Source organism: Bifidobacterium canis (genome assembly GCF_009727065.1).
In the GTDB taxonomy this organism is placed as follows: Bacteria; Actinomycetota; Actinomycetes; order Actinomycetales; family Bifidobacteriaceae; genus Bifidobacterium; species Bifidobacterium canis.
On the sequence record NZ_WNLP01000006.1, the window covers coordinates 1 to 57,671 of the forward strand.

Sequence of the window (57,671 nt, forward strand, 5' to 3'; positions counted from 1 at the left end):
AACTGAGCTACGCGGCCTTAATCTTAAGACCCACTAGGTTTCTTAAGACCTAGCGACCACGGCCGGACTTGAACCGGTGACCTCCGCCGTGACAGGGCGGCGCTCTAACCAACTGAGCTACGCGGCCGTTGTTTCCCGATGCTTCCATCGTGACAACAGGTGTTAATATTACTCGAATTGCTCAACTAAGCAAATCCGGCGTGTCGATTGTGAAGCCTTCCTCCACAATCGCTTATTTCGCTACTCCGCATTGAGGTCGCGCACTGAGGCGCGCTCGACCAGGATGGGCGGGATCACCGTTTTGACGCCCACCGGCAGTTTTTCGCCGTCGCATTGGCGCAACACCATTTCGAAAGACTCACGCCCAAGCTCGTTGAATTTGGCGTGCATCGTCGTCAAACCAAGCCTTGGCACGACGCCGCGCAGCGAATCATCGACGCCCACGACGCTCACGTCTTCCGGCACGCGTTTACCTGCGGCGCGCAAGCCGAGAATGCAACCGTAGGCCATTTGGTCGTTCGCCGCATACACGGCCGTGCAATCGGGCTCGTGCGCCAACGCGAGCCCCGCCTGATACCCGCTGTCTGCATCCCAGTCACCTATGTAGAGCGATGGCGGGGCGATGCCCTTTTGCCTCAGAATGTCTTCCCACCCGCGTTTGCGGCTCTGCGCAGCCACCGAATACGACGGCCCTGCGATGTGGTAGACGTTCTTGTGCCCCTTCGAGAGCAGATAGTCGACGAGCGTCACCGACGTGCCGTATTGGTCGGTGTCGATCGTCGGGCAATGGTTTGCCGGCTCTTCGGAGATCAGCACGACTGGCAGGTCGGCGGTCGGCTTGAACGTGTTGAAGTCGGCAACTTTCTGCTCGAGGATGAAGACGACGCCGTCGACGGGCAACGTTTTCATCTGATCGATCGCGTTCTGCAATGTAGCCGGTGAACCGGATTCGAACGCGCGGATCGTCGTGGCGAAACCGTGATCTCGCGCCGCGTTGACGATGCCGTTGAGAATATGCGCGTTGCCGAACGCCGTCATGTCGAACAGCACGACGCCCACATCTTTGAACGTGCCATGCTTCAGCGCACGCGCCGCGTAGTTCGGCCTGTAGCCGAGCTCCTCCATCGCCTGCTCCACGCGAATGCGGGTTTCAGGACGCACATCGCTGTTGTTGTTCGCCACACGCGAGACCGTTTGCGAAGACACCCCCGCCAATTTCGCCACATCTCGCATCGACACGGAGCTCGCCCTTTTCACGGCTCCCCCTTTCTTTCCGCACGTAAACCAAACAATTCTCGCACGGGGTCACAATGATTCACACTTGTTGCGCGACGCCATAGTCGCGCTTTCAACATCTGTATTCAATATACCAGTGATTGCAACTGTTTGCGTAACCATACGGCGTTTTCTCAAAAATTCTACATCTCGATTTGACTGATTTTCCAATATGTGTGTATTATGTTTACGTAAACATTAATTGATAGACATTGATGTGAGATTCCGCACACTGCCGGTCAGCGACGACCGCAGGCTACGGATACCTCGAAGGAGAGGTCATGACTTCAATAACTCAATCGGCAACCGACGTCAACGCAACGGTTGGCGCATCGGTCACGACAGCAACGCCATCGGCCAATGTGCCTGAGAACAAACACCACGCCGATTGGCGCGGTTGGAAATTCCTCTGGCCGTTCGCCGCGGTGTTCATGTTCGTCTTCATCATTCCGATCATCTACGCAATCTACATTTCGTTCTTCCAGCACAAGATGATCGGTGGCAATCAGTTCGTCGGATTCGCCAACTACGTTCGCTTGTTCCACGACCCGCTGTTCTGGAGTTCAGTCGGGCGCGTAGCGCTCTTCACCGTCATTCAGGTGCCGATCATGCTGCTGTTGGCCGCACTCATGGCCCTCGCGCTTGACTCGATGAAACTGCACGGCATGAAGTTCTTCCGCATTTCGACGTTCCTCCCCTACGCAGTGCCGGCCGTCGTCTCGACGTTGATCTGGGCGTTCATGTATGGCACGAAATACGGCCTGGTCGGATCGCTTAACTCCTGGCTCGGCACGCACATCAACGTGCTCTCGCCTGACGTGCTGCTCGCCGCCATCGGCAACATCAACACGTGGGAATACACCGGCTACAACATGCTGATCTTCTACAGCGCCCTGTCCACGATCCCGCACTCGCTTTACGAAGCGGCTTCGATCGATGGCGCGAGCGAATGGCAGATCGTCAAAAGTATTAAACTGCCTGAGCTGAGCGGTTCCCTCGCCATCACGGTGATCTTCTCGATCATCGGTTCGTTCCAGCTGTTCAACGAGCCGAGCATCATGCAGAACATGGTGCCAGGCAACGTGATCACCACGTACTACACCCCGAATATGTATGCATACAACCTGAGCTTCTCCGGAAACCAGAGCAATTATGCCGCAGCGCTGGCCATCGTCATGGCAATCATCACGATGGCGATCGCATACGCAGTGCAGCTGCGCAGCATGAAAGATCAAATGAAGTAATCGGCCGTTTGTGTGAGGAGTTTGTATTATGACTGACATTACTGTTAACGACAACACGAGGGAACGCGAAGCCCGCAAGGCTGAACGCCAGCGTCAGCGCAGGATTGCTCGCGACGAAAAGGCCGAGCGCAAGCGCGCACAGAAGACCGGCTTCCAGAACGTGGCGAATCCACGCCGTTCCACATTGCTCACCGTCCTGTGCTCGATCTTCGCGATCTACTGCCTGTTCCCATTCGCGTATTTGCTCATCAACGCCACGAAGACGCAGGCCGACTTCACGTCGACGTTCGGCCTTGGCTTCGGCAAAACGTTCGCGCTGTGGGACAACATCAAGACGGTGTTCACCTACCAGGACGGCATCTTCGGACGCTGGTTCCTCAACACCCTGTTCTATGTGATCGTCGGCGCTGGTGGCGCCACATTGCTCGCCATCATGGGTGGCTACGCATTGGCCAAGTTCCGCTTCCCGGGGCGCAAAGCCGTGTTCGCCGTGATCATCGGCGCGATCTCGGTTCCTGGCATTGCATTGGCTGTTCCTCAGTTCCTGCTCTTCGCCAAGCTGGGGCTCACCAACACCCCGTGGGCAATGATCATTCCAAGCCTTATCAGCCCATTCGGCTTGTATTTGATGTGGATCTTCTCCGAGCAGGCCGTGCCGACCGAACTGCTCGAAGCTGCGCGCGTTGACGGCGCAAGCGAGGCTCGCACCTTCTTCACCGTCGCCCTGCCATTGCTTTCCCCTGGCATAGTCACCTGCTCGCTGTTCACGATTGTGGCGACGTGGAACAACTACTTCCTGCCGTTGATCATGTTGAAGGACGCCGACTGGTATCCGTTGACGATCGGCTTGAATCAGTGGAAGGACCAGGCGTCCACCGCAGGCGGCCAGGCCATCCAGAACCTGGTGATCACCGGCTCGCTCATCACGATCATCCCGCTGGTCGTCGCCTTCCTGCTCCTGCAGAAGTACTGGCAGTCCGGCCTCGCCGCAGGCGCAGTCAAGGAGTGAGTTCAAGCTCCACGAAAGCACACTGACAAGTTCACATATCAATTTCTGGCGGCATATTCATGTGCAAGACCGCACGGCGAATATGCCGCCCTCGTTTAGGAACAGTGATTTTCATGGTATCGATACAACGACGTGTTCACCGCTGGCCGCAGCCTCTCGCCGGTCACGAGCATACAATCTGGTATGGGGCAGACTACAACCCCGACCAATGGCCCGAAGAGTATTGGGACGAAGATATTCGACTGATGAAGAAGGCCGGCGTCAACATCGTTTCGCTCGCCATCTTCAGCTGGTCGAACATCGAAACGAGTGACGGTCATTTCGAATTCGATTGGCTCGATCGCGTCATCAGCAAGCTCCACACGGCCGGCATCGCCGTCGACCTCGCCACATCCACCGCTTCGCCGCCCATGTGGTTGACGAAGGAACACCCGGAGGTGCTGTGGCGCGACGAACGCGGTGACATCGTGTGGCCGGGCGCACGCCAGCATTGGCGTCCCACAAGTCCTGTGTATCGCGAATACGCGTTGAGGATGTGCCGTGAGATGGCCGAACACTACAAGAATAATCCGGCCATCGTCGCCTGGCATGTGGGCAATGAATACGGCTGCCACAACCGCTTCGACTATTCAGACGATGCGATGCATGCCTTCCAGCAGTGGTGCAAGAAGAAATATGGCACGATCGACAATGTGAACGATGCATGGGGCACGAACTTCTGGGCACAGCGTCTCAACGATTTCGACGAGATCATTCCTCCGCGTTTCATCGGTGACGGCAACTTCACGAACCCCGGCAGATTGCTCGACTTCAAGAGGTTCAGTTCGGATGCGCTCAAAGAGTTCTATTGCGCGGAGCGCGACACTCTGGCACAGATCACACCGAACATTCCGTTGACCACCAATTTCATGGTGTCGGCGTCGTTCAGCGCACTTGACTACGACGACTGGGGCAACGAGGTCGATTTCGTGTCGAACGACCACTATTTCACCCCCGGTGACTGGCATCTCGACGAGCTCGCCTATTCGTCGTCGCTGGTGGACGGCATTTCGCGCAAAGAACCGTGGTTCCTGATGGAGCAATCCACTTCGGCGGTGAACTGGCGTGAGGTGAACCCGCGCAAAGAGCCGGGGCAACTCATCCGCGACTCGCTCGCACATACTGCCATGGGCGCGAACGCGATCTGCTACTTCCAGTGGCGGCAATCGCGTGCCGGTGCGGAGAAGTTCCACTCGGCGATGCTGCCGGTGGCCGGCGAGAACTCGCAGATCTACCGTGACGTGTGCGAGCTCGGCACTGATTTGCAGGCGCTCACCGACGCCGGGATTCTCAGTTCGAAGCTGGCGAAGGCACCGGTGGCGATCGTCTATGACGTCGAATCGGAATGGGCCACCGAGCATTCGACCACGCCGACGCAGCATGTGCGCGAATGGAGCGAACCGCTCGATTGGTTCGCCGCGTTCGCCGACCGCGGCATCACCGCCGACGTTCTGCCGATCCGCGCGGATTGGGACACCTACGATGCCGTCGTGATCCCCTGCGTGTATTTGATGAACGAAGATACCGCGCAACGTCTGCGCGCGTTCGTGGCAGGCGGAGGCAAGGCGTTCATCACCTACTACAGCGCGATAGCCGACGAGCATGATCATCTCTACCTCGGCGGATGGCCAGGATTGATAGGCGACATCGCCGGCGTGCGCATTGAAGAGCACTGCCCGCTCACCGACATGTTCCCGGGCGCACTCGATCACCTCGATGTGAGCAACGGCACCGTGGTGCACGACATCGCCGATGTGATCACGTCGACCGAGCCGAACACTCAGGTGCTTGCGACGTTCGACGCCCCGCAGCAAAGCGGCATGAACGGACGCGCCGCGATAACCGTTCACCCCTACGAAGACGGCGCGGCCGCCTATATCGCCGGCAAACTCGGCAAAGACGGCATTGCGAAGAGTCTGCCGAAACTGTGCGAAGCGCTCGGCGTCGACTGCGACGATTCGCCGCAGTCCGGCGATCTGCTGCGCGTGACGCGCGTGAGTGACGATGCGACGTTCGAATTCGTGTTCAACCGCACGTCGCACGTTGTGAACGTGCACAATCCACTCGGTGAGGTCGTCGTCTCCAGTTACGCCGATATCAGCGCGGACCAGATCACGCTCGAGCCGAACGGCGCAATCGTGTTGAAGTCCTGAAATACCACCGGAAATCTCGCGATCAACGTGGCTCTGCCCTACGCAAATGTAAGGCAGAGCCACGTTCGCATATAAATATGTTTGCGTTATTTCAACACGCTACAGAAAACAGTTTTTATATTGATTTTCCAATATTTTCTATCGATGTTTGCGTAAACATAAATATCGTGCTACATTATGAACTACCAAAGCTCATGCAGCGAACAGCAACGACGCGACGCACATGAGCAACTGAGGAAAGGAAGAACAATGAAGTTCGGAACACGTGCCATTGCTTTTGCAGGCGCAGTAGCCATGTTGATCCCGCTCGCCGCGTGCGGCAACAGCTCGTCGAGCTCAAGCCAGCCGGCGCAGGAGAAAGACGTCAAGGAGATCACCGTCTGGGCTTGGGAACCGACGCTGACGAACGTCGCCAAGGACTACGAGAAGAAGACCGGCGTCAAGGTCAACCTGAAGAACGTCGGCACGAACACGAAGGAATACACGCAGCTCGACAACGCGCTGCAGGCTGGCTCCGGAGCGCCTGACGTTGCACAGATCGAGTATTACGCGATTCCGCAGTATGCGATCAAGGATAATCTGCTCGACATCACCGATAAGACCAAGGGATATGAGGATTATTACAACCCCGGCCCGTGGTCGAGCGTGCAGGTGGCCGGCAAGGTGTATGGCCTGCCGATGGATTCCGGCCCGATGGCGTTCTTCTACAACAAGGAAGTGTTCGACAAGGCTGGCGTCGACGCCACGAAGATCAAGACCTGGGATGACTATTACGAGGCCGCCAAGAAGATTCACGCACTCGGCAGCAACTACTACATCACGTCCGACAGCGGCGACGCAGGCTTCTTCGATTCGATGACCTGGCTCGCGGGTGGCAAGCCGTTCCAGACTTCCGACGACGGCACCAATGTGACGATCAATCTGACCGGCGACAAGGGCGTGAAGACCTTCGATGACTTCTGGCAGAAGCTGCTCGACGAGAAGCTGATCGACACGAACACCGTGGGCTGGTCCGAGGATTGGTTCAAGGGCATGTCTGACGGCACGATCGCCTCACTGTTCACCGGCGGTTGGATGCCTGCAAACCTTGCGAATTCCGCTCCTGAAGCCGCTGGCAAGTGGCGCGTCACGCTGATGCCTACGCCTGACGGCAAGACCGCCAACGCCGAAAACGGCGGTTCCTCGCTGGCTGTGCTCAAGAACTCCCCGAAGGCGCAGGCCGCTCTCGACTTCATCGAATACGCCAACCATGGCGACGGCGTGAAGACCCGCGTCGAGGCCGGTGCGTTCCCTGCCGACAAGGCGTCGATGGAGGCCGATTACTTCAAGGACGCCACCACCGTTAAGAATTCCGACGGCAAGGCCATCGAATACTTCGGCGGTCAGAAATACAACGAAGTGCTTGCACAGGCCGCCGCTGACGTGACCACCGGCTACCAGTTCCTGCCGTTCGAGATCAAGGCGCGCAACATCTTCGGTGACTACTTCGGCAAGTGCTACACAGGCAACGAGAAGCTCTCGACCGCCGTCGCCGCTTGGCAGAAGGCGCTGAAGGACTACGGCACCGAGCAGGGCTTCACCGTCAAGTAACACATCTCTATTTCTCCTCCTCCTTCTATGAGTAGGCCCCACAGCCATTGGCTGTGGGGGCCTACTCATAGAAGTGAAATAGCCGCTATTTCACATTATCACGAGATCGTACACCGCCTGCTCATTCGCGATATAGCTGGCATCGATGTCGTCATACTGCGAATAGTCATAATCATCATCGCCATACGAATAGTCGTAGTCATAGTCGAGCGCATAGCCCAACCCCGCGAGCATTCCGGTGACGATGAGCAGGAAGAACACCACTTCAAGCACAAGCCTCACGGCGCTGATGGCGATGCCTGCGATGGCCATTCCCTTGCTTTTCTCACCGCTTTTGTTGATCTGCACGAGTGCGATGATCGACAGAATCAGTCCGACGACCGGAATCACGAACGAGCAGACGAAGCCCGCGATGCACATGCCGTTCCAGCGATCCTGCGGATTGTTGACGCTCGGGTAGCCTTGCGGTGGAACCGCTTGGTACTGCTGCGTGTAATCCGGCTGCATATAGTTCGGCTGCTGTGTGTAGTTCGGCTGACCATTCGCATACGGGTACTGATTGGGTTGGTTCGCGTTCTGCCCGCCATACGGCTGCTGCTGTGTGTAGTTCGGCTGCGCCCCATACGCAGGCGGAACATAGGCAGGATTGTTTTGGCTCTCTGGATTGCGCTGTGGCATACCACTGTTTGCGTTACTCATACGCAACAGCATACTGCATTGCATACGGTTATCTTTGGCGGCATATCAGCCAGCGGATGCCTTGCAAATGACTGGCATTCCATGTCGGTAACGCCTTGAGATGACAGCGACGCGTCACCCGCGCAAACGGCATACGGTGGAAGCAGTCGGGCAGGCAATGGCGTGCCCCACGAAGAATCGAGGTAATCATGACGGATACCAATTTTGATGAGCTTGACGCCCACGACATCGATGAGATCAACGATCCCGATGACAATCCGGATGTAGCGGATGCCGACGCTTCCGCCCGCAATTTGCATCACACGCTGATGATCTGCTTCATCGTGATCAGCGCGCTGTGCCTGTGCATCAACATCGCCGTGCTCATCACGCTGTACAAGAGTGGCAAACTCAACGGCACCGCCAGCGACATCGATGTGCTCAAGGCCGACGTCCGCCGTCTCGCCGGTGATGCGAAGGCAAAGGGTCTGACGCAGAGCAAGGAAGTGCGCAAGGCGCTGAACACGCTTTCCCAGCATATTCGCGAAATCCCCGATGAGGCTCAGCTCGCCGCTTCGCGAGTACGCGAATCGTTCAATCAGTGAATTCCTCGCTGAATTCAGCCGTGAGATCGTGCATGTTGTGCCGTTGTATCTGTAAATTAATTTACCAGATACAACGGCACAACTTATCTACAACGATGTGAGGGGCGGTATGGCAACGCGCAAGGAAATCGCTGAACTGGCAGGGGTGTCGCAGAGCACCGTGTCTCGACTGCTCAATGGAGACAAAAGCCTTAAGGTCAAGGGGCAGACGCGGCGCAGGATCATGCAGGCCGCCGCCCAGCTGGGTTACACGGCGTTCACCAGCCGTTCGATTGCGGTGCTCAACGTGCCCCCGCATATCGACGAGTTGCAGGACGCTTATTTCAATTCACTGCGCGAAGAACTCAACCGAGCTGCCGAGGAGCAGGGCACGCTGGTGGAATCGTTCACTTCCGTCGATGAGCTGGTTGCCATCGCCGACGATTTCGACGGGTTCGTTGCCATTGGCCCCGCATCATTGGACCGCACCGCTTTGGCCAAGCTTCGCGACGTGCTCCCCTATGGGGTGTTCATCGACACGAATCCGCCTCCCGATTGGTTTGATTCGGTGCAGCCTGATTTGAGTCAGACGATGCTCGATGCGATTGACGCATTGGCTGGCGCCGGCTATCAGCGCATAGCGTTCATCGGCGGCGTTGGGTCGATCATGGGTTTGCACGACCATGTTGAGGATTTGCGTTCGTTGGCGTTCACCGAATGGAGCAAACGCCTGGGGTTGCGTAACGACGATCTGGTGTATGCCACCGGTCCGTTCACCGTCAGTAACGGCAAGCATCTTGCACAGCAGCTGATCGACCAGCATCAGTCTGCCAGGACGATGCCCGATGCGTTGGTCGTCGCCTCGGATCCTATGGCGGTCGGCGTGCTGCAGGAGTTCACCGACGCCGGTATTCGCGTGCCGTCAGATGTGGCTGTGGTCAGCGTCAACAATCTGCCGATCGCGCAATACACCGCCCCGCCGTTGAGTTCGTTCAACATCGACCAGCATGAGTTGGTGTATACGGCGTTAGACACGCTGCGCGATGCGATTTCACGCAACCGCAGTGTGCGCAGGCACGTGTTCATCTCCACGAGCTTGGTGTGCCGTTCGAGTTTCGCACCGCGATCATAGCCCCCGCTGGGTGTCAGGACGATGAGACATCCCGACACCCAGCGAATCAGATGAGCGTGATGGCCGCCGCGAGACGCATCGGCTTGTTGGCGTCGAGCAGATAGCGATCATGCACCGGAGCACCCCACGAGTCGTCGCCGCCCACGCCCATCTGCCCTGCGAGCATGCGGAGGAACATGTGGCGCGGCTGGGGCAGCTCGTCTTGATGCGTCGCCTCTTCGAGCATGAGTGTGCTGTATGGCAGCAGACTCAACGCCATCGAATCTCCCTCGTTCTGCTCGGATTCGACGAACATGCCACGGCCATGCACGTCGGTTATGCGCGCCCATCGCACGTCTTCATGGTTGCCGGTTTCCTGCGGCACTACGTAGGGTGCTGCGTCTGCGAACGCCGTCGTCGACCATGTGCCGAGTTTGGCCCGTTTGCGGTCGCGGTAGGTCTCCTGAGGCCCGTGTCCGTAGAATTCCAGCCGCGAGTAACGTTCCGGCAGCATCCATTCCAACCCGAAGGCGGGTAGGCTTGGAGCTTCCAGCCCGCCTGGGTATTCCATTTCGACATGCATGCGCAGACCGTCACCGTTGTGCCGCACGCGGTAGCGCACCGGAATCTTGGTGTGCTGCGGGTCGGCGAGCTCGAACCAGTATTCTCCGGCGAGTTCCCCGCTTTTCTCGCTGTAGTCCACCTGCCCGATGCCGGTCACCACACGGGCATAGCGTCCGGCTGCGAACCACTGCGCTCGCTCGAAGCCCGAACTCATGCCACGATCGTTGTCGGTCAACGGTCTCCATGTGACCAGCTTCGGAGCATGCAGCACCATGTCGCGGTCGCCGTTGCGCATCGACGTCACACCGCCTTGCGTTTTCGACAGCAGAACCTCCTGTTCACCCACATGCATGCCGGCATTCCAACGCCCCACCGTGACGTGCGCGGCGGAATCCTGCGGCTGTTCCGTTACCGCTTGCGCCTCATGCGGCGATTCGGCATCATGCACTGTTTGAGCGTATTGGCCCCACGCCAGTTCATACCCCACCTGTGCCCACGGGGTGTCTGAGTCCAGACGTTGACTCAGTTCGTGGACGATTTCATGGTGTTGTGCCATCGATTCCGCCGACCACGTTGGGGTCGGTTTCGGGAAATCGATTGCGAATGTTCTGGTCTCGCCTGCCGGCACGTTGAATTGGTAGTATTTGCTCCACACTTCCCTACCGTCGACGAGCACCCGGGCCACGAACATCGTGCCAGCCGTGCTGGTGAACACGTTGCCATTGTGGATCGTCGCACTATCGCCGTTCACTTCGATGCGCACGTTCGCATACTGCGCTTTGACCTCTTGGGCTTTCGGGGAGACGCTGCGGTCGGCGAACACGATGCCATCGGCACTGAATTCACCGTCGTTGGGGCGGTCGTTGAAGTCGCCGCCGTACGCGAGGCGCCGTGTGCCATCTTCGCTCCATTGCCAGAGCGCCTGATCGATGAAATCCCAGATGAAGCCACCTTGGTATTGCGGGTATCGCTCAAGCTCGATGTATTCGCCCAGCCCTCCAACGGAATTGCCCATCGCATGCATGTATTCGCACGAGATGTATGGCTTGCTCGGCTGCGATTCCAAGTATTCGCGGATCTGGTCGGGTTGGGCATACATGCGCGTCTCGAAATCGCTGATGTCGCTGTAGCGTAGGTTCCACTGCACGCCCTCGTAGTGCACTGGGCGCGAGGGGTCGAGTTCCCGGCAACGCTCCCCCATCGCCTTGATCACTTCGCCGGCATACGATTCATTGCCCAACGACCATGCGATCACGCTCGCATGGTTGCGGTCACGACGCACCATGCTTTCGAGGCGGTCGATGCACGCGGGCTGCCATGCCAGGTCATCTCCCGGAATCGACTTGCCATCAGTCGTATCTCCGGGGAGATTCCAGCTGCCGTGCGTCTCCAGATTCGTCTCGTCGATCACATAGAGCCCGTATTCGTCGCACAGTTCCAGCCACCGCGTCTGATTTGGGTAGTGTGATGTGCGCACGGCGTTGATGTTGTGCCGCTTCATGAACCGCACGTCCCACAGCATCTCTTCTTCGGTGACGCTACGCCCGCGCGTGGCGCTGAATTCGTGACGGTTCACCCCTCGGAACACGATGCGTTTGCCGTTGAGTTTGAGCACGCCGTTTTCGATGGCCACATGTTTGAACCCGACACGGGTCGAGGAGGTTTCCATCACACGACCGTCGGCGTCTCGCACCACGATCTCCAGCACATAGAGATTCGGGCTCTCGGCGCTCCACGGCTGCACTTGTCCGCACGGCACGGTGACGTCCATCTTTTCAGACAACGCAAGCGATCGACGCCACAGCACCCGGTTCTCGTCGCCGGAAAGGTCCCGCAGTCGAGCCTCAACGCTGTCGGCGAATCGTGCGCCATCGAGTTCAACATGCACGTCGAGCACGCCTCGCTGCGCAGCGACGTCCCAATCCGCCAGCGCAACGACGTCGCGCACATGCGCACGTGGACGCACATCGAGTTCAACGCTGCGGAACAAGCCGTGGAAGCGCCAGCAATCCTGATCTTCCAACCAGCTTGCGCTCGAATATTCGAAGCAGGCGACGGCAAGCAGATTCTCACCGTCACGCAACGCATCGGTCACGTCGAATTCACTGGGCGTGTAGGAATCCTCCGCATAGCCGATGAACGTGTCGTTCAGCCACACGAACATGGCCGTCGCCGCACCGTGGAAGGTCACGGAAACATGTTCCCCATTCGCCAACGCCTTACGCACACGCTCATTCGTTTCGAAAGAGCGACGGTACAACGCCACATGATTGTTGTTCGGCACATTTGGCGCCTGCGGATTCTCATGGCCGTCCCAAGGGTATTGGATGTTCACGTATTGCGGCCGCATGAGCCCCTGTGTCTCTAGGCAGCCCGGAACTTCGACCGTCGCGAAACCGTCGTCGTCGAAGCTGCGCGACACGAATGCCGGTGGAATATGCCCGGTCTGCCAACGGTCATCGCTGCTCTCCCCCGGCAGTCGGTCGAGGTGCGCGGGCACGACCTTGCACTTCCAGCTTCCGTCAAGTGATTGCTTCAACGACCCGTGCGACTCGTTCGCCACATACGCCGGATCCGCGTCCGCAGTCAGATGGTCGGTGTGCGGCGCAAGGCGGTTGACGGCGAACACGCTTGGATCAGTGAGCCACCATGCGCTGGGTTGGTCGCTGTTCAACGTGTGTACATGCTCTGTCATGTTGCCCTCCATCGGTAAACGTCACACCGCGTGCCACCGCAACGCCACTTCGCTGACTTTGCCGCAACACCACGGTGTATTGCCAAGTAATCTGTAATCCATACAGTAAACTATTTACTAATATAAAGCAATCAGAATTCCTCTATCGACGCAATTCAGAAATCTTCACATTTCGATTTCAAACAATACAAATCCTATAACTACCAAGTATTTAAACGATTAAGCACTATCTTAAATCTAGTAAATATGTGTATCTAAATCAGTAAACTTATTTATCTTTCGTGGTACAGTACAGCAGTGAACACACACCTGATCAGACACGATCAAAGGAGATCAAGATGATCAACACCGCACGCAATATTCGCCAACGCATTGCTTTCGCGTTCGGCAACCTCGGGCAAGCCGCGTTCTATAACGCGATGAGCACGTTCTTCATGACCTATGTGACGACGGCGCTGTTCGCCAATGTCGACAAAGCACTCGCAGCACGCATGATCACGCTGATCACCGGCCTTGTGGTAGCCATTCGCATCGCCGAGATCTTCCTCGACCCGCTGCTCGGCAACCTCGTCGACAACACGCGCACAAGGTGGGGCAGATTCCGAGTCTGGCAATTCATCGGAGGCATTGTGCCGTCCGCGCTGCTCATCGTCATCTTCACCGGCATATTCGGGCTCGTGAACGTGAACACCACATGGTTCATCACCGTGTTCATCGTGACGTTCATCGCACTCGACGTGTTCTATTCGGCGCGCGACATCTCGTATTGGGGCATGATTCCCGCGCTGTCGAGCGACTCGCACGAGCGCAGCGTCTACACTTCGCTCGGCACGCTCACCGGCTCGCTCGGCTACAACGGCATCACCGTCGTGGTCATTCCCATCGTGAGCTTCTTCACATTCAAGTTCACGGGAGCGCACGGGCAAGGTCAGGCGGGGTGGACGGCGTTCGCGATCATCGTCGCGCTGCTCGGCCTCATCACCGCATGGACGGTGGCGTTCGGCACTCGCGAGAGTAACAGTGAGCTGCGCGCCAACGAGGAGCATTGCGGTCCTCTTGACGCATTCAAAGCAATTGCGCGCAACGATCAGTTACTGTGGACGGCGTTGAGCTACCTGCTGTATGCCATTGCGAACGTGGCGACAACCGGCGTGCTGTTCTACCAGTTCACCTATGTGCTCGGCATGCCGGAGCGGTTCGCCATCGCCGGCGTGATCCCCGTGGTCACCGGCCTCGTCACCACGCCGCTGTATCCGCTGCTCAACCGCGTGATTGCCCGCCGCTGGCTGTTCACCGCGGGCATGGTGCTGATGATCGCAGGCTATGCGCTGTTTATTATTGCTCCGCGCAACTTTGCAGTGACGTTCGCCGCACTGATTCTGTTCTATCTACCTGCGCAAACGATTCAGATGACCGCTATTTTGACGATGACCGATTCGATTGAATATGGTCAGCTTAAAACAGGCAAGCGGAACGAAGCGGTGACGTTGAGCGTGCGACCGATGCTCGACAAGATCGCCGGCGCGTTCTCGAACGGCATCGTCGGGTTCGTGGCGGTAGCCGCGGGCATGGTCGGCTCGGTGAGCGCGGCAGATATGACCACAGCGAATATCCGCACGTTCACGACGTGGGCATATATCGTGCCATCTGCCGGCATTGTGCTGAGTTTGCTGGTGTTTCTGCTCACCGTGCGCATCGACGAGAAACGTCATGCGCAGATTGTCGAACAGCTCGAAGCGGAAATCATCACCGCCTCAAACACAGTGAATGATGTGAACGAATAGTCTGCAACGCTTACCACGGGTAAGACTGCACAACGACGTGCACACACAAATGCGCGCATCCCATGTCTCCTGGGGATGCGCGCATTTCCTTCTGTGCTGCTAGATTACGCTGGATTACTCGTTGCCGAGCAGTGATTCGACGTCGCCGACGATCTGGTCGGTGGTCATGCCGTAACGTTCCATCAGCTCATCGGTCGGCACGAGATCGGGGATCTCCTTGTTTGCGCCGTAGTTGAGCACGTGCACGTGTGCGCTGCCGTAGTAGCTGGCGACCTGTTCGCCGAAGCCGCCGACTTTCTCGCCGTCTTCGATGGTCAGCACGATGTCGTGTTCGTCGAGCAAGCGATCGAGCGTAGCGGTGTCGAGCGCCGAGTAGATGCGCGGCTCGATCAGCGTGGCGTCGATGCCCAAACGATCCTTAAGTGCCTTGACCACGTCGTAGCCGTGCATCAGCATGTCGCCGAGGGCGAGCACCGCCACCTTCTCGCCGCGAACCATAGTGCGGTACGAGAGGTCGGCTTCACCGAAGCCATCGCCCGCGAACGGCGGATCGACCGGCGCAAGCGGCAGATCGTCTTCACTCACTACGCCACGCAACGGGCGCACGATCACCACTGGACGTTCAGCGTGGTCGATCGACCAGTCGAGCATACCGAGCAGTTCCTCCTTCGTGGCGGGAGCCAAGCAGGTGAGCCCCGGAATCGTGTTGGTCATGGCAATGCCGAACGCACCGGAATGCGTGTTGTCGCAACGTGCCACACCCGGTGCGATACCGCCCATCAGAATCGTCGCCGGATTGCCCTGCAACGCGAGGTCTTGCTGCAGTTGGTCGTATGCGCGCTGCAGGAACGTGTTGAACACTTCGAACACCGGCTTGCCGCCAGCCTTGCCGATGCCGGAGATCGCGGCGACGGCGTGCTGTTCGGCGATGCCGACGTCGACGAACTGCTTGCCGGCTTTCTCGCGGAAGCTCGGAGGCAATGCGCTGCCCGGCGTTGCCGCGGTCAGCACCACGACCTTCGGGTCGTGCTCGATCTTCTTGAGCAGGAATTCCGAGGTGATCTGATCGTAGTCGGGCGCGAGCGTGCCTTCCTTGCGCTCGGTCTGAATCTCGTCATACACCTTGTCGGGAAGCGCCCAATGGCCAGCTTCCTTGTCTTTCTCAGCCCACGCGCTTCCACGACCCTTGTCGGTAACGATGTGCACCACCACAGGGTGATCGATGTCTTTCACGCTGGCGAACACGTCGACGAGCTTCTCCACGTCGTTGCCGTCGGCAACATAGCGGTAGTCAAGGCCGAAGTCCTTGAACATGTTGTGTTCGCTCTCGCCGTTCGTGGCGCGCAACTCAGCAAGGCTCTTGTAGATGCCGCCGTGGTTCGGGGCGATGGCCCAACCGTTGTCGTTGAACACGATGATGAGGTTCGTGCTCATCGCACCGGCGTTGTCGAGACCTTCGAACGCTTCACCTTCACTCATCGAACCATCACCGATGAACGCGATCACGTTCTCATGCCTACCGCACAGGTCACGGCCTTTGGCCAGCCCCACAGCCATTGAAATCGAGGTTCCGGTGTGCCCGACGGTGAACTGGTCGTGCGGGCTTTCGCTTGGATGCGTGTAGCCGGAGACGTCGTGGTAGTGAGCCGGATCGGTGAACGCGAGCTTGCGTCCGGTCAGAATCTTATGCGTGTATGACTCATGCGACACATCCCACACGATCTTGTCTTTCGGGGAATCGAACACATAGTGCAGCGCGACGGTCGCCTCCACAACGCCGAGGTTCGAGCCCAAATGCCCGCCAGTCACGCTGATGCGCTTGAGCAGCACATCGCGAATCTCCTCCGACAGCGCCGGCAGATCGTTGCGGTTCAGTTTCTTCAAATCGTCAGGACTATTGACTTCACTCAGCAGATCAGTCATCATGTTCCTTTCATTCACGAATTTCTATGAAGTATGTTGCGAACATGCGGATCGTCACTACGGCATGTCGATCCGTCACTCCTATTCAAAAGTATTACTGTAACCGCGCTGGATTGCCGAGGAACCGAGCTTTGCCGCTTGGCATAAGAAAACACGGCACTTGTGCCGCGCTTACTCACATTGCGCGCAACTGAATACACGTTTTCAGCTGAAGTCAAAACTCCATATGGGATTCGCGATATTTCTACGCTGGAAGCATGGCAAAGATTCTGTTGAAACGCGCGTATGCTCCGGCGAGCGCGGGCGATGGCTACCGTGTTCTCGTCGATCGGCTCTGGCCACGTGGCATGTCAAAGGAAAAGGAACATTTGGATCTGTGGATGAAGCAGATCGCGCCGAGCACTGATCTGCGCAAGGCGTGGAATCACAATCCGAACACGATCCTTGAATTCGCCGCAGCATACCGGCGTGAACTCGATGCGAACCCTGCCGTGGCGGAACTCGAGCAGATTCTCGACGCGCACCCAGTGGTCACGCTGGTGTATGGCGCGCGTGACCCGTTCGTCAATCATGCGCGCATTCTGCGCGCTTATCTTGAGGAACGCGCCGCGCTTCAGCGATGATTCCGCGCGCTGCGCGTCGCACACTCTTCTCCGGCCAATGTGAAAATCTCTTATTTATTACTCAATCAATAGCGTGGCGTTTTTCTGCCGTGTTAGTTTTGAAGTAACGCTTGGAGAGCAGCACTGGAGAACCGGAGGGATCATGACCGAGAACACTCGCGCGAACGGTAAAAACGGTAAAGAGGAACGCAATCTGGGACGCACGTTGTTTGTTGTCGGTTGGATTATTCTCGCCATCGCCGTGGTGATCGCCCTGGTGCTGCGCTACACCGACCACTACGGCTTTATCTCAGGTTTCGTGCTGATGTTCGTCTACCCGCTCATCTCGCTTGCCGCAACCGCCACCGGTACGACCGGTAGTGTGCACGGATACACGATCGCACTCGTGGCGGTCGTCGCGGAGCTGGGTGTGCTCATGTCGATGACGTGGGACATGAGCGTGTTCGTGCTCTATTGCTGCATCACGCTGGTCTGCGCGCTGATCGGCTATGGCATCGGCCTGCTGCTCCACCGCCACTATCAGCGCGAAAACGAACTTCACTAGTCACCAATAGTCACAAACGTAACGGGGCTGCCCCTGCTCGTTTCAACCGCCCGTATCATCGTGCATTGCGTTCATGCGTTCCGTTGACAAGTTCGCCTTCCAGAAGCGTGGTGGTGCCGGTGGTTGGATCCTTACGCGCCACAACCGTTTTGGAGGCAGATGGCATGATCTCGCCAGTTTTCGATTCCGGCGCGGAGACGATCACCTGGAAGCCGAGGCCCGGCAGCACGCTCAGTGCACGCCGCGTATATTGGCTGTCGGCCTTGATGAGCGCCTCGTCGAGGAACACCGTGGCATACGAAGGCTCGGTTGCATTGTCGTTGGCGAGCAGATACAGGAGTGCCGCGCCATATGCGAACGACGTGAGCTCCTGCAAGTAGCCGCCCGAACCGCCGCCAGTGGAGTTGATGTGCTCGATGTCTCCGTTCGAATACTCCACCGCACCGATGAAACGGGAACGTCTGCGAGGGTCGAGATTGGCATCGCCATGACCGTTCGGCGCATATTCGTCGAAGCTCTCCTTGATGAATTCCACCACATTCGCACACTGTTCGAACAGCTTCTTGCACCGCTCGACATCTCGGGAATCACTTTCCCTGAACGCGTTGATGCGTGCTATCTGGCTGCTCAATGCCGTGGAGAACTTCGCTTCCGGTGGGCGCACGTGCACTTCGATCGACAGCTTGCCATGCTGCGCGCCGAATGGGTAATGCGCGAGCAACCGGTTGATCTTGCCCATCTGCTCGGTGATCTTCTTCTGGTCGGCGCGAATGGTGGCCTGCAATTGCACGAAGTCGTTGAGCATCTTCTCCAACGAGTTGAAATACTCGGTGCTGGCGGCTTCCTGCCCGATCACGCCAGGTTCGAGTTCTGCAAGCTCACGTTCGAAGAACTGCGCGTCGTTCACGCTGGCGCTGATGCGGTCGTCATTGGGCGCGTACTGGTCGATGTATGACTGCATCGTCGTTTCGCAGGATTTACGCCGTGCATCGCGTTGTGCGGCGAGTTGCGTGACGGTTTTGCCCACCGCCTGCGCCACACTCATGCGCAATACTCCCACTTGTTGCATATCCACGCGATCCTCGGCTTTGACATGCGTGCCGCTCGCTTTGGCAGACTTGTCGTCAATGCCAAGGATGACGCCGACGCGCTGGCTGCCCCGCTGTGCGCTCGCGCCAAAATATGCCACATAGCTCGTTTCAAGCAGCTCGTTGCACACATCGTTCATCGGTACGGCATGCACGCCGTCAGCAGTAGTCGAAGCATCGTCGTGCTCGCTGAGCCATCGCTGCGCTGCTTGCAAAGCGCGTTGTGCTGACTGTGCCTCCGTTTTCGCGCCCCACGCCCTGGAGTTTGCCTCCTCCAACTGGCGTTTGCGAATATCGAGATCGGCTTTGAGCTGTGCAAGCTCGGGATTATTGGCGAGTTCATCGCGGTCTGCCCGCAATTGCGTAATGCGATCTTCCACGGCCTGTGCGTCGATGTCTGCCCACGCGGTATCTTGCAACGCCTGTGCCAGATCGTGTTTCGCCTGCAATTTCGCCACGTCATTGTCGAATGCATCACGTGCGGCAATCGCCTGGTTCAGTCGTTCTTTCGCCGCCGCGATCTTCACTTTGAGTTCGTTCAGATATGTTTCAGTGACGAAACCGATCACCGGCTTCATGCCTTTGGTGCCGTGGCTGCCGCGCTTGCCGCTTTTGATCTGCCCGTCTCGCTGCACCTGCCGCTCGGCGCTGGCGTCGTCGATCGCGTCCACGCACAGCGCATCTGAAGCGTCCGATGCCACTCGCGCACGCAGCCAGCCGATGAACGGCGAATCCTCGTTGAACGTGAGTTTGCCAGACAGCCAATCGCGTTCACTGGAATCGTGATCACCGTCGAAAATTGCATCAGTGTCTACGAACTGCCAGTTTCTGCGCGGCATCTGCTCGCGTGGAATACGGCTGATATTTTGCGCGAATCCCTGCTCGTGCCGCTTGTCGACCAGAATGATCGGAGCGAGCGATGCATAAGTGACGTTCATCGCCACGCGCCACTCTTCGTCTTCGACGTCCATGAGTTCGGCGGCATACGGCAGTTCTTCCGGCTGCAAGCCAGTTACCTGTGCCATCAACGCGCGAGCATCCGCCATCTCGCGTGTGATGCGCGAGCGCGAACGCTGTTTGCGCTCGTAATCATCGTTGAGTTCGGCAAGCTCATCTTCGTAGATCTTGCACGTGTTGAGCAGCTCGAACTGGTGGTCGCTGCGCGTGCGCGCGTCAGCCGCATATTCTTTGTCGAACTGCTCATATTGCGCACAGATCTCGTTCCACTGCGTTTGGTTCTCCGGCATGCTCTGATCCGCGCGATTGAAGCGTTCCACCAGTTTTTCGCAGCGTTTGAGCACACGCTCGTATTCACGTTGCGCATCGGCGAGTTTGTCTTCAAGCTTGCGGATCTCATCGCCACCATGCCCGCGCATCTGATTTTCCAGCGAACTGATCTCGTCGTTGAGCTGCACAACCTTCTCTTGCGCGGACTGCAACGCAGCCTCGTTCTCCTGCGCCCACGCGCGGTATTGCGGCAGCACATCAGCGACGTCAGCGCTGATGCGCGTGTCAAGCCACTGTGCGCGCCGCTCATCACTGCCAACTTGCATCGGATCGATGGCGCGCAATTGCGAAACGCCACGTTCCGCTTCCTGGTATTCAGCAGCTTCGTCATTGATCGTCTGCAGCAATTCCACGCGTCTGCGTGTGCGCTCCATGCTCATGAAATTGTTGCGGTAGCGCTCGTAATCGTCGATGGCGGCGCGACCCATGCTGAGTGCGCGCGGCTCGTTGAGCACTCCCTTGCGGAAGATGTCGTCGAGCTGAGATGGAGCGTCGGAAGCCTGCATACGGTGCAACAGGCGGCATGCGGCCTCCGTCAATCCGAATCGTTTCCACACGTCTTCATGGAAACGGTTCGCGTACTGATACACGGTGATGCCCGGATACACCTGTTTGAGCAGCGGTATGCTGAATTTCTCTTCACGGTAGGCGTCCATGAGTCGAGGGTCAATCGGCTCGGCGCGCATAGCATACAGTTTGATCATGTTCTCCGGAGTTGCGTCCGGTGGCAAATACATGAACTTAGCGATAGACAGGTGCCCGCTGTTGGCGGTGTCGATGTAGTCGTCGACGATCGCTCCCCACACCGCGTATGGCTCGCCGTCCTCGTTCACACCGCGCAAATACACGGGTTCGTCATGCCCGCGGTCGTTGCGAATGCCTCGCTGCCCGCGCACATACGTGTAGTCGCTGCGGTCGGAGCGGCCGGCGTTGGATGCCTTGTTGAACGCGGCTCCCGTTGGGTACAGCAGCGACACCTGCGCATCCACGAGCGTGGACTTGCCGGATTCACTTTGCCCCGTCAGCAATGTCACCGTGCCGTCGAACGCGGTGGACGGTTCGAACACATGGTAGCCTTCGTAAGAACCCCAGTTGACGAGCTGGCGACGCTGCAGCACCCAGTGCGGTGCCAGCAATTCGATGGGCGCATACAGATCTTGAGATGCTTGAGATACCTGTGCGGTAGATGATTGTGCGGTCATGGCAGCAGCTCCTGCTGGTCTTCGGTATTCTCAGTGTTTTCGGTATTCTCAGCGGCAGCATCATCGTCACCGAGCCACGCGGCGATGCGCTCCGGATCGAGCACCACGGGCACGAGCTTCGTGATCACGAACATGCCTTCGTCATCTTCGTAATCCATCAGAAAACCGTTGGTGCGAGCCTGCCCGATAAGCCGATCGACTTGCTCGTTGACGGCTTCCTCGCTGTTGCGACCAGCCAGCGGTCCGGCGCCGGTAGCCATGGTCTGCACAATCTCTTCTTTCGAAATCATCCACTGCTCTGAGGGCATGCCCACGTTCTCGTATTCGAGCACTTTGCGGCGCAAGGCGGCGAGCAGCGCCGCCTCGCGAGCACTCAGCGTGGCGCGCGTTTTCAGCGAGCGGATCGAATATTCGTCCGGTTTCACCGGTTCCGCATACATCACCTCATAATAGGTGTCGATCACCGGAATCAACAGATCATTGTTGAGCGAACGGCGCACATCATCCATGTATTCAAGCGCCTGATGGTACATCTTCCCCGATATGGAGCGGTTGCGCTTCAACGCGATCGCCACCTCGCGCGCGGCAGCAGGCATATCGCCCATGTCGCCGTCGAACAGCGCGTGCACGTTCGCCAGATCCGCGGTTCCCGCGTTGTCGAGTGTCTGTTGTTCGCCGTAATCATTGCCGGCAGCCGTGTCGGAGATAATGCCCTGATTGCCGTCATCCGCGATCTGCGCGTTCATATCTTCTGGTAAATCGTTCGCCATGTTCGCCTCATGCCTGTGTCATCGTATCGAGATAGTCGTGTAGTTCCTGTTCGCCCACCAGCAGTGCGCGCGTGCGCCAAGCGCGATCGTCGCCATCGGCGCTCACGCAGTGCCATATGCTCGTCGCATTGCTCACAGTGTTGTCACCAGTGTCTGAGCTTGCACCGTCAGACGGCAGATAACTCAGGAAGCCCACGATTTCGCTTTCGCGGCGTTCCTCGGCAGGCAACGCGTTGAAGCTCGCCGCAATATCGACCTGCGTGCCTCGCATCACCGGATGCTTGGCAATAAGCGAGATCATATGCGCCACGCGAGGTCCTCCGGCTTGCACTATGCCTCGCAAGTCAATCGAAGCGGCGCCATCATTGCCCTCACGCAGCGTCGGCGCCAATGTTTTCACGGGTGTTTCACGCGCACGGGTTGGCAAAGTGAGCATGGAAACCGTTGATGTGCCCGTATCGAAGCGTTGCTTGGTGTGAGCAGAGTCGCTCAGCTTGGTGAACAGTCGCGCGAGTTGGCGCGACATCGTGCGGAACTGCATGTCGCTCTGCTGGCGAACGAGTAGTTTCACGCTTTCGTCGGTCGCGCGAATCTGGTTGCGCACCGCGTCGATGCCGTCGTAGATGTCGTCGAATTCGCGGTTGACCACACCCATCACATCATCGGCCTCATCGTGCAGCCATTCGCTGTTCGAAATGTCTTGCAAAGCCTGATCGAGTTCGGCACGACTCTCCGGCGCGAACATCACCTGGAACGCATCGTTGAACCGTCTGCCTTCGTCGCTGTCGCGGTAGGTGCGCTCGTATTCCTCGTGGTAGAAGCGCAGCATCTCGTCGCTCGTCATGCTGCCATCGTCGATGCGGCGGCGCAATTCGTCCCCGTTGTCTCGTTCGGTTATCACCAGTTCGCGAAGATCGACGGGAATCCCACGCAACGTGTTGTAGACAACGTTGATGATGTCAGACACCTGTTCGCGAGTCGGCCGACGCTCGATGCCGTTCTTCTTAAGATCGTCTATCTGACGCTGACGCTCCGCTATCTCGCGTTCCAGCAGCTCGACGCGTTCCTCGACGTTGACGGTGAGCTGCTTGCGCGCATTCTCGATCTCCATGATGATCGAGTTGACCTGTGCGCCGGAGAGAGTCACCGTGCGTTGTTGCAAGGTGGCGAGCGCTTCGATAGCTCGGTGCGCGCGCTGCGTGAGCCGGCACATCACGCGGTGTTGGCGTCGGTCGATCGAGTCGGCGATCCATGCGTAGTCGCCAGTGCCTTCCGCCTTGAGTTCTTTGAGAATGCGGCGCGCAGCTGCATAGTCATCTTCGCCGTCGCGCAACTGGTACACACCGTCGGCAACGAGCTCACCAATGGCATCCCGCATGGTCGAGCGCAGTTTCTCCTGCGGCACTTCGGCAGTCAGCGGGTCAAAGCAGGTGCGAAGCAGGGCGATGTAGACCTCGGAGTTCTTGTGCAGCAACATGCGAAGCACACCGGTTTCGTAGACCGGCCTCAGATTCGCCAGCTCGCTTCTTACATCTGCCATGCCGCTCCTTTCCCAAGCCATTCTACCGGTTGGCGAGGAATCGCTCAGGCTGCATAGCGGTGCAATCGCAGCTTTTACTCCTCGACGGGATCAATCTGCGAGTCACGCACAGCCTCGATGCCCTTGGCGTTGTCTCGCTTGGCGCGTGCCTCGTTGAACTTCGCGGTCATCGTCGGGTTCTTGCGTGTGAGCTTCTTGATCGTCACCGCCTGCGCCTTGTCATTGGCGAGTCGCAGGTTGCGGTCGGTGCCGAGCAATGCGTCCTTCGTTTTCTGCAAATGGTCGATCGACTTGTCGATCTCGTCGATCACCGTTTGGAATTTACGCGAAGCGAGGTCGTAGTTGCGCTCGAATCCTTGCTTGAAAGCATCGAGCTGCTCTTCGAAATGCGTGATGTCGATGTTCTGCGCACGTGCCTCCTCCAACTCGCGCTTGTATTCGAGCGAGTTCAATGCGGCGTTGCGCAGCAGCGTGATCATCTGGATGAAGAACTGCGGGCGGATCACATACATCTTCGGGTAGCGGAACGAAACGTCGACGATACCGCGGTTATACAGCTCGCTGTCCGATTCGAGCATCGTGACGAGCACCGCGTATTCGCAGTTCTTCTCTCGCCTGTCTTTGTCGAGCTCCTTGAAGAAGTCCTCGTTCTTGTGCTTGGTGGCGGTCGTCTCGTTCTCGTTTTTCATCTCGAACATGATCGAGATGATCTCGGTGCCGTCTTCGTCGTAATCGCGGAAGATGAAGTCGCCTTTGCTGCCGGTGCGCGCGTCGTTGTCTTTCTCGAAGTACGCGTGCGGGAACATGCCCATGCGCACGCTGTTGAACTCGGTCTGGCAGTGCTGCTCGAGCGTCTCACCCACCATCTTCGTGGAGAGCTTCGCTTTGAGTTCCTTCAGACGCTCGATCGTATCGTCACGGTCACGCAGCTGCGTTTCATAGCGATCCTGCAGTGACTTGCGCTCCAAATCGCTTTTCAGTTTCGCGTTCTCCAGCGAGTTCTTCAGCTCGTCGCGCTCGCGTTTCACACCATCCACGGCTTTGGCGAGCTCGAGCTCCTTCGACGCTTGCGACGAATCGAGCTGTGCTTGCAAACGCTGGATTTCCAGAGTTTTCTCTGACTTCACCTTTTCCAGTTCTGTGTTGAGATTCGCTTTCGCAAGCTCAGCGTCGTTCTCACGTTCGCGCTTGACGCGCTCGAGTTCGTGCTCGAGTTCCGCGCGCTTCTTTTCTTCCTCACTCACGGCTTGGGAGACGGCCTGTTCCTGCTGAACTTTTGCGATATCAAGCTTGGATTGCAGATCTCCGATCTGCGCATCCTTGTCTGCGAGCGCGGTGTCGAGCTTGCTTTGCGCCTGTGTTTGCGCGAGTTTCAGCGACGCCTGCATCTTCTCTTCCGCGAGTTTCAGCTGCGCGTCGAGTTCGTGGTCGAATTCCTGCGTGCGCACCTGCTGTGCGATATCCGCGTATTGCGCTTCGTCGATGGTGAATACTTCGCCGCAGTGCGGGCATTTGATTTCGTGGCTCGCCATAATCCCTCCAAATATGTTTACTCAAGTGTACTTGTGCAGTAACCCGACAAAAATCTGCGCGCACTTCCGCTCAGCCTAGGAATGCGCGAATCTTCTCCTCGGCGAATTGCGCCGCCTTATCTCGCAATCCGTTCGTCGCGTATTCACCGTGGCCTTTGCTCGTGCCCTCGGTTTGGCAGACCATATCGGTGGCGTTGCAGTAACTTTGCATACGCGAAGCGTAGGCGTCGAGTTCGTGCAGTCCGCGCGCCCCCATCATGCCGTTCGCCTGCTTGCTGAAATCACCGACGTCATAGCTGGCTTTCGCGTTGAAACGCGGTTCGCCGAACAGATCGATGGCGAGAATGTTCTTCGACGCCGTGCTAGATAACGCATACCCGTTGTCTTCGTTCGTGCGTCGGCTCGGCTCGGTGAGCGCGTCGGCCACCACCATCGCGCCCTGCGAATACCCGAGCAGCACACTGGCCTGCGCCGGGCATTGCTCCGCCTGCCCGTTGAGCATGCTCACGAGTTTATTCACACCATCTGCAGCGCTACCTGTGTCGCTGTTCGCCGCATAGTCGAGCGATGTGAGCTGCACTTGCCCGGGGAATGCGTCACTGATCTGCTGGGCGAGCGGCTGCAGCAGACCGCCGCCGAGCTGCTCGAATGTGCCGCGCGCGCTGATCACACGCACGCGTTTCGTGCTGTCGCAACCGGAATCACCCCACGCGCCCGGTTTGCCGGTGTCGGTGTGGCTCGGCCCATTGAACAGAATGTGTTCGAACGTCGCGCGTGTGGCCGCCGGATCCGGGTTGCCGTCGAGTGCGCGTATTTTCGCGAGTTCGTCTGCGCCGAACATTGAGCGTGAGGAACTGCTTGCGCTCGGTTTTGGCGAGGCGGTTAATGTGGCAGATTGTGAGGATTGCGGCTCCGCGTCGGCGTTCGCATGCCCGCATGAGGCCAGCGTCACGCACATGGTCACTGCCGCAATCGCGCACGCCAGTCGGCTGGCAACGGTATGTGAGCTCACCGAGAAACCTCCTATTTCACCGCTTGTGTTTATTCAATATTCACTGTATTGCACTGCTTTGCCACTGCCTATACGCTAGACGATTATTCGCAATCGCAAACTCGTCATAACCAACCTCGCAACAGTAGGCTATCTCATTGTAAAACAAGGGATTTGCAGACGAGAAGGGACCCTGATGCAGGGTATGCACACACTTCATTCGAACACCGCCAACCATAGGAACATCGTCACACGACTGATGGGCATAGTCATCGCGCTGGTTGCCGCCGTCGCCATGGTCGTGCCGACCACGCTGCTTGCAGTTCCATCGGCAGCTGCTCAGGAGATCTCAAAGAACATCATCACCAGTGCGAGCGTGAATCCCGACACCGTTCAGCCGCTTGGTACCGCGACGCTGACAATGGAGTTCCAGCTGCCGAACAACACGATTCATGCGGGAGACACGTCTACGATCACGCTCCCTGCCAATTTCACATATTTCAACTCCGGCACCGACTTCGACATTCACTCGGATGAGGGAGCCGTGGTCGCACATGCCCACATTGCAGGCAGCACGATGACGCTCACCTACACCGAATACGTCGAACAGCATTCTGACATTTCCGGCACGATCACCGCGGCGTTCACCGTGCAGAATTCCGCAACACCCGGCGAACAGGAATTCCATGTCACCGTTTCCGGCACGCCTGTGCCGATCAGCAACAACGGCGGCAAAATCACCGTGGAACCGGGAGATCCCGAAGCCAACACCGTGTTCGGCAAATACGGCTACCAAAGCGGTGATTCGACGGACGAGCTGCTGTATATGCTCCGCGTCAATGTGCCGAACCAGAATCTGTCGAACATCACCATTGAAGACCAGCTCACCAGCGCGGGGCTCAGCTACCTGCCTTCGACGTTCACCGTCACGCAGGGCACTTGGGTGAAAGACGCCCAAGGCAAGTATTCGTTGCAGAACGCAACCGACGTCACCTCCCGCTATCAGGCGACGATAACCACTGGCAGCGATGGAATCCAGCACTTCTCCATGAACATAGGAGACCTCAACGGCGTCGGGCTTCTCGTGAAATATTACGTGCGAGCATCAGCCGACATTCCTACTGGAACGTCGATCACCAACAATGCGACGATGAACTACAACAATGGCAATACCGCTCCATCGGGTTCAACGACGGTGTGGAAGCTCGCCACAGGCCATGCCCACGGCTACATCTACACAATCAACATCACCAAAACCAACGCAAGCACAGGCGAGAAACTTCAGGGCGCCGAATTCACCGTGACCCGCACACGCACAGGGCAGGTTGTGGGCACCGTCACCACTGATGCCAACGGCAATGCGGCTCTTGGCAATCTGGTGCGCGATGACTACGTTATTTCGGAGACCAAAGCGCCGGCCGGATACGCCAAGGCAGCCAGCGTGACCGTTTCCGCATCGGACTTCAAGAAGGGCAACGATTCCACGACGTATTCCGTCACGATTCAAGACGACAAGGCGACGACTCCCGAAAAGCTTTCACAGCCTGAAACGCAGAAGCCGACCACCGTCCCGCAGGCGCCTTCATCACAGCCGAAGCAGCCTGCTCCAGCGAAAACCGTTTCCACTCCGCTCTCGAGAACAGGCGGCAACATCCTGATTTTCATTGTGGTGGCAGTCGTTTTGCTGGCCATCGGTGCAGGACTGTTCGCGTATTCGAAATATCTCAAGCGCAAGCAGTGATTCGCATTCAGTAATCCATTAGTTCATGGGCTGACGTGGGTGTTCGGCAACAAAATACGTGTGCCAGAAACTTACGTCAGTTCATCCGCGTCAGTCTCCGATGAGCGTCAATCACTGTAGACAGCATGGATTCAATGCTGCCAATTCGTCTCGCGACCTTCGCGTTGATATGTGGGATCACCGAAAGCACCGCACGCGTTTTATGCGAGCGGATTCTGCAGAAATCTGCCACTTGATCGTCGCTGAGCACCCCAGCTGAGCGTGCGGCGCGCAACGGTCTCAGTTCGCTTGCGTTGAACAATCCTCCACTTGCCAGCGCTTCCAACGCAGTGTCTGCACCCAATGCGCGCACATACTCGTCTTCGAGGTCTTTGTGTGACACCCACACGCCTCGATCCTCCAAGCGTTCAACTGGAACACCGTATTGGCGACTCATCACATCTTGTGCGTCTTCGTCGATGAGCTGAGACAGCGGCACTTGGAATCCTCGCTCGCCAAACACCCTCCTCCATGAGGGCATTTCGCCGCAACCGCCTGCCTCCAACAGCACTATGCCGTATGTGTCGAGATTGCGTCCCGTCACATCCGCGCAGTGTTCAACGAGCGCGCGGTCGGTGACGCCTTCCACGACGATCACATGTTCGGCGGTCAACGGTTCCAACCGATCGCGCACCCACATGTGCAGCAAAAGCTTGTCGTCTTTGCTCAGAAAATCGCGCCGCGGCTGGACCACTCCGCCCTCCGCTCGGGCGACGACGATCTGATCAGGCTCGAATTCGCCGATGATGTCGGGAGAATGTGTGGCGATGATCTTCTGGCTGCCGCCTTCTTTGAGGAGTCTGGCTAGATTGCGCTGGCTCGTCGGATGCAGGTGGGTTTCCGGCTCATCCATGCCGATGATCTGCGTGCGGCTATTGAGCAGATCGACCATCGCAACGTTGTAGATGGAACGCATGCCGCCCGACTGTGCCCACAATTCGCGTTGCTCGCCGTGCATACGTAGTTGCAGATGCACGTCGCTGAATGGGTTGCCGGTGAGTTTCGATCCTGGTTCAAACACGAGATTGTTTGGATTGTATTGCCCCGGCAATGCGGTTGTCAGCACACGGGCGATGCGTTTGCGTAGCTCGAACAACGACGGCGATGATTCGAGCATGCCGCTCAACCGCTCGGATTGTTCAACAAAATTATTCTTCTCATGATCAAGATCGGCGTTCTCGAGTAGTTCGTCGACTATGTTTCGCGAGCGTGTCTCGTTTTTCTCCGCAAAAGAGTCCGAAAGATAGATCCAGCCCAGTTGTTCGAGCTGACGTGTGGTGAGAGCTCGCGCATGTTCGCCAACTTCCCCACGCTCGATATGCATGGTTTCACCGTCGGCATCTACGCGCGCTGTGAGCCGTAATCGAATATGCTCGGCGAATTGGGGCGTTTTCGCATCACCGGTGTTGCTGAGCTCCACTTCCACGATGAACGGATGCCGATGATCACGCACATCCGCCGGCGTGATCTTCGCATAGAGCTGTGCCGTCGGCGTGCCCAGCATCAGGTCGAGGCAGCGCAGAATGGAGGATTTACCGGACTCGTTTGTGCCCACCAACACGAGATGATCGCGCACTTCGATTCGAAAATCGTTGACCCTGCTGTGGTTTTGTACCAGAATAGACGTCAGTTTCATGGCGATCAACGGCTCCAGACACACTCAATGCTTGTTGCCCGTCATTCTACCCGTTGCTACGCGGTTTCCGGAATTGGCGACGCGTGCAGCAGAAGTTCCGCCTCATATGCGAGGAACGCTTCGGTTCTCGCCCAGAATGGTTCGCCACGCCGTTCGAAACTGCGTTCTGCCGTGTAATCTTCGCATTCGAAATCGATGTAGTAGATCAGTTCGTTATCTACTACAAAATTCGTTGGGAAATAATCGATGGCGATCCTATGCGAAGTCAGGCGTTTTGCCATATCGCGTATCTGTGCAACATAGTCGTCTTTCATGCCGCCGCTGCGCACGAGCTCGTAGACCGTGGGGCCGTCGATGTATTCCTTGAGAATTCGTTGGGCGTCGATGTCAACGTCGAGCATCGCTGGCAAGCGAATGCCAAGTTCACGCAGCCTGCGGTAGCAGCGGATCTCAGATTGGAGTGTGTCTTCGTACAGGTGGTGGCGGCGCGGGTCGCGGTGAAATTGTTTGATCACATATTCCATGCTGGGGTGTGCCACCGAACGCACGAGAAACGAGTAGCCGCCTTTTCCCTTGCCCAATAAGCGCAGCACTTCGTACCGTTCGCCGTTCACTGTTGCGATATTCGCTCTGCTCATTGTTGCAGTGTATCACGCAAATTACGGTATTTTCGAAGATATTTCCAGAATATAGTGTTATTCTACGATCCTTTTGGCATTGGTAAGGAATTATTATATTCCAGTGTTTGCAGCAGCGTCCGCTGAGGCTCGACTCGGGTGAATTGCTCCGTCCAGCGCGCGCTGACCGCCAGGAAGATCAGATATACGTATGGCATGCCGAGATTCGTTTCGAGCAGCGAATTGATGACCAACGGTTTGATGGCTTGCGAGAAGTCTAGCCCGGCGCTGCGGATGCCGCCGAGCAGCAGGGCGAGTTCCCACGCGAATTGGATCAGGATTCCGCATGCCAACAACCATGGGATGTTGATGCGAGTCGACGCTTGACGAGTCTGTGTCGCCTTCGCTTTTTGGCGATCCGGCTGCCGGAGGTTCCAGATGATGGCGAGCGTATAGCCCGCGAATAGGATGATGGCCATCCAACCGTGGTAGGCACCGGTGGTGCGCTGGATGGTGATTGGGTGTGCAGCCTGTTGTGGCAGGAATTTCGTGGTGATGGTTTGTGTGATGATCGGGGCGCAGAACCACCATCCGAATATGAGCGTCGACCATTCCACGAGCCGACTGTCTTTTTGCAGCCACAGCCATATCCATGTGAAGTTGGTGAAGCCGTAGCTCATCGACATCCATAGCAGCACCCAGAACAGGCTGGCGTTGCCGGAGATGGAACGTGTGTGCAGCGCAAGGTTGAAGATTCCGAAATCCACGGCGAAGTAGAGTATGCCGGCGAGCACGCCGATGAGCACGGTCATGTAGTGTTTGCGCCACAACAGCATTGCGGCATACAAGGCCAGAAATGCCAGGTCCAACCAAATATAGAGTGGTGCGAATTGCCTTCTTGCTACGAATTCCATGCCATTTGAGGCCACTGCCATTGCATTCATACGGTTAACCTTATCGAATGGGCGCAAGCATTGTAGCCTAGGGTTTCACATATCCAGCAGAATGCGAAAAATTCCGGCTTTTAGGAGGTTCTCTGTAGGATGGCTCGTACCGGCTCAAGCGACGCCGGCATTGCAAACAAAGCGATATATGTTCCGAAGGAGGGTTTATGCCAGGAATTTTGAAGACCAATCGGCTCATTCTGCGACCATGGAAGGATTCTGACGCAGCCGCCCTCTACCGGTATGCCAGCGACCCTGATATCGGGATTCCAGCCGGTTGGCCTCCGCACACAAGCGAGGAAGACAGTCTCGGCATCATTCGCAACGTGTTCAACGGGCCGGAGGATTACGCGATTGCGTTGATCGGCAACCCCGACGAGGCGATCGGTGCCATCGCGTTGAAATTCGGTGAATCCTCTGATTTGTTCCCGCCCGACGACAAGACTCAGGCGGAACTGGGGTTCTGGATCGGCAAACCGTTCTGGGGTCAGGGACTGATGCCGGAAGCGGCGCATGAGTTGCTGCGTCACGGTTTCGAAGACCTTGGATTGACCACGATCTGGTGTGCGTATTACGACGGCAATGTGAAGTCCGCTCGCGCACAAGAGAAAATCGGGTTCACACCGCATCACAGCAGTACGAACGTTCCTGTTCCGTTGCTGAACGAGACGCGTGACGATCACGTCAACATCATAACTCGTGAGCAGTGGGACGCATTGCAGAATAAGTAGCAAATTCACTGCCGATTGTGTAGATTGAATGCTTTTGCGTTCTGCACAGTCTGCGGTGCATTATTCTGCCACACTATCCACGAACAATACACAATGGTGCACAATGCGCATTCAATATTCACAGCGCATCGTGCACCATTCGCGCGTATTATTCACCGACCATTGTGCATTGTGTATTTGAGTGATCTGTGGTCTTCTCCGCAGATTCTTTTGCTATGTCTCACCTATGCTTCGCGCTGCTCGTTCCTGATTCCGAATGGAATGTGCACGGAAGGAATATCAAGCTCGTAGTTGTTGACGTTCTTACTTTGATCATCGAAGAAGATATGCGGTTGCAGCTGGTTGAGAAACGGCGCCTTATCAAGTCCGCCCAGGAAGAACGCATCATCCACGGTGAGTCCCCAGTTTTCCAACGTGTTGACCGCGCGTTTTTGCGCAGGACCACTGCGAGCGGTCACGAGGGAGACGCGCAGATTCGGCGTATCGGCATCTGGATGCTCGCGCTGGTATGCGCGCGCGGCATCCTGCAACGTATTGATGCCCTCGAGCAAATGCTTCAGAGGCCCCTCCTCGATCGGCTTGTCGACCAGCAGATTTTCGTGGTCGTTATATATTTCAACCGCCTTTTCAGGGTCGATCTGCTGCGCTTCGATATAAGTCTGTTCGGCGGAATCACCAGCGAGCACCCCGTCGAAATCGAACGCCACACGCAATTCGTTGTCGTTGTTCGTCGACTCCCCCGCGTGCTGCACTTCATGAGTGAGCGGCAACACGCGTCCGGCAGGCAGTCCCTGCGCAACGGCTTCTTTCACATCGTCTTCATCCGCTGAGAGGAACAGCGACATGTTGAATGCGTTCATATATTCGAACGGAGAGATGCCACTGCGGAATACCGAGCGAGTGATGTCGAGATGGTAGTGGTCGATGCTGTTCATCACGCGCAATCCGGTTTTCGGGCTGTTGCGCGAGAGCACCACCACTTCAACGCCTTCGTTTTCGTTGCTGAACACCGTGTTGAACTCGAGCAGCTTCGAGATGAACGGGAAGGCGACGCCGGGCTCAAACGGTTCGTTGATGTGTTCGCTTTGGTATTTCTCGAACGCTTCGACGCCCTGCTCGCGAAATATCGTGTCGCTCTCCCCCAAATCGAACAGCGCGCTTGAGGCCACGCCGATCACCAGTGCTTTATTGCGCAACGTTTTACCCATGACCAAACCTTTCCGTGAGGCGGTTGGCGTTGAGTCTACCATCCCACGCCAGTGTGAGCCAGCAGCTGTGCGCGAATTGCCGCCGCCATTGTTCGTGTGCATCCGGCAATCCTCGAGTTGAGAAAAAGAAAAACCCGCCGAAACCGGCGGGTTTGAAATCGTACCCCCTGAGAGAGTCGAACTCTCGTTGTCAGATTGAAAGTCTGGTGTCCTAACCGTTAGACGAAGGGGGCTTTCGACAACTCGATTAATATTACACGAGTCTGCTCTATACGCAAGCGTCGGCGTGTCGCATTCACAAGACGATCACATACAGCTCGAAATACGCCACGCCGCACACTCACACAGCCTGATACGTGAAGTCGTGGATCACACGCCCTGCAGCCAGCCCCTTCTTCTCGAAGTTGGTGAGCACGCGCCCATCAAATCGAGCGGATTCGGTGAAGTCAGCGTGCGGCAGTTCAGCGGCGACGTCTGCATTGCCTTTGCCGACATGTTCGGTCGGCAGGCTCACGGTCAGCTCGCCCAAGTTCTTGAAGTCAGGTAGCGCATCCATCACTTCGTGCACATGCAACGCGTAGTCCTCGATATCGGTGGCGATGCGCCACACACCGCCTTTCCGCAGCGCATTGTGCACGTCTGATGCAAGTTCCGGTTGCACAATACGCCTCTTGTGATGCCTCATCTTCGGCCACGGGTCGGGGAAGAACGTCCACACTTCATCAGCCACGCCAGCGTCCATTGCCGCAAACAATTCCGGCGCGTTGATCTTGGCGATGCGAATGTTCGTCAAGCCTTGCTTGCCAGCGAGCAGCACGGTGTGCGCTACGCCGGGATCGTAGACTTCGAGCGCGAGGAAGTTGCGTTCGGGGTGCGCGGCGGCGGCCGCGACGACGTTCTCGCCTTGCCCACTGCCTATTTCCACAGTGAGCGGATTCACATTCCCCCAGTGTTTTTCAATATAGCTTTGCGTGAACGAGAACCGCTCGGCCGGATCGAGCGATTCGTCATTCGCCGCGATGTCGGAAAGAATATAGTCGCTCCCATAGTTGTCGATCGCGCGCTGCAAACGCGCGTCCAATCGTGCGGAGCGGCGAACGAACGAGAGAACTTTGCGCCCGTGCAACGGTGAGCTAGTGTGCGCGGATTCGCCCACGTGAACATTCATGTGAGCATCTGTGCGGTCATCGGCGTCGCTGTGAGACGCATGCAAGGTTTCAGCCATGCGTTCCAGTGTATGCGGTCGAGCGAACTTGGTTTTCGCCATCTCGAGTTTTACACTGAAACAGGTGACTTTTTGAGCAGTATTTCAGGCAGTTTGAAGTGTGATGGAAGACACCGGCAACACTCGTCACGCGACGCGCCGAATGTCGATTTGTGTTCGATAGTGTTCGAGTGTTACACTGTAAACGCTCATAAATGAACATTGAAGACAAAAATTAACAACAATGCTCATAGTTGAAGGAAAGGCAGAAAATGACTGTTCTTGTCACTGGTGGCTGCGGCTACATCGGCGCACACGTGGTGTACGCACTGCACGAAGCTGGCGAAAAGGTCGTCGTCGTCGACGACCTGAGCTACGGCAAACCAGATCGCATCGGTGATGCGCATCTCTATGGCATGGATATCGCGGCACCGGGCGCCGATAAGCGTCTCGCCGAGATCATGGAAGCGGAGAACGTGGACTCCGTGATCCACTTCGCAGCACGCAAGCAGGTCGGCGAATCCGTTGAGAAGCCACTGTGGTACTACCAGCAGAACATCAACGGCATGCTCAACGTGCTCGAAGGCATGAAGGAGGCGGGCGTCAAGAAGCTCGTGTTCTCCTCCTCCGCCGCGACGTACGGCGTGCCGCCGGTTGACGTGGTTCCCGAAGATGTTGTGCCGATGATCCCGATCAATCCATATGGCCAGACGAAGCTGTTTGGCGAATGGATGGCACGTGCCTGCGAGCAGCCGTTCGGCATTCGCTTCTGCGGCCTGCGCTACTTCAATGTGGCAGGCTGCGGCCCTGTGCAGCTCGAGGATCCGGCCATTCTGAACCTGATTCCTATGCTGTTCGACCGTTTGAAGAAGGGCAAGGCACCAGCCATCTTCGGCGATGACTACCCGACCCCTGACGGCACTTGCGTGCGCGACTACATTCACGTGTCCGACCTCGCTGACGCCCACCTCGCCGCGCTGAAGTATCTGGATCGCGACGAGCGCAAGTACGATGTGTTCAACGTCGGCACCGGCGAAGGCACGTCTGTGCGCCAGATCGTCGATGAGGTCAAGAAGGTCACCGGTCTGCCGTTCAAGGAAACCGTGATGGGTCGTCGTGCAGGCGATCCGCCGCACCTGATCGGTTCTCCGGAGCGCATCAACACCGAAATGGGTTGGCATGCGAAGTACGATGTGGAAGACATCGTGCGTTCCGCTTGGGATGCATGGCAGGCGAATCCTGAGCACCACATCGACGTCGAGACGTGGAAGCAGACCGACTGAGCGGTTTTCACGGCATAGATGAATAGATACTATTTGGGCGGGGTTCCAATCTTTCAATGGATTGGAACCCGCCCAAATTCGTTCCAGCATCTAGTGCAGCCGTTTAACAAGTGTGCGTTATGCGCGCACTATCATCAACTCACTTGGACTCGCGGTCTTCTTCTTCGAGTTGCTTCTCAACGTAGTCGATGATGTATGGAGCCACTTCCTCGATCTGGTCGATCGCGATTTCGAACTCGCGCGGACCGCCATACCACGGATCCACCAAGTCGATATCGCTTTCATGGCCAGGCTGCGGATCAGGCAGGTTCGGGTCGAAGCTGCGATACATGAACACGTGCGAGCGCTTGCTCAGTGGAAGCTGATGCATCAGTCCTTCCATATGGGAGGCGGTCATCGGCAGGAACAAGTCGGTGTGCTCGATCTCATCGCGTGTGATGCGGTGTGCGAAATGATCCGACGGCACGTCATAGCCGTGTTCGCGCAGCACTTTGACGGCGCGGCGGTCGATCGGGTTGCCGTGTTCTTCGCTACTCACGCCGCTGGATTCGACTTTCACGCGATCCGAGAGACCGCGCTTGTTGAATCCGTCACGCAAAATAATCTCCGCCATCGGCGATCTGCAGATATTGCCGGTGCAAACAGTCATAACAGTGTATGGATGCTGCTTCGTGCTCATTGCTCCTATCTCTCCCCTCACGAGCTCGATGGTATGTGTTTGGTTATTACTCTTCTTCGTTATTGCCGTTTTCACGGTTTCGTTCAAAGGTCAGGTAGCGGAAACGCTTGATGCCGTCAGCCTTCTTGGGCTTCTGCCAGCCGGAATTCTCCACGAGCTTCCATGAGCCGTCTTCCACGGCCGCGCTCAGATCCGGCGCGTAGGCGTCGGCATCCACTTTGGCGTCGATCTGCGTCATGAAGATCTTGGAGGCCAAAGGCAACAGCTGGTTGAATAGCTGCGAACCGCCGATCACCCAGATCTCACTGCGGTCGAGACGTCATCCGGAATCGCTTCCTGACGCGCCATGTCAAGCGCCTCTTCGAGGTTATCGACCACCGTGGCGCCGGGTGCATGGAAGTCGCGGTCGCGAGACACCACGATGTTGTCGCGGTTCGGCAACGGCCTGAACCTCTCGTCAAGAGCCTCCCACGTCTTGCGTCCCATGATCACCGGGTGCGACACGGTCAGTTCCTTGAAACGACGCAGATCTTCCGAAAGATGCCAAGGCATGGCACCCTGATATCCGATCGCACCGGAACGACCTTCTTTGTCGTGCGCTTGCGCCCAGATCAGATTGACGGAGAACGTCTTGGGGAAATCGTCACCCCAATCGTCTTCGAGTACTTCAGGCCCGGCAAATCCGGGCACGGGTTCGTGATAGCCACTGCGGCTACTTCCAGACTCCATTTCTCACTCCTTGAACAAGTGTCAACGGCTTTGAGTTTATAGACGAGGCAAGACGGTTGGAGCTCACATCAACCATTTGCGCACAGTCTTCACGATGCGCGCACAGAGCAGCCACTGTGATGTTTCTCACAATGCAGAACGCGCTTCGAACTGTGTGCTGTGCGTGCACGTTGACGTTGCGTGCACGCGTTGCCGTACTGTCAGACGGCGATCGGCGCCTTGATCGTTGGATGATATTGGTAGTTGACGATCTCGAAATCGCTGTAATCGTAGTCGAACAACGAGTCCGCTTTGTGAATCTTCATCTGCGGGTACGGGTATGGCTCACGGGAGAGCTGTTCGAGTACCTGATCGACGTGATTGTCGTAGATATGGCAATCACCGCCGGTCCACACGAATTCACCGGGTTCCAAGCCGGTCTGCTGCGCGATCATCATCGTGAGCAGCGAATAGCTCGCGATGTTGAACGGCACGCCGAGGAACATGTCGCAGGAACGCTGGTAGAGCTGGCAGCTCAGTTTGCCGTTCGCCACATAGAACTGGAACATCGCGTGGCATGGAGGCAGCGCCATGTTCTCGACTTCCGCGGGATTCCAAGCGGTGACGATCATGCGGCGAGAATCAGGGTTGTGCTTGATCATCTCGACGACGTTGCTGATCTGGTCGATCGTGCGGTCGGGGTCGTCGGCGGTCGGCGCCGGCCAGCTGCGCCACTGCACGCCATACACAGGCCCGAGATCGCCGTTTTCGTCGGCCCACTCATCCCAAATGTGCACGTTGTGTTCCTGCAGCCAGCGCACGTTGCTCGACCCTTTGAGGAACCACAGCAGTTCGTAGGCGATGCCCTTGAAGAACACGCGTTTGGTGGTGAGCAGCGGGAAGCCCTTCGCCAAGTCGAAGCGCATCTGCTGCCCGAATAGCGAGATCGTGCCCGTTCCGGTGCGGTCGTTCTTGAGGTTGCCTTCTTCGAGAATCTTGCGCAGCAGGTTTTCATACGGCATAGGCACATCGGTGTGCGGGCGCGGAGGAATATGGGAGCGGATTTCTTCGAGTTGTGCTTGAGTCAAAGGCATGCCAGCATTGTAAGACGCCGTGCGGATACCAACCCGCTCAGAAGCGCTTGATGCCCAGTGCCATATGGCGTGGCGCGCAGCACAACACACGGTTGGAATGTTCGCGGAGCTTTTATGGTTGGTTGACGTAGTTGCTGTATAGAATTGCAGACGTTACCACACACGAAAGAAGGCTGCCATGAGCAAGCGCATTTGGGTTGAACGCAACAAAGACGGTTCCTGGGACGCGTTTTCTGACGAGGGCGCGCACATCAAGTTCGGCAAGGATCGCGGACAGTTCTCGCCTGGCGATCTGATGAAGGTCGCTCTGGCTGGCTGCGCTGCACTCTCGAGCCAGTTCGCCGTTGAGAACACCGTCGGCGAAGGCAAGGGTGCGAAGGTCGTTGTGGACGGCACGTATGACGCCGACAATGACGCATACATCAATTTCAACGAGACGCTTATGGTCGACGCCGGCGATGCGAACCTGACGCCGGAAGAGGTCGAGAAGCTCAAGAAGCGCATCAAGGCGCACGTTGACAAGGGTTGCACCGTCAAGCACACCTACGAGCAGGTCACGCCGGTGCGCATGGATATTGAGGTGCGTGGCTGAGTTCCACCGCATGCGAATAATCGCACATATTCGTTGCACAGTATGCGCATAGTAAACATCTGAAAAGTCCTCCGCGAGCTTGCCGAGCAAGCATACGCGGAGGACTTTTCATATCGGATTCCTCACAACAACAGGTTGGCGGGCGGTGCCGTTTGCAATGGCACGCCCGCCAACCTATATCCTCATATCCTCATCACAGTTCACCGCTCAGTGAACTGATGCATGCTCACTTGTTGTCTTGCTGATATTCGTGAGCCTTCGGGTCGATGGCGTTTTCGATCTGCTGCTCGACCTCCGGCTTCGCACGCTCGACCGGCATCTCTTTGACGAACTCATCGAGCGACTTGACTTCGGCGGTCTCACCTGCGCTGGTCTCACCTTCCTTCATGCGCTGCTCTTCGGCTTCCACGAACTTGCGCGGCACCACATACACAGGAGATGCGGAGTGCTGCAGCAGACCCTGACTCGTCGAGTTGAGCAGTAGGCCGGTCAGTCCGCCGCGACCGCAAGAACCGACGACCACGATGTCGTGCGTGCGGCTCGCCTTCGTCAGCGTTTCCACCGCGTGACCGGCGACGATCGACTTGCGAATATTGAGCTCCGGGTGGGTGGCACGAATCGATTCGAGGCGCGCGTCGAGCACTCCCTCGAACTTCTGCTTCTCCGCCGCATCATCGAGATTCGTCGACGCCGGAACCACGCTGATCGCGTCGAGTTCCGCTCCCCAATTGCTTGCAAAGTCAGCTGCGATCTGCAATGCGCGCAGTCCCCACTTCGTATCGTCGGAGCCGACGGCGACCTTGGTGATCACGTTGTTCAGATGCAGCAGATTGTCTTTATCGTCGGTGTATGGCACGACGACGATCGGGCAATACGCGTACGCCGGCAGACTCGAGCTCGTTGTGCCGAGCAGACGTTCCGCAAGGCCACCCTTGCCGCGGTTGCCGATGACGATCAGATTGTAGTTGCGAGACAGTTCGACGAACACTGAAGACGGATCGCCGGTGACGATCAGCGTCTGTGCGTCGACGCCCTGCTCGTCTGCGATTGCCTTGGCTTTCGACAGGATCTCCTGCGCGTCGTTGTGTGCCACGTTGTCGTCTCCCATAGACGTGTAGGTGGCGTCAAACGACACTGCGGCATAGCTCGGCAGTGAATATGCGCAGACGATCTGCAAAGACATTCCCATATGCTTGGCGTAGTTCGCCGCCCACCATGTGGCTTTGTAGCTCGCGTGCGAACCGTCCGCTCCCACGAGAATCGTGTTGTCGTTCATATGAGGGACCTCCTTGACCAGCAAATAAACGTTTCCCTGCTATAAGAATACCGTGCCGCCGCTTTTTCGCGTGTTTCGCAGTGAAATTCGCAAACAAAGTCTATTATTCGCGTCTTATATTTCAATTCCTCCGCGTGCTTGCCAGCTGGTGCCAAAGTGACGCGAGCTATATAACGAAGCGGGGCGTGCACCACAAGGTGCACGCCCCGCTGAAAAACTAAAAGTGCTGCGTCACAGAACGCGGCGGATGCTGTATGCAGCGCCACCGAACGCTTCAAGGCTCGTGACCTGCGTGCCTTGTGCCGGATTCAGCGCATTGACGATCATGCCGTTGCCAACATAGATGGCGGCATGGTTGCCGTTGGCGATGATGTCGCCCGGCTGAGCCTGTGCGAGACTCGGAACAGCGGTGCCGACCATCGCCTGAGCACCTGAGGTGCGAGGCAGGCTGATGCCGAACTGTGCGAACACATACATCACGAAGCCGGAGCAATCCCAGCCGCTTGGCGTGGTGCCGCCTGCAACGTATGGAGCGCCGACGAACTGCTGGGCGTATGCCGCAATAGCCGCACCGTTCTTGCTCGTTGGCACGGTTGGCGTGGTCGTAGTCGTTGACTGCGTGGACGTGGTGTCAAGCGATTCACGCTGTTCGCTACGGCTTGCAGCGGCGGCCTGCTCTTGAGCGGCCTTCGCGGCAGCCTCTTCAGCGGCCTTCTTTTCTGCAGCAGCCGCAGCTTCGGCTTCCTTCTCGGCAGTGGACTTGGTCTGAGGAACATCCATCGAGCCAAGGCCACCCCAGTTGGAATCCTTGTCGACATCCGTCGAAGTCGCTTCGGCGAGCAGATTGGTTTTCGCCGTGTTGACCTTCGGGAACGAACGAGTGGAGACGACGTAGTCCGTGCTCTGCGCTGAGTCGGTAGCAATCGCAGCTGGCGCCACGCCAGAGAATGCGAGCGTCGCAGCAATTGCAGCGGCAGCAATCGAAATAGAACGTTTCATAGTAGTCATCGAGACATTAGCTTAGCACAGCCCCTGCGAAGCAATTGTAAAGACCTACAAAAATCTTCGCTGAATATAGAGGATTCATCTAGAGCCTGAACCTGTGACGCCTGCTATTAGGCGGCCTCACATGCCTTGTCGCATATTGGCAAACATATTTGTGCGGCAGCAAATGCGGCTGATGCTCACAACTGCTTCACACAAGAATGCGGGAAGCAGACTACAGGCCGGCGATCAGTAGTGAATGTATTGGAGGTTTTTGGCCTGCTCCGCGGTGAACGTGCGATGGGAGATCACGCCAAGCCCCTTCGCGTTCGATTCGGAGATCTCGATCGAACCGTCTGCGTTGATCTTTTCGACTACAGCCACATGGCCATAGAATCCATCAGCGCCTTCCTGACCTGGGGAGAACACGACGACATCGCCGGTGTTGCGCGCGGTGTTGTCGACCCAATAGCCCATCGACGACGCAGATGCAGCCCACGAGCGGGCGTCACCGAAATACGAGCCGGTGTTCAAACCGAGCTGGGAGCGACGTTCGTATGCCCACCACGTGCACTGGCCGTACGGATAGGCGTTGCCGGTGTCGCCGGTCTCATGGTTGCCGTTGAAGCCCTGCGGCTGCACCGAAGCGAACTTGTCCATCAGTTCGGCGACCTTCGGGTTGTTCGCCACTGCTTTGGTGAGCTTTGCAGATTCGGCGATCGTGTTGCTGTCACCCAAAGCCCAATCACCGCTGTTGCTCGTCGTGGTGGTCTTGCCGTCGGTGCTCACCGTGGCGGTGTCGGTCTGAGCCGCACCGAGATCGGAGAGCATCTCACGTGAATCGGAACGCGAAGCGCTCACATCGCTGATGCGATGCACCTGCGTCGTTTCGGTAGGCGTGCCATCGGCAAACGTGCTGGTGTCTTCGCCCTTCATGAACGCCATCGATGTGGCGGCCGTGCCGACCAGTGCGGCGAGCGAAACGGAGGTGAGCACATTGTGCTTGCGCTGTGCGGCCTTCGCGCTTTGGCGAATGGCCTTACGCGTCAGAGGCGCAACCTCGTTGAGCCTATTGGCCAAAGATTGATTGATGTGAAGTGCTACGGCATCGCCGTTAGCTGCTTGGCGTGCACGAACGGACTGTGCGCAATGAGCGCCCGATGGAGACGCGAACAGAGAGCTCGTCAGGCGCATTGCACCTAACCCTGCGTGGGCTTTCGGGGCCGCATGCCTCATATCGATTAACTCCTTACAACACTTCACCCTGCACGAATGAACGTGCGTTCTCGACTGCTTTGCAAGAATACAACACATCGGGTGTGATTCACAGCACACTTCGTCTCCATAGACGAGCATGCCCACCCAGTCGACTTTCACTATGCTAGGAAACACAAGGGACTTCGTGAAATCGTGAAGATTTTCGCAGTATTTTTGTTTTGCGCACTTTACCGGAGTGTTGTTCGATTTCCCTTCTCCTTATTACTGTGAGAGTATGAGCACAATAACTATTCCGCAATCAATGCTTCCCGACGACGGGCGTTTCGGCTCGGGTCCGACCAAGATCAGGCATGAGCAAATCGAAGATCTGGTGCATGCTGCCGACACTCTGCTGGGCACTTCGCACAGGCAGAAGCCGGTGAAAGCCGTGGTCGAATCCATTCGCGAGGGCATGACCCGATTCTTCAACCTGCCTGCCGGCTACGAAGTGGTGCTCGGCAACGGTGGTGCGAGCGCGTTCTGGGACATCGCCTGCTGTTCGCTGGTCACGCGCAAGGCTGCGTGTGGCGTGTATGGCTCGTTCACGAAGAAGATGGCCGTCAGTGCGGCGAGCGCGCCGTTCCTTGAGAAGCCAGCCGTGTTCGAAAGCGACTACGGAACCTACCGCCTGCCGGAGTTCACCGAAGACGCGGATGCCTATTTCTGGGCGCAGAACGAGACTTCGACCGGCGTGGCAACCCCTGTCAAGCGCGTGCCGGGCAGCGTGGATCAAGGCGCGTTGACGATCGTCGACGCCACGAGTGCCGCCGGCGCCCTGCCCGTTGACATCAGCGAAACCGACGCCTATTACTTCTCCCCGCAGAAGGCCTTCGGTTCGGAGGGCGGCCTGTGGGTGGCCATCCTGTCGCCGGTCGCCATTGAGCGCGCTCAGGCCATCAAGGAGAACGCCACCATTCCAGGATCCATCCGTTGGATTCCTCCGTTCCTCTCGCTCACGAGCGCCATCGACAATTCCCGCAAGAACCAGACGCTCAACACCCCTGCTCTGGCGACGCTCGTGCTCATGGACAGCCAGATTCAATACCTGAACGAGAACGGTGGCATGGATTGGGCTGCCGCTCGTTGCAAGCGTTCCGCGACCATCGTGTATGACTGGGCTGAAGCCAGCTCCTATGCCACGCCGTTCGTCTCCGACCTCGATGCAAGGTCGAATGCCGTGGTCACCGTCGACATCGATGAGAGCATTCCGGTTTCCGACGTGTTGGAGGCCCTGCGTGCCAACGGCATCGTCGATGTGAACGGATATCGCGCGCTGGGACGCAATCAGCTGCGCATCGGCGTGTTCCCGTCCGTCGAGCCTGCGGATGTGGAAGCTCTGACGCATTGCATCGACTACGTTGTGGAGCATCGCTGACGCAACTCACCGCAACAGCGCATCAATACGCCACAAAACGTGAGATGCGTTCGGTATTACGCAGCTTGCGAACATACCATTGAACAAGCTCGGATCACATGTCCCCTCCGTGATCCGAGCTTTTCTATTGCTTTCCAACACCATTTAGAACGGCGTGGATGCCACCAGGTATTTGCCCTGCGGGTCACCTTCGCCGTCGCTGACGGCCTCCACATATGCCCATCCGTCGCTCGCCGGAACGAATACCGCCTGCCCCTGGCGGAGCACCACGGTGTCTTGTTCGCTGCGCACTTTCACACTGCCTTGCGTGCAGACCACCACGCGCGGGCCGGCATGTGGGAACGGCGTCCTGCCACTGATCTGGCGGATCAGCGAATCGTAATGTCTTGCCAGCGAATTGATCACCGGCCACGGCTCATGCTGCACGTCAACCTGCCCGTATGCCAGCATGTATTCGCTCACATCGGGTTTGTAGAACGCGAGGTTGCGCATCAGCATCGTTGCGATCTGCGCGTTCGACGGGTCGACCGGCGTGCTCGTTCTGCAATCCAAGCATTGCAGAACGTTCGTGATGTCTTTGTGCTTGACGGTGAGTCCTGCGCGCAGCACGTTGTCTGAATTAGTCATAATCTCGGCAGCCGTACCATATATATATGCGTGCGGCGTGCCAGTGGGCAGGAACACCGACTCGCCTTCCTGCAAACTCACCGGATTCATCATCAGCAACGCGAGCGAGCTCACATCGCCGGGGAATGCGGACGCCGCTCGAATGGCGAAATCGAATGCGAGATCGTTGCGCGCATGCTCGACTTGCTCGCGTGCGCGGCGCAGATCAGCGAGAAGTTCCTCGGCATTCATCGGCTCAGCGGTGATCGCCGCATGGAATGCGCGGAACAATCGTTTGCGTGACGGCGACCACACCGTTGCGGCGATCGGCATCAACGCGTCGGCGTCGGCGAACGACTCATCTTCACTGCGCAACGCCGCCGAATTCAACGCTTCGACCATGCGCTGAGCAACCGGCAGATGCAATAATTCAAGATTCTTCAACGCGAACGCGCGCGTGGAAAACCCAACGGCGGCGAGAAACGGTTCCAAAGCAACCACCATCTCGCTTTTCTCATTGATGTCTTTGAACGAACGTTCCGGAGCATCAAGCGGTATGCCCTCGCGGTTCTCTTCGTTGAATCCGGCACGAGCCTGGAACGCCACCGGATGCACTTGCAGCGACAGCGGTTCGGTGGCGCTGATCAACTTGAACAGGTATGGGAGCACCGGGCCGAATTCGCTCGAACTACGCGAGCCAACCATGGTCAGCGGTTGTTCCGCAATCATCTGCGTCAACAGCCGCGGCTCGCCGTCGACGATGACGGTTGACGGCGATTGTTCGTGCCCGCTGAACCACATTTCGGCGAGCGGCTGCTCCGTTTCATCGAGATGGAACACGCGCTGCAGGCAACTATGCGACCCCCACGCATAGTGCTTGGGAACAGGGCGAATAGAATACACGGCCTCACCCTTTCGCTCTTCAACTCAATGCCAACGCAATGCTGTGGATTATTGTACGTGGGAATATTGTACGCGACTTCGCGAACCGCACATCATCGCCACACCCGCTCGCCTATGCTCATACCTATGACTAGAGTGGAGGGCATGAAATTCGCTCCGATCTATGACCCGAATGCACGACGCACCAGCCCCAAACCGATGCAGGTGGATTTGCATAAAGTGTTCATTATCGGCACCATCTGCTGGGCTATAGCGCTGATCGTGAGCATCATCGGCTTCAGCATGACGCACACCGCTTCGTTCCATCAGGCGGTGTTCATCTGCGGTTGCGGCGTGCTCGTCGGCATCGTGCTGCTGATCTGGGAGCATTTCGACCGCTCCGACTACCGCCGTCTCGGAGCCGACTGACTCAGCTCTCCGACTTTCCAGAATCCTTCGACAACGGCAGCACCAAGCTGAACGTGCTCCCCTGCCCCGGCCTGCTCCACACCTGCACATTGCCGTGATGCGTGATCGCCACATGCTTGACGATCGACAATCCAAGACCCACGCCGGATTGCGTCCGCTCATTCTGATTCGAGCCGCGGTAGAACCGTTCGAAAATACGCGGTTGCTCGTCGAGCGGAATACCCGCACCCCTGTCTACCACGCGCACCAACGCATCATTGCCGTCGCGCGTGACGCCGACGAGCACGCTCACCGTGGCGTTATCCGGCGAATATTCGATCGCGTTGTCCACAAGTTTGCCGACCGCCGCTCGCACAGCTTCCTCATCACCATGCACCTTCGGATCTGCCGTGGCGTTGACGAGCACACTGATACCGCGCTCCTGCGCTCTGGGCAGCGCGGCACGCACCACATCCTCGACCTGTTCGCGCACGTCGAACTCGTTCCCCTGCGTGGTGTTCACGCGTTCCTGCGCCTTGATCAGCAACAGCAAATCTTTGACCATATGATCTACGTAGCTGCTCGAATTGCGCACATCTCGCGCGGCTTGCGCCACTTCTTCCTGACTCATATCGCCGGTTTCCAACGCGTCTGCGAGACGCTGCAGATCTTCGCTCGGCTTGATGATCATTTCGGAGACGTTCGTGATGAAATCGTCGCGCATCTGCGAGAATCGCACGCTTTCGGAAATATCGTCGATCAGCACGACCACGAATTTCTCGTCGATTCTACCCACGACGATGTTGAGCCAGTTCGGGCGCGACACCGTGCTCGTCTCACGATCTGCGTCTTCCGGCTCGGGCAGCGCGAATCGTTTCGGCGTGGCAGTCGTGATGTTCAACGTCGTTTTACCGCCCTGCTCGCGAATGGTGTGCACGGCGTCGAGCACACGCTGGTCGGCGATTGCGTCGTCGTTGACGATGCCCAGACGGTATGCCGCAGGATTCGCACGAATCACATCGTCGGAATCATCCACCACAACCGAAGCGGCGGGCAGAATGGAAAGCAGCGCAGCCGTCTCGTCTTCGAGTTCGTCGTCATCATCTTCATCTTCTTCGCGAGCGCCGCGTCTGCGGAAGCGCGCGAACAAATCGCTCGCGGAGTCGGGCAGAGACGTGCCATGCGTAATGCGGGAGATGAGCGGCGCGATCAGATCATAGAGCAGCACAAGCAGACCGATGCATGCGCCGACTGCCAGCAAATGAAGGCGATCGCGATGATGACGGTTGTGAACTTCGGCATTGTGTCCTCTCACCTACCCCACGCTCATACTGCTAACCAGCATGCGAGACACCGCAGTATTCTCACATGCATATCGCAGTGCTGTTATTCAACCATACTGTAAACTGCCACACAAAAAACACTGCTGCACGCGTTCGATGTGTTGCCTCGCGCTCGGGCATGGGAATCGTTTACAATGAATGCGGGAAGCAACCATGAAAGGGATGACATGCGCGTAATTTTCAACGAGGGACTCAAAGCGGTCGCCGACAATCTCGATCTCATGGCACGCAATGTGCGCGATGCCATTCGACTGTCTGGCGAAGCACTCCTCAATCAAGATCTCGACGCCGCGCAAACGGTGATCGACAACGATGCCAATATTGATGACTTGTCGGCAAAGATTCTCGATCAGTGCGTGGAACTGCTTGCTCGGCAGAATCCCGTGGCCACCGACCTGCGTGTGGTTGTGGCGACGATGCGCTTGGCCACCACGTTCGAACGTATGGGTGATCTTGCGCGCCATATTGCCGAAGCTGCGCGCCGCACCTACCCGAACTCCCCTATTCCGGAGAATCTGACCGGCACATTCACGCAAATGCAGCAGTTCCTTGATATTACCGGCGGGCGAATCGTCGACATGCTCGTCGACCGAGACACGAGCATTGCCGACCAGATTATTCGAGATGACGATAAGCTCGACGAATTGCACCGTCAGATCATGCAATATGCGGACGGCCCGGATTGGAAGGGCACGAACGAGCAGCTCATCAACGTCGTGCTGATCGGGCGTTTCATGGAACGTCTCGGCGATCACGCGGTGTCTGCAGCACGCCGTGTGGTGTTCGTGGTCTCCGGTTTTGACCCGTCGAAGACGCCGACGCGTGACGAGGGCACCGATATCGACTGATGCGGGCGTTTGCTCCGGCGCAGTAATTCACTGATTATTAGTTGACATATGCAGTGCGGCTCCACAGAACTACTCTGTGGAGCCGCACGTTTTATTTGCTCTAAATTATTGACAGATGTGTTATTTATTGCGCGTCTGCTTGAGCGGAATCCTTATTCGCGAACGCCTCACGTTCCGCTTCCTTGGCCTCGGCGACCAGCTTCGCCTCCGCAGCTTCGTCGAACGATTCGTCGAAGTGCATGCCCGGCTTCATGTTCACCGGATGCTTCGGATCTTGAATGGCGCCGTAGGTCTTGAGCAGGTCGTAAATATACGTGCCCTTCGTCCTGCCGAGTGCCGCGGCGATCGCCTTGTGCATGATCTCATTGCGGCCGAACGTGGTAAGCGGCTTGCCATCGCGCAGTTTGACGGCTGCGTTGAGCATGTCGCGCACGTCGTATTCGCTGTTCCACACTTCCGGAACGCCACGATCCACATTGCACAGCTGGTACACGGCCTCCATGCCGGTGCGCATCGAATACTCAGTGGTGAAGATCGTGTCACGCGGCTCTTCTGCGAACTGGCCGATGAACGCGAAGTTCACCGCGCCGTCAGGCACGACGTCAGGGCGGTCGCCGAGTTCACGTGGCATGAAGAACGCGTCGATGTATGGCATCATCACCGGCACCGTATTGCAGTGCTTGCTGGCGAGTTCATGAATCTGGTCGGTCGGCACGCCCATATGGTAGAGCCATTCCTCGCAGATCTCCTCACCGGTGCAATCCTGCATCGGCTTGCGAATGTAGTTGCCCGGCTTGTCGGGGAACAAGCCGTAGATCCATGTGCTGATCTGATCCTTCGGCTGGTCATGGAACTGCTGTTGACGGTTCACCGTCCAGCTCATCAACCAGTTGGAATCCTCAACGGTCACGATGCCGCCGGTCACCACATGCCCACCGAACGGGCTGCGTCCGGTGATCTTCTCGATGTATGCAGGAATCTTGTCGTCAAGCGAAGTGGCAGTGGCACTCATCCACTTCGTCAGGTTCGGATCATAGATGAACTTCTCAGGGTGGCCGAAGCTCGGGTCGACGGCTGCGATGCGATTCCACATGTCCCAGCCATTGCCAGGCTTGAGCGACGGATCGAAACCAGCAGGCTTCGTCTGGCTGCCTTCGGTGGTGCTCTCCACCAAGCCGCCGTTCGTGATGAACACGAAATCGTTCTCAGTCAGCTGGATCGTCTTCTTCTCGTTCTTATCGAGATCAGTGATCACCAGCGTGTCGGCGACCTTCTTGTTCGGAGTGCTGTATGGGTTGCGATGGAACGCGCCGTTTTCCGCCTGTGCGCGCTGAGCCTCGTCCATCGCCACGTTCGTGAACTGGTTACGTGACGGTCCGTTCTCACGGTCGGAGATCTTGAAAGTCACATCATCCACCGAAGTGTGCATGTGGAATTGCACGCCATGCGCCTTCAAATAATTCATCAGCGGCAGAATCATCGACTCATACTGGTTGTAACGGGTGAAACGCAGTGCCGAGAAGTCCGGCAGGCCACCGATATGGTGAATGTAACGGTGAATGTAGCGGTTCATCTCGAGCGCAGACTGCCAGTTTTCGAACGCGAACATCGTGCGCCAATACAGCCAGAAGTTCGAGTTGAGCACTTCGTCGTCGAAGTAATCGGTGATCTTCTTGTTCTCGAGCTCTTTCTCAGGAGCCAGGTAGAGCTTGAGAATCTCCATGACGGCTTTGTCGGAAAGATTGAACTTGTTGTCGGTATGCGCGTTCTGGCCGCGAGCCTTCGTAGCGCGGCAGTTCGAATAATTCGGATCGTGCTTGTTGAGCTGGTAGTAATAGTCGAGCACCGACACGTTCTCATCTTCGAAGCTCGGCACGTCACGGTACACGTCCCACATCACTTCGAAATGGTTGTCCATTTCGCGACCACCGCGCATCACGTAGCCTTCGCCGGCGATGAATGCGCCGTCGAGCGCGCCGCCCGGCAGCTCGTCTTTGTCGAACACGTGGATGTTCTTGCCCGGCATCTGCGCATCGCGAACCAGGTAGAACGCGGCGGTCAGTGCCGCGAGTCCTGTGCCGATGATGTATGCGCTTTTGTTCTCAATGCCTTCTGGCTTGGCTGGATGGGCGAATGCCTCGAAATTGCCCGCCGAATAATACATGGTGCCTCCTTGCAGTTCCTTGCAACGTTGTGCAGGTCTGTGCATGCGTCGGATCTCGGCGCTCTACTCACCATTCTCGCCCACTATTCTGGGCTTTGTTCGAGTCTTCACTGTGAGCGTCCGCCATGTTGCCTGTGCGCGGCCAAGCGTCTACAATCTGCGCTGCCATCGTGATGGCTTTTTCGCGTGCAACCAGCAGAAATATCCTGTTAATCGTCATCCTGGCCACCATCTTCGCGCACTGTTAACAGAACCCAACTGCCAGAAGCGCTGCAATAGCTCTCCTCGCGTGCAACCAACAGGTCGATCCTGCGGAATGCATGCCAAGCAATCCCCACGCGCACAATCAGCAGGTTAATCCTGCAGAACGCACGCTAGCCGCTTCCTACGCGTGCAGATAACAGGAACATCCTGCTGACTGCCCTCCTGGACACCGCCCTCGCGCACAGCCAGCAGAACCCTTCTGTCAAAAGCACCACAACGACCCTCCTCGCGTGCAACCAGCAGGTTAATCCCGCAGAGAGCACGCCAAGCAATTTCCTCGTGCACAGCCAGCAGAACCTATCTGCCGACAGCACTGCAACAGCTCCCCTAGCATGCAACCAGCAGAGCAATCCTGCAGAATGCACGCATAGCCACCGTTCTCATTCATCTTCCCACCGGTACGTTATGTCTAATTGGAAAATGCGCGTGGTATTTGGAAAATGCGCGCCGTACTTGGAAAATACGTCATGTTTTGAGCGAAAAAGTGACCTAATTTCCAAATAGCGCGCGGATTTTCCAACTAGCGCGCGTAATTTCCGAGTAGGGCGCGTATTTTCCAATTAGACATAACGCGACGAGCGAAGCGGTAATCGCACAAGCAATGAATTGCCATCAGCGTAAGTCTGTCAAGCATCCTGCCGGATGTAGCGGAATTTCACAGGGAACACCAACGATTATCAGGGAGAGCGTCAGTCATAATGGGATTCACGGAATAGCGGAAGGATGAGTATGGTCAACGGAATGCACAGTGAGCGTGCAAGCACTGCACAGTCTGCGCAGTATGGTTCGGCGAAGCATGTGCCGGAAGCCTCGTTGCGACGGGCGGCGCATGTTCATGCGGAAACAGTGGCGGGTGAGCACAGGCCGATGCGTCGAGCCGATCGTGAGATTCTAGCACCTTCGCAGATCGCCGATGTGCTGCGTGATTGCAGCGTGGTGCGCATCGCATATGCCGACGTGCAAGGTCTCACCATTGTGCCGATTAACTTTGCATATGACTATGATCTCGCGCAATTCGAGGATCCGGAACGTGAAGTAACGCCAGCTGAGTTTGGTGATCTAGCGTTGTATATGCATTCTGCGCATGAAGGGCGCAAACTCGACGCGATCGCGGCAGCGGGCAACGCGCTGCAGGTTGCGTTCGAGATGGATTGCGACGAGCACCTCTACATGGGGCGTACGCCATGCACGGCGAGCAGCGGTTTCCGGTCGATCGTCGGCACTGGCGTGGCATCGGTCGTGGAAGACGTCAACGAGAAAAGTCGAATTATGAGCCTCCTGATGAAGCAACGCATGAATATGCCGAATGTGGAATTTACGCCAGCGCAGGTGAAAGCCGTCACTGTATGGAAGGTCGTGTCTAGAGACTTCGCCGGCAAATGGCATCCGGTTCCCCACGGCATGTGACTGCAGCAGTGAATCTGCATCACCGATCTTGCTATGTGATTCGCGGTCATGCTGCATTTGTCGGCTATTTGCCGTTTCAATATCTTCTTTTGCCGTTTTAACAGAGCCTTTTGCTGTTTATACACACAAATAAGCCATTTTCTATGTATAAACGGCGAAAATATGCGTAAAACAGCAAAATATCACACTTTTGCTGTTTTGCCAATAATCTTGCCGATTTATTCACTTTAATCAAGAGAATATATGTCAAACAGCAAAAATCTGAGTAGAAACAGCAAAATACTTAACCTTTTGCCGTTTTCACCGATAGTTTTGCTGTTTAGTTCACTTAAACAGCCATATTATGCGTCAAAACAGCAAAAATCCGCGCGGAAACGGCGAAACACGGAAGCCCGCATATGCAAAAGCGCCTCCCGTAACATTATGCGGGAGGCACTTCTATAAATCTGTCAGATGAGATTCAAGTCAGCGAGAATCACTTCTGGCCCTGCGCTGCAACAGCAGCGGCACCAGCGGCGGCGGCCTCAGGATCGAGGTATTCGCCACCCTTCTTGATCGGCTTGAAGTTCTCGTCGAGCTCGTAGACCAGCGGGATTGCCGTTGGGATGTTGACCTTGGCGATCTCTTCTTCGCTCAGGTCGTCGAGCATCTTGACGATGGCGCGCAGCGAGTTGCCGTGCGCGGCGATCAGAACGGTCTTGCCGGACTTGAGCTCAGGCTCGATCTCGGCTTCGAAGTATGGCTTGACGCGAGCCACGACGTCGGCGAGGCATTCGGCTTCAGGAACCGGATCGCCAGCGTAACGCGGGTCGTTGTTCTGCGCATACTTGTCGTTCGGATCGATTTCCGGCGGCGGGGTGCCGTAGGAGCGACGCCACAGCATGAATTTCTCATCGCCGTATTCTTCGCGAATCTCGGTCTTGTTCTTGCCCTGCAGAGCGCCGTAGTGACGCTCATTGAGACGCCAGTCACGCTTGACTGGAATCCACAGGCGATCGGCCTCGTCGAGGGAGATGTTCGCGGTGTTGATGGCGCGGCGCAGCAGCGAAGTGAAGACGATATCAGGCAGAACGCCCTTCTCCTTCATCAACTTGCCGCCGTTCTTCGCCTCTTCGCGACCCTTGTCGGTCAGCGGGACGTCAACCCAGCCGGTGAACTGATTCGTTTTGTTCCATGCGCTCTGACCATGTCGGAGCAGTACCAGTTTGTAAGTCATAGGTTTTAGTCTAGCGCCTTGTAAAGTCAATTCTGCGCGCGTTGTCCACGAACGTGTGACGCGGCAGATAATTCACATGCTTCACAGCGACATCATCATGCCGAAATACACCAGCGCCACAGCCAGAGCTATCCACAGCATGTTTTCATGGCGTTGCGGAAGCGGTGATGTGCCACGTCGAGAATCGCGACGACGGAGATCAGAATAAGCACAATGGAACCGAGCGTCGCCGCGTATCCACTGATAATCGTGAGATTTTCGAGCGACGAATCAATCGTGATCCACAGCACGCTCCACGGAATCAGCATGGCGAGCAGCACGACGCCTATCGCCACGCAAATCATCACCGTGGAGGCGCGTTCGCCAATGCGAACTTCGAGCGTGCGCTTACCGGCGGCTGCATCAGTGTGAATGTCGCGCAGATTATTGATCGACAGCACGATCGCCGCAACCAAACCGATGACTGCCGCGCCATACCAGCCGTAGCCGGTGATCGTTCCGCACAGTGCATACTGCGTGCCGAGTGTCGCCACCAAACCGAAGAACACGAACGCGACGAGCTCACCGAATCCCATGTATCCGTATGGTTTCGGCCCGCCCACATAGAACCAGGCTGCCGCCACGCACATGGCACCCACGAGTATGAGCCACCAGTGACCAGTGAGCACGCAGACCGCGATGCCGCACGCGCACGCGAGCACGGCGTTCACTATCGCTGCGATGAGCACATGCTTCGGCGGCACACCAGACGCAACGAGACGGGTGGGTGCGGCGCGTTGCAGCACTTCGTCGATTTCTTCGCGCGTGTACCCGTTTTCCGCAGCGACATCTATATCTATCGATTCGATGACGCCGCTGTTTGCGCCACGGTTTGCGTCGGCGCCGTGCACGCCATCTGAATAATCATTCGCGAAATTCGCGGCGATCTGCAGAAACAGCGCAACACCCAAGCACAGGAAAGCAACAGCAACTGTTGTGCCGGAACTAGCAGAGATGTCGCGCGCGCGGAACTCATAGAGCGCAGCTTCAACGCCCATCCACACGGGAGCAACACTCAGCGCGAGCGTGGGGATGCGCATACCGGAAACATAGTCTTGGATTCTCACGGCACACGATTCTCTCACGGGCGCGCGAAAACACTGTTCACAACCTGCATATTCGCGACCCATCTATATATGAGTCAGTACACGAACACTGTGCGACTCAGATAAATAGGTCGCGACGCAAATGACAGCTGGGTTCAGGCGCGCGCATTCGCCGAGCTCGTCTGCTTGCCGGCGATGCGCTGTTGCTTGGTTTCACCTTTGGCACGAGCTTCGGAGAGCAGATCAGGTGCGTGATGCAGCGCTTTCGTCCACACATAGTAGAAAACGATGCCAAGCACGAGCCACACCGTGCCGATGATGAGCACCGGCGTTCCCAGTGAGCAGAAAATGGTGCCGGTGACCGCGGCGCCGATCAGCGGGAAGATGATCGTGCGCCAGAATCTGCCGTGACTGCGTAGCTTCCCCTTGATGCCAAGTCCCCAAATAACGGCGATGTTGAGCATGAAATATGTAGACAGTGCGCCGTAGTTGGAGATCTTCGCGCCGGTGGTCATGCCGACCGGTAGCAAAACGAAGATCAATACGAGCGTGAGTATGATGACGAAACCGGTGGCTACTGTGGCGACGCGCGTTTTGCTGCTTATTCTGCCGAACACTGACGGCAACGCGTCATCGTTCGCCATGACACGCAGCAGCGAGGAGCCTGCCGTCATTCCGGAGAGCGCGGTGAAAATACCGAGAGCGAGCGCGTTCGCGATGGCGCACAGCACGCCGAGCCATTTGCCGGCGAGCGCGGCAACCACATAGAACCCGTTGTTTGGATTGGCGGCCATGATTGTGCCGTTGGGATCCATGCAGACGGTGAGCAAACTCATCGCCATGTAGAGTGCGCCGAGAATGAGCACGATGATGATCATCGCGCGCGACGGTCCGTGCTTGGGGTCGAGGCTCTGATCGTCGAGCGTGACCACTGAGCCGAAGCCGACGAACGACATGGCGCAGAGTGACACCGCGCTCATGACCGCGCCGAATTCGAATTTAGATGGGTTATAGAAACCGTCGAGTGAGAAGTGCGCGATATCTGGATGCTTCGCCACATAGATGATGCCGAAGATGAAGAACAATGCGAGCACTACGAGCTCCGCGACGAGCGCGAGTTTGTCAACCAATACTGTGGCGCTGGCGCCGCGCATCGCAACGATTGAGATGATTGCGAGGAAGATCAGACACCATACCCACACGGGCACGTTCGGCACATATTCGTGAATGGCGAGTCCTGCCATGATGAGCATGATCGCCGGTGTAATCAGGTATTGCAACAACATGAGCCAGCCGACTACGAAGCCGACCGGCCCGTTGATCTCATCGGTTGCGTAGACGAAGATGCTGCCGCTTGATGGGTAGCGGGGCACCATGAGGTCGAAAGACAGCGCGGTGAACAGCATGGCGATCATCGCGATCAGATATGCGAGCGCTGGCATGCCATGCGACGTTGTTGACACTGAGGCGAGGATCGAGAATGGCGCGATCGGCACCATGAAGATCATGCCGAATACCACGAGGTCGAACACAGAAAGTGTGCGTTTCACTGTGACCGGCTTCGTGTTCGGCTGTGTGTTGGTCGGCGTGTGCGAAACTCCGCCATGTGATGTTGGTACCGTCATTGTTCTTCCCTTCATGTTCGCGCCTATGCGCGCTCCCCGCGCTGCTTTCTACTTTTGTGATGTTAGTCTTCGTGACGCTTGTTATAGAACGCGTTCAGCTCTGCGCCTGCGGCTGCGAGCGCAACGTCGTCGCAATAGAGCATGTGACCGTTGGAATACAGCTGGTATTCGATGCGGTTCTTCAGTTCTTGCGGCAGGAACATCTTGCTCATGTCGTGACGCACGTTCCAATATGGCGTTGCGGCGTCGTGGATGCCACCGAGGAACAGGATGCGGCTCGTCGGGTTGCGGCGCAATGCGGTGGCGAGGTCGAATGCGACGTTCGGCGTTTGCGGAGAGCCCATGGTGCCAGGAGCCTGATGGTTCCAGTTCCATGCCTCGTTCACCTTCATCGACAATCCTTCGTAGTTCTCGTAGCCGGTGAACCCCATGTCGGAGAGCATTTTCATATAGACGTCGAGATAGGCGGCGTTGATCGCGTCGTACGACGGGTCTTCGCCGGCGAAGAACTCGTTGTCGCCTTGCACATCCTGATAGGCATAGGTCGTAAAACGGGTGTCGTAGCGTCCGGTTGTTTTACCTTCGTCTTTGAGCAGGTTCTTGCGGAAGGTGTCGAGTTCGATACGCAATCCCTTGCTGACGATGAACTCTTTTGGCAGGCCGATGAGTTCGCTCATCTGCCCTGCGATCTGATCCATTCTGCTTGCCGGCAGTTCATCGCCGAGCACGAGCGCTCCGGCAAGCGTTGAATTCACGAAATCAAATGCTTTGTTGTACCACTTGAACTGATCTTCGCCCGCTCCTGCTTTGCCGAAGTAGTTGGCTGTGGCCGCATACACCGGTACCATGCCCATGTAGTAGGCGTCGTTTCCAGAAAGCGTTGGCGCGTAGTCAAGTATGGTGGATTGTTCGATGACGCCGGTCACACCGATGCCGTGCTCGCCGAGCATGCGGTAGACGACGGCGTTGCGCATCGTGCCATATGATTCTCCGTACAGATACAGTGGGCTGTTGAAGCGCTTGTGCTCGGTGAGCCATTCGATGATGCCACGGGTGAAGGCGTCGGCATCACCGTCTACGCCCCACACTTTCTTGGCATCGTAGTTCGGGTCTACATGCGAGTAGCCGGTGCCGAACGCGTCGATGAACACGAGGTCGGAATTTGGCAGCAGTGAATATGGATTGTCTTCCACTTCGCCGACACCCTTCAAATGTGCCATGCCATCGGTTTTGACGCGCTTGGCTCCCATACCACCGATGTTGACCATGTATGAGGCACCACCTGGACCACCGTTCCAGCAGAAGGTGACGGGACGATCGTCCGCCGGAGCGTCGTCGCAAACCTGCGAGAACATGAACATGTGACCCATTGGCGCGCCATCGTCGTGGCGCACCGGAATCATTTCAGCGGTTGCGGTGTATGGGATCTTCGCACCATCAGGTCCTTGCCACACATATTGCTTGGCGACTGTGTGCGGAAGCGGTTCCAGAGGCTGCTTCTTGGAGTCCGCTTGTTCCTTGGTTGTGGTGTTGTCTTCACTCATTTCAGTACTCCTTACTTGACTTACTGATTGTGTGTAGAAGTGTGAATTTGCGATGATGTTGCAATGCATATTGCAGCGTAAAATATAGATTTCGAGCCAGCAGTGCGAGAATTATCGAACTTACTTACTCTGCTTATTGCTGCCCTCTGCTTTGGATTCCGCTGCGCCGTCTGAAGCTTCCTTGGCTTGTGCTTCATCGACCTGAACGCGGTGGATGGCTTCGGCCAGCGCGATGTCGTCTTTCGCCTGCTGGTTGAGCGCCTGCGCCATGTCGTGGTATGCACGTGCGTCATGGCGTGCGTTCTTCGCATCGGCGAGCGCCTGCTGTTCGCTCTGCGGAACCGGAGACGCATCAATGCTGGCGGCACTCGGCATGGGAAGCATGTTGCCTTCGGCGTTCGTATGCACCGGCCTCGGTTGGTATGCCAAGGTTTTGACACCCACTGTCGGGTCTCCGACGAGCGCCACTTTCGACGGTTCAGACGGCTCGGTGATGCCATGCTTCTTCAACAATTCTGCGGCAGCCGTGCCTTGGAAGGGGTCTTTGCCAGTCGGCAGATCCCTGAGCATGCCATTCGGGTCGTAGTGCCGTTTGATCGGCAGGCCCATTGGGTTTTGGTCTTCGCTGAGCATCGCGGTTGGAATGTTCGAGAGCGCCTTGCCCGGCTTTGCCATGCCTTCGATC

The 57,671-nt window shown here is 57.1% G+C and carries 44 protein-coding genes, 2 tRNA genes and 1 pseudogene (1 of these 47 running past the window's edge); 17 read left to right on the top strand and 30 right to left on the bottom strand.

Features of this window, described 5'->3' with window-relative positions:
* Window positions 1-53: 53 nt before the first annotated feature.
* Both GSD1FS_RS05980 and GSD1FS_RS05985 read right to left on the bottom strand, forming a co-directional pair.
* A tRNA-Asp gene (locus GSD1FS_RS05980) sits at window positions 54-127 on the bottom strand.
* 113 nt (window positions 128-240) lie between these two features.
* Window positions 241-1,233, bottom strand: coding sequence for a LacI family DNA-binding transcriptional regulator (locus GSD1FS_RS05985; protein ID WP_155588912.1), 993 nt, complete (start codon window positions 1,231-1,233; stop codon window positions 241-243).
* A 323-nt stretch (window positions 1,234-1,556) separates the two neighbouring features.
* On the opposite strand from GSD1FS_RS05985, the gene GSD1FS_RS05990 reads away from it, so the two are divergent.
* The 4 genes from GSD1FS_RS05990 (at window position 1,557) to GSD1FS_RS06005 (ending at window position 7,310) form a co-directional block, all read left to right on the top strand.
* Window positions 1,557-2,519, top strand: a complete 963-nt coding sequence (locus GSD1FS_RS05990) for a carbohydrate ABC transporter permease (protein ID WP_155588829.1) — start codon at window positions 1,557-1,559, stop codon at window positions 2,517-2,519.
* Between the two features lie 28 nt (window positions 2,520-2,547).
* Window positions 2,548-3,528, top strand: coding sequence for a carbohydrate ABC transporter permease (locus GSD1FS_RS05995; protein ID WP_155588830.1), 981 nt, complete (start codon window positions 2,548-2,550; stop codon window positions 3,526-3,528).
* Between the two features lie 113 nt (window positions 3,529-3,641).
* On the top strand, window positions 3,642-5,720 hold the full coding sequence (locus tag GSD1FS_RS06000) for a beta-galactosidase (protein WP_155588831.1): 2,079 nt from the start codon (window positions 3,642-3,644) through the stop codon (window positions 5,718-5,720).
* A 249-nt stretch (window positions 5,721-5,969) separates the two neighbouring features.
* The gene (locus tag GSD1FS_RS06005; RefSeq protein WP_155588832.1) at window positions 5,970-7,310 is read left to right on the top strand and encodes an ABC transporter substrate-binding protein; all 1,341 of its coding nucleotides are present in this window, start codon (window positions 5,970-5,972) and stop codon (window positions 7,308-7,310) included.
* Between the two features lie 90 nt (window positions 7,311-7,400).
* Here GSD1FS_RS06005 and GSD1FS_RS06010 read toward each other — a convergent pair whose 3' ends face one another.
* Window positions 7,401-8,009, bottom strand: coding sequence for a DUF4190 domain-containing protein (locus GSD1FS_RS06010; RefSeq protein WP_246165956.1), 609 nt, complete (start codon window positions 8,007-8,009; stop codon window positions 7,401-7,403).
* Between the two features lie 188 nt (window positions 8,010-8,197).
* Between GSD1FS_RS06010 and GSD1FS_RS06015 the strand changes: the two genes are divergently transcribed.
* Both GSD1FS_RS06015 and GSD1FS_RS06020 read left to right on the top strand, forming a co-directional pair.
* Window positions 8,198-8,593, top strand: coding sequence for a hypothetical protein (locus GSD1FS_RS06015; RefSeq protein ID WP_155588834.1), 396 nt, complete (start codon window positions 8,198-8,200; stop codon window positions 8,591-8,593).
* A 109-nt stretch (window positions 8,594-8,702) separates the two neighbouring features.
* Window positions 8,703-9,704 carry a LacI family DNA-binding transcriptional regulator gene (locus GSD1FS_RS06020; RefSeq protein ID WP_155588835.1) on the top strand — a complete coding sequence of 334 codons (1,002 nt, stop codon included), beginning with the start codon at window positions 8,703-8,705 and terminating at the stop codon, window positions 9,702-9,704.
* A 46-nt stretch (window positions 9,705-9,750) separates the two neighbouring features.
* On the opposite strand, the gene lacZ is transcribed toward GSD1FS_RS06020, so the two are convergent.
* Window positions 9,751-12,942: a beta-galactosidase, LacZ type gene (lacZ, locus tag GSD1FS_RS06025; RefSeq protein WP_155588836.1), complete on the bottom strand. Its 3,192-nt coding sequence runs from the start codon at window positions 12,940-12,942 to the stop codon at window positions 9,751-9,753.
* Window positions 12,943-13,280: 338 nt separating this feature from the next.
* Between lacZ and GSD1FS_RS06030 the strand changes: the two genes are divergently transcribed.
* Window positions 13,281-14,726: a glycoside-pentoside-hexuronide (GPH):cation symporter gene (locus GSD1FS_RS06030; RefSeq protein WP_155588837.1), complete on the top strand. Its 1,446-nt coding sequence runs from the start codon at window positions 13,281-13,283 to the stop codon at window positions 14,724-14,726.
* Window positions 14,727-14,840: 114 nt separating this feature from the next.
* On the opposite strand, the gene GSD1FS_RS06035 is transcribed toward GSD1FS_RS06030, so the two are convergent.
* Entirely contained in the window at window positions 14,841-16,649 is a 1,809-nt protein-coding gene (locus GSD1FS_RS06035) for a 1-deoxy-D-xylulose-5-phosphate synthase (RefSeq protein ID WP_155588838.1), read from the bottom strand.
* A 257-nt stretch (window positions 16,650-16,906) separates the two neighbouring features.
* Here GSD1FS_RS06035 and GSD1FS_RS06040 point away from each other — a divergent pair, with 257 nt between their 5' ends.
* On the top strand, window positions 16,907-17,272 hold the full coding sequence (locus GSD1FS_RS06040) for a DUF488 domain-containing protein (protein WP_155588839.1): 366 nt from the start codon (window positions 16,907-16,909) through the stop codon (window positions 17,270-17,272).
* Between the two features lie 142 nt (window positions 17,273-17,414).
* Complete coding sequence (locus GSD1FS_RS06045) at window positions 17,415-17,816, top strand: hypothetical protein (protein ID WP_246165959.1); 402 nt, start codon at window positions 17,415-17,417, stop codon at window positions 17,814-17,816.
* A 55-nt stretch (window positions 17,817-17,871) separates the two neighbouring features.
* Here GSD1FS_RS06045 and GSD1FS_RS06050 read toward each other — a convergent pair whose 3' ends face one another.
* The 5 genes from GSD1FS_RS06050 to GSD1FS_RS06070 all read right to left on the bottom strand — a co-directional run bounded on the left by GSD1FS_RS06050 (window position 17,872) and on the right by GSD1FS_RS06070 (window position 26,247).
* Window positions 17,872-21,393 (bottom strand): ATP-binding protein, encoded by a 3,522-nt coding sequence (locus GSD1FS_RS06050; protein WP_155588840.1) that lies wholly within the window; start codon window positions 21,391-21,393, stop codon window positions 17,872-17,874.
* Window positions 21,390-22,163, bottom strand: a complete 774-nt coding sequence (locus GSD1FS_RS06055; RefSeq protein ID WP_246165962.1) for a DUF4194 domain-containing protein — start codon at window positions 22,161-22,163, stop codon at window positions 21,390-21,392. Before GSD1FS_RS06055 ends, GSD1FS_RS06050 begins: the two co-directional genes overlap by 4 nt.
* 7 nt (window positions 22,164-22,170) lie before the next feature.
* Window positions 22,171-23,703: a DUF3375 family protein gene (locus GSD1FS_RS06060; protein WP_155588841.1), complete on the bottom strand. Its 1,533-nt coding sequence runs from the start codon at window positions 23,701-23,703 to the stop codon at window positions 22,171-22,173.
* Between the two features lie 74 nt (window positions 23,704-23,777).
* Complete coding sequence (locus GSD1FS_RS06065) at window positions 23,778-25,235, bottom strand: DUF2130 domain-containing protein (RefSeq protein ID WP_155588842.1); 1,458 nt, start codon at window positions 25,233-25,235, stop codon at window positions 23,778-23,780.
* Window positions 25,236-25,305: 70 nt separating this feature from the next.
* On the bottom strand, window positions 25,306-26,247 hold the full coding sequence (locus GSD1FS_RS06070) for a cutinase family protein (RefSeq protein WP_343030225.1): 942 nt from the start codon (window positions 26,245-26,247) through the stop codon (window positions 25,306-25,308).
* Between the two features lie 184 nt (window positions 26,248-26,431).
* Between GSD1FS_RS06070 and GSD1FS_RS06075 the strand changes: the two genes are divergently transcribed.
* Window positions 26,432-27,967 (top strand): Ig-like domain-containing protein, encoded by a 1,536-nt coding sequence (locus tag GSD1FS_RS06075; protein ID WP_155588843.1) that lies wholly within the window; start codon window positions 26,432-26,434, stop codon window positions 27,965-27,967.
* Between the two features lie 76 nt (window positions 27,968-28,043).
* Here the strand turns inward: GSD1FS_RS06075 and GSD1FS_RS06080 are convergent, their stop codons facing one another.
* The 3 genes from GSD1FS_RS06080 to GSD1FS_RS06090 all read right to left on the bottom strand — a co-directional run bounded on the left by GSD1FS_RS06080 (window position 28,044) and on the right by GSD1FS_RS06090 (window position 31,128).
* Entirely contained in the window at window positions 28,044-29,642 is a 1,599-nt protein-coding gene (locus GSD1FS_RS06080; RefSeq protein WP_155588844.1) for an ATP-dependent nuclease, read from the bottom strand.
* Between the two features lie 56 nt (window positions 29,643-29,698).
* Window positions 29,699-30,280, bottom strand: a complete 582-nt coding sequence (locus tag GSD1FS_RS06085; protein ID WP_155588845.1) for a BUD32 family EKC/KEOPS complex subunit — start codon at window positions 30,278-30,280, stop codon at window positions 29,699-29,701.
* A 62-nt stretch (window positions 30,281-30,342) separates the two neighbouring features.
* A complete protein-coding gene (locus GSD1FS_RS06090) occupies window positions 30,343-31,128 on the bottom strand; it encodes a hypothetical protein (RefSeq protein WP_155588846.1) in 786 nt (261 codons plus the stop codon).
* A 242-nt stretch (window positions 31,129-31,370) separates the two neighbouring features.
* On the opposite strand from GSD1FS_RS06090, the gene GSD1FS_RS06095 reads away from it, so the two are divergent.
* Window positions 31,371-31,934: a GNAT family N-acetyltransferase gene (locus tag GSD1FS_RS06095; RefSeq protein WP_155588847.1), complete on the top strand. Its 564-nt coding sequence runs from the start codon at window positions 31,371-31,373 to the stop codon at window positions 31,932-31,934.
* A gap of 224 nt (window positions 31,935-32,158) precedes the next feature.
* Here the strand turns inward: GSD1FS_RS06095 and GSD1FS_RS06100 are convergent, their stop codons facing one another.
* The 3 genes from GSD1FS_RS06100 to trmB form a co-directional block, all read right to left on the bottom strand.
* The gene (locus GSD1FS_RS06100) at window positions 32,159-33,142 is read right to left on the bottom strand and encodes a 5'-nucleotidase (protein ID WP_155588848.1); all 984 of its coding nucleotides are present in this window, start codon (window positions 33,140-33,142) and stop codon (window positions 32,159-32,161) included.
* Between the two features lie 161 nt (window positions 33,143-33,303).
* A tRNA-Glu gene (locus GSD1FS_RS06105) sits at window positions 33,304-33,375 on the bottom strand.
* 107 nt (window positions 33,376-33,482) lie between these two features.
* Entirely contained in the window at window positions 33,483-34,310 is an 828-nt protein-coding gene (trmB, locus tag GSD1FS_RS06110) for a tRNA (guanosine(46)-N7)-methyltransferase TrmB (protein ID WP_155588916.1), read from the bottom strand.
* A gap of 308 nt (window positions 34,311-34,618) precedes the next feature.
* On the opposite strand from trmB, the gene galE reads away from it, so the two are divergent.
* The gene (galE, locus tag GSD1FS_RS06115; RefSeq protein WP_155588849.1) at window positions 34,619-35,629 is read left to right on the top strand and encodes a UDP-glucose 4-epimerase GalE; all 1,011 of its coding nucleotides are present in this window, start codon (window positions 34,619-34,621) and stop codon (window positions 35,627-35,629) included.
* 139 nt (window positions 35,630-35,768) lie between these two features.
* Here galE and GSD1FS_RS06120 read toward each other — a convergent pair whose 3' ends face one another.
* The 3 genes and pseudogenes from GSD1FS_RS06120 to GSD1FS_RS06130 form a co-directional block, all read right to left on the bottom strand.
* Entirely contained in the window at window positions 35,769-36,308 is a 540-nt protein-coding gene (locus GSD1FS_RS06120) for a low molecular weight protein-tyrosine-phosphatase (protein ID WP_155588850.1), read from the bottom strand.
* 46 nt (window positions 36,309-36,354) lie between these two features.
* Window positions 36,355-37,037: pseudogene (locus tag GSD1FS_RS06125) on the bottom strand (dihydrofolate reductase).
* 200 nt (window positions 37,038-37,237) lie between these two features.
* Window positions 37,238-38,110, bottom strand: a complete 873-nt coding sequence (locus GSD1FS_RS06130; protein ID WP_155588851.1) for a thymidylate synthase — start codon at window positions 38,108-38,110, stop codon at window positions 37,238-37,240.
* A gap of 178 nt (window positions 38,111-38,288) precedes the next feature.
* Between GSD1FS_RS06130 and GSD1FS_RS06135 the strand changes: the two genes are divergently transcribed.
* On the top strand, window positions 38,289-38,702 hold the full coding sequence (locus GSD1FS_RS06135; protein WP_155588852.1) for an OsmC family protein: 414 nt from the start codon (window positions 38,289-38,291) through the stop codon (window positions 38,700-38,702).
* 226 nt (window positions 38,703-38,928) lie between these two features.
* Here GSD1FS_RS06135 and GSD1FS_RS06140 read toward each other — a convergent pair whose 3' ends face one another.
* From GSD1FS_RS06140 to GSD1FS_RS06150, 3 genes are all read right to left on the bottom strand, one after another.
* Window positions 38,929-39,978, bottom strand: a complete 1,050-nt coding sequence (locus GSD1FS_RS06140; RefSeq protein ID WP_155588853.1) for a universal stress protein — start codon at window positions 39,976-39,978, stop codon at window positions 38,929-38,931.
* Between the two features lie 231 nt (window positions 39,979-40,209).
* Complete coding sequence (locus GSD1FS_RS06145; RefSeq protein ID WP_155588917.1) at window positions 40,210-40,977, bottom strand: C40 family peptidase; 768 nt, start codon at window positions 40,975-40,977, stop codon at window positions 40,210-40,212.
* A gap of 234 nt (window positions 40,978-41,211) precedes the next feature.
* The gene (locus GSD1FS_RS06150; RefSeq protein ID WP_155588854.1) at window positions 41,212-42,198 is read right to left on the bottom strand and encodes a CHAP domain-containing protein; all 987 of its coding nucleotides are present in this window, start codon (window positions 42,196-42,198) and stop codon (window positions 41,212-41,214) included.
* Between the two features lie 256 nt (window positions 42,199-42,454).
* Here GSD1FS_RS06150 and serC point away from each other — a divergent pair, with 256 nt between their 5' ends.
* Window positions 42,455-43,594, top strand: a complete 1,140-nt coding sequence (serC, locus tag GSD1FS_RS06155) for a phosphoserine transaminase (protein WP_155588855.1) — start codon at window positions 42,455-42,457, stop codon at window positions 43,592-43,594.
* A 144-nt stretch (window positions 43,595-43,738) separates the two neighbouring features.
* Here the strand turns inward: serC and manA are convergent, their stop codons facing one another.
* The gene (gene manA / locus GSD1FS_RS06160; RefSeq protein ID WP_343030226.1) at window positions 43,739-45,103 is read right to left on the bottom strand and encodes a mannose-6-phosphate isomerase, class I; all 1,365 of its coding nucleotides are present in this window, start codon (window positions 45,101-45,103) and stop codon (window positions 43,739-43,741) included.
* Between the two features lie 144 nt (window positions 45,104-45,247).
* Between manA and GSD1FS_RS06165 the strand changes: the two genes are divergently transcribed.
* A complete protein-coding gene (locus GSD1FS_RS06165; RefSeq protein WP_155588919.1) occupies window positions 45,248-45,511 on the top strand; it encodes a DUF2530 domain-containing protein in 264 nt (87 codons plus the stop codon).
* Between the two features lies 1 nt (window position 45,512).
* Here the strand turns inward: GSD1FS_RS06165 and GSD1FS_RS06170 are convergent, their stop codons facing one another.
* Window positions 45,513-46,805: a sensor histidine kinase gene (locus GSD1FS_RS06170; RefSeq protein ID WP_343030227.1), complete on the bottom strand. Its 1,293-nt coding sequence runs from the start codon at window positions 46,803-46,805 to the stop codon at window positions 45,513-45,515.
* Between the two features lie 195 nt (window positions 46,806-47,000).
* On the opposite strand from GSD1FS_RS06170, the gene phoU reads away from it, so the two are divergent.
* Window positions 47,001-47,681, top strand: coding sequence for a phosphate signaling complex protein PhoU (phoU, locus tag GSD1FS_RS06175; RefSeq protein ID WP_155588856.1), 681 nt, complete (start codon window positions 47,001-47,003; stop codon window positions 47,679-47,681).
* Between the two features lie 124 nt (window positions 47,682-47,805).
* On the opposite strand, the gene GSD1FS_RS06180 is transcribed toward phoU, so the two are convergent.
* Complete coding sequence (locus tag GSD1FS_RS06180) at window positions 47,806-49,845, bottom strand: oleate hydratase (protein ID WP_155588857.1); 2,040 nt, start codon at window positions 49,843-49,845, stop codon at window positions 47,806-47,808.
* Between the two features lie 1,131 nt (window positions 49,846-50,976).
* Here GSD1FS_RS06180 and GSD1FS_RS06185 point away from each other — a divergent pair.
* Window positions 50,977-51,516, top strand: a complete 540-nt coding sequence (locus GSD1FS_RS06185) for a pyridoxamine 5'-phosphate oxidase family protein (protein ID WP_155588920.1) — start codon at window positions 50,977-50,979, stop codon at window positions 51,514-51,516.
* A gap of 475 nt (window positions 51,517-51,991) precedes the next feature.
* Here GSD1FS_RS06185 and GSD1FS_RS06190 read toward each other — a convergent pair whose 3' ends face one another.
* The 5 genes from GSD1FS_RS06190 to GSD1FS_RS06210 all read right to left on the bottom strand — a co-directional run.
* A complete protein-coding gene (locus GSD1FS_RS06190; protein ID WP_155588858.1) occupies window positions 51,992-52,732 on the bottom strand; it encodes a phosphoglyceromutase in 741 nt (246 codons plus the stop codon).
* A 128-nt stretch (window positions 52,733-52,860) separates the two neighbouring features.
* Entirely contained in the window at window positions 52,861-53,838 is a 978-nt protein-coding gene (gene menA / locus GSD1FS_RS06195) for a 1,4-dihydroxy-2-naphthoate octaprenyltransferase (RefSeq protein WP_343030229.1), read from the bottom strand.
* Window positions 53,839-53,972: 134 nt separating this feature from the next.
* Window positions 53,973-55,442, bottom strand: coding sequence for an APC family permease (locus GSD1FS_RS06200; protein WP_155588859.1), 1,470 nt, complete (start codon window positions 55,440-55,442; stop codon window positions 53,973-53,975).
* A 62-nt stretch (window positions 55,443-55,504) separates the two neighbouring features.
* On the bottom strand, window positions 55,505-56,986 hold the full coding sequence (locus tag GSD1FS_RS06205; protein WP_155588860.1) for a S10 family peptidase: 1,482 nt from the start codon (window positions 56,984-56,986) through the stop codon (window positions 55,505-55,507).
* Between the two features lie 120 nt (window positions 56,987-57,106).
* Window positions 57,107-57,671, bottom strand: partial view of an APC family permease gene (locus GSD1FS_RS06210; RefSeq protein ID WP_155588861.1) — the end only. It continues 1,544 nt past the right edge of the window; 565 of the gene's 2,109 nt are visible here — the last part of the coding sequence; its start codon lies off the right edge, out of view; it ends in the stop codon at window positions 57,107-57,109.

What these genes read in the sequence shown, in the direction of transcription:
- GSD1FS_RS05985 (WP_155588912.1), bottom strand. Translation starts at nt 1,233, where the DNA reads ATGCGAGATGTGGCGAAATTGGCGGGGGTGTCTTCGCAAACGGTCTCG.
- GSD1FS_RS05990 (WP_155588829.1), top strand. Translation starts at nt 1,557, where the DNA reads ATGACTTCAATAACTCAATCGGCAACCGACGTCAACGCAACGGTTGGC.
- GSD1FS_RS05995 (WP_155588830.1), top strand. Translation starts at nt 2,548, where the DNA reads ATGACTGACATTACTGTTAACGACAACACGAGGGAACGCGAAGCCCGC.
- GSD1FS_RS06000 (WP_155588831.1), top strand. Translation starts at nt 3,642, where the DNA reads ATGGTATCGATACAACGACGTGTTCACCGCTGGCCGCAGCCTCTCGCC.
- GSD1FS_RS06005 (WP_155588832.1), top strand. Translation starts at nt 5,970, where the DNA reads ATGAAGTTCGGAACACGTGCCATTGCTTTTGCAGGCGCAGTAGCCATG.
- GSD1FS_RS06010 (WP_246165956.1), bottom strand. Translation starts at nt 8,009, where the DNA reads ATGAGTAACGCAAACAGTGGTATGCCACAGCGCAATCCAGAGAGCCAA.
- GSD1FS_RS06015 (WP_155588834.1), top strand. Translation starts at nt 8,198, where the DNA reads ATGACGGATACCAATTTTGATGAGCTTGACGCCCACGACATCGATGAG.
- GSD1FS_RS06020 (WP_155588835.1), top strand. Translation starts at nt 8,703, where the DNA reads ATGGCAACGCGCAAGGAAATCGCTGAACTGGCAGGGGTGTCGCAGAGC.
- lacZ (WP_155588836.1), bottom strand. Translation starts at nt 12,942, where the DNA reads ATGACAGAGCATGTACACACGTTGAACAGCGACCAACCCAGCGCATGG.
- GSD1FS_RS06030 (WP_155588837.1), top strand. Translation starts at nt 13,281, where the DNA reads ATGATCAACACCGCACGCAATATTCGCCAACGCATTGCTTTCGCGTTC.
- GSD1FS_RS06035 (WP_155588838.1), bottom strand. Translation starts at nt 16,649, where the DNA reads ATGACTGATCTGCTGAGTGAAGTCAATAGTCCTGACGATTTGAAGAAA.
- GSD1FS_RS06040 (WP_155588839.1), top strand. Translation starts at nt 16,907, where the DNA reads ATGGCAAAGATTCTGTTGAAACGCGCGTATGCTCCGGCGAGCGCGGGC.
- GSD1FS_RS06045 (WP_246165959.1), top strand. Translation starts at nt 17,415, where the DNA reads ATGACCGAGAACACTCGCGCGAACGGTAAAAACGGTAAAGAGGAACGC.
- GSD1FS_RS06050 (WP_155588840.1), bottom strand. Translation starts at nt 21,393, where the DNA reads ATGACCGCACAATCATCTACCGCACAGGTATCTCAAGCATCTCAAGAT.
- GSD1FS_RS06055 (WP_246165962.1), bottom strand. Translation starts at nt 22,163, where the DNA reads ATGGCGAACGATTTACCAGAAGATATGAACGCGCAGATCGCGGATGAC.
- GSD1FS_RS06060 (WP_155588841.1), bottom strand. Translation starts at nt 23,703, where the DNA reads ATGGCAGATGTAAGAAGCGAGCTGGCGAATCTGAGGCCGGTCTACGAA.
- GSD1FS_RS06065 (WP_155588842.1), bottom strand. Translation starts at nt 25,235, where the DNA reads ATGGCGAGCCACGAAATCAAATGCCCGCACTGCGGCGAAGTATTCACC.
- GSD1FS_RS06075 (WP_155588843.1), top strand. Translation starts at nt 26,432, where the DNA reads ATGCACACACTTCATTCGAACACCGCCAACCATAGGAACATCGTCACA.
- GSD1FS_RS06080 (WP_155588844.1), bottom strand. Translation starts at nt 29,642, where the DNA reads ATGAAACTGACGTCTATTCTGGTACAAAACCACAGCAGGGTCAACGAT.
- GSD1FS_RS06085 (WP_155588845.1), bottom strand. Translation starts at nt 30,280, where the DNA reads ATGAGCAGAGCGAATATCGCAACAGTGAACGGCGAACGGTACGAAGTG.
- GSD1FS_RS06095 (WP_155588847.1), top strand. Translation starts at nt 31,371, where the DNA reads ATGCCAGGAATTTTGAAGACCAATCGGCTCATTCTGCGACCATGGAAG.
- GSD1FS_RS06100 (WP_155588848.1), bottom strand. Translation starts at nt 33,142, where the DNA reads ATGGGTAAAACGTTGCGCAATAAAGCACTGGTGATCGGCGTGGCCTCA.
- trmB (WP_155588916.1), bottom strand. Translation starts at nt 34,310, where the DNA reads ATGAATGTTCACGTGGGCGAATCCGCGCACACTAGCTCACCGTTGCAC.
- galE (WP_155588849.1), top strand. Translation starts at nt 34,619, where the DNA reads ATGACTGTTCTTGTCACTGGTGGCTGCGGCTACATCGGCGCACACGTG.
- GSD1FS_RS06120 (WP_155588850.1), bottom strand. Translation starts at nt 36,308, where the DNA reads ATGAGCACGAAGCAGCATCCATACACTGTTATGACTGTTTGCACCGGC.
- GSD1FS_RS06130 (WP_155588851.1), bottom strand. Translation starts at nt 38,110, where the DNA reads ATGCCTTTGACTCAAGCACAACTCGAAGAAATCCGCTCCCATATTCCT.
- GSD1FS_RS06135 (WP_155588852.1), top strand. Translation starts at nt 38,289, where the DNA reads ATGAGCAAGCGCATTTGGGTTGAACGCAACAAAGACGGTTCCTGGGAC.
- GSD1FS_RS06140 (WP_155588853.1), bottom strand. Translation starts at nt 39,978, where the DNA reads ATGAACGACAACACGATTCTCGTGGGAGCGGACGGTTCGCACGCGAGC.
- GSD1FS_RS06145 (WP_155588917.1), bottom strand. Translation starts at nt 40,977, where the DNA reads ATGAAACGTTCTATTTCGATTGCTGCCGCTGCAATTGCTGCGACGCTC.
- GSD1FS_RS06150 (WP_155588854.1), bottom strand. Translation starts at nt 42,198, where the DNA reads ATGAGGCATGCGGCCCCGAAAGCCCACGCAGGGTTAGGTGCAATGCGC.
- serC (WP_155588855.1), top strand. Translation starts at nt 42,455, where the DNA reads ATGAGCACAATAACTATTCCGCAATCAATGCTTCCCGACGACGGGCGT.
- GSD1FS_RS06165 (WP_155588919.1), top strand. Translation starts at nt 45,248, where the DNA reads ATGAAATTCGCTCCGATCTATGACCCGAATGCACGACGCACCAGCCCC.
- phoU (WP_155588856.1), top strand. Translation starts at nt 47,001, where the DNA reads ATGCGCGTAATTTTCAACGAGGGACTCAAAGCGGTCGCCGACAATCTC.
- GSD1FS_RS06180 (WP_155588857.1), bottom strand. Translation starts at nt 49,845, where the DNA reads ATGTATTATTCGGCGGGCAATTTCGAGGCATTCGCCCATCCAGCCAAG.
- GSD1FS_RS06185 (WP_155588920.1), top strand. Translation starts at nt 50,977, where the DNA reads ATGCGTCGAGCCGATCGTGAGATTCTAGCACCTTCGCAGATCGCCGAT.
- GSD1FS_RS06190 (WP_155588858.1), bottom strand. Translation starts at nt 52,732, where the DNA reads ATGACTTACAAACTGGTACTGCTCCGACATGGTCAGAGCGCATGGAAC.
- GSD1FS_RS06200 (WP_155588859.1), bottom strand. Translation starts at nt 55,442, where the DNA reads ATGACGGTACCAACATCACATGGCGGAGTTTCGCACACGCCGACCAAC.
- GSD1FS_RS06205 (WP_155588860.1), bottom strand. Translation starts at nt 56,986, where the DNA reads ATGAGTGAAGACAACACCACAACCAAGGAACAAGCGGACTCCAAGAAG.